This window comes from Enterococcus sp. AZ048, from assembly GCF_051715125.1.
Lineage (GTDB): Bacteria > Bacillota > Bacilli > Lactobacillales > Enterococcaceae > Enterococcus_A > Enterococcus_A gilvus.
In genome coordinates this window covers 1,601,714-1,645,000 of record NZ_JBIOTD010000001.1, presented here as the reverse complement: position 1 = coordinate 1,645,000, position 43,287 = coordinate 1,601,714, and the positions used below count along the sequence as shown (strand labels likewise).

33 protein-coding genes (1 of these 33 running past the window's edge) are annotated in these 43,287 nt (G+C 41.8%); 24 read left to right on the top strand and 9 right to left on the bottom strand.

The genetic code is table 11. From position 1 onward, the window contains the following. A protein-coding gene (locus IGI66_RS07970) for an RtcB family protein (protein ID WP_438848413.1) crosses the window boundary here: on the bottom strand, positions 1-918 show its 5' portion. Its footprint begins 249 nt before the window's first position; the window shows 918 of its 1,167 coding nt (coding positions 1-918); its start codon is at positions 916-918; the stop codon falls past the left edge of the window. Between the two features lie 379 nt (positions 919-1,297). Next, the gene (locus IGI66_RS07965; RefSeq protein WP_438848411.1) at positions 1,298-2,134 is read right to left on the bottom strand and encodes a MerR family transcriptional regulator; all 837 of its coding nucleotides are present in this window, start codon (positions 2,132-2,134) and stop codon (positions 1,298-1,300) included. A 76-nt stretch (positions 2,135-2,210) separates the two neighbouring features. Here IGI66_RS07965 and IGI66_RS07960 point away from each other — a divergent pair, with 76 nt between their 5' ends. From IGI66_RS07960 to ilvA, 7 genes are all read left to right on the top strand, one after another. Next, positions 2,211-3,953 carry an ABC transporter ATP-binding protein gene (locus tag IGI66_RS07960; RefSeq protein ID WP_438848409.1) on the top strand — a complete coding sequence of 581 codons (1,743 nt, stop codon included), beginning with the start codon at positions 2,211-2,213 and terminating at the stop codon, positions 3,951-3,953. After that, on the top strand, positions 3,934-5,739 hold the full coding sequence (locus IGI66_RS07955; RefSeq protein ID WP_438848407.1) for an ABC transporter ATP-binding protein: 1,806 nt from the start codon (positions 3,934-3,936) through the stop codon (positions 5,737-5,739). Before IGI66_RS07960 ends, IGI66_RS07955 begins: the two co-directional genes overlap by 20 nt. 414 nt (positions 5,740-6,153) lie before the next feature. After that, complete coding sequence (gene ilvD, locus IGI66_RS07950) at positions 6,154-7,836, top strand: dihydroxy-acid dehydratase (protein ID WP_438848405.1); 1,683 nt, start codon at positions 6,154-6,156, stop codon at positions 7,834-7,836. A gap of 10 nt (positions 7,837-7,846) precedes the next feature. Beyond that, positions 7,847-9,553, top strand: coding sequence for a biosynthetic-type acetolactate synthase large subunit (gene ilvB / locus IGI66_RS07945; protein ID WP_438848403.1), 1,707 nt, complete (start codon positions 7,847-7,849; stop codon positions 9,551-9,553). Continuing rightward, positions 9,554-10,030 carry an acetolactate synthase small subunit gene (gene ilvN / locus IGI66_RS07940; protein WP_010780589.1) on the top strand — a complete coding sequence of 159 codons (477 nt, stop codon included), beginning with the start codon at positions 9,554-9,556 and terminating at the stop codon, positions 10,028-10,030. 59 nt (positions 10,031-10,089) lie between these two features. Further along, positions 10,090-11,085 (top strand): ketol-acid reductoisomerase, encoded by a 996-nt coding sequence (ilvC, locus tag IGI66_RS07935; protein WP_438849285.1) that lies wholly within the window; start codon positions 10,090-10,092, stop codon positions 11,083-11,085. A 14-nt stretch (positions 11,086-11,099) separates the two neighbouring features. Further along, entirely contained in the window at positions 11,100-12,356 is a 1,257-nt protein-coding gene (ilvA, locus tag IGI66_RS07930) for a threonine ammonia-lyase IlvA (protein ID WP_010780591.1), read from the top strand. Between the two features lie 49 nt (positions 12,357-12,405). Here the strand turns inward: ilvA and IGI66_RS07925 are convergent, their stop codons facing one another. Genes IGI66_RS07925 through IGI66_RS07915 form a run of 3 tightly spaced genes read right to left on the bottom strand, consistent with a single transcriptional unit; the run spans position 12,406 to position 14,079 of the window. After that, complete coding sequence (locus IGI66_RS07925; RefSeq protein ID WP_438848401.1) at positions 12,406-13,167, bottom strand: ABC transporter permease; 762 nt, start codon at positions 13,165-13,167, stop codon at positions 12,406-12,408. Further along, the gene (locus IGI66_RS07920; RefSeq protein WP_438848399.1) at positions 13,164-13,802 is read right to left on the bottom strand and encodes an ABC transporter ATP-binding protein; all 639 of its coding nucleotides are present in this window, start codon (positions 13,800-13,802) and stop codon (positions 13,164-13,166) included. The genes IGI66_RS07925 and IGI66_RS07920 overlap by 4 nt, the downstream gene beginning before the upstream one ends. A 4-nt stretch (positions 13,803-13,806) precedes the next feature. Then, the gene (locus IGI66_RS07915) at positions 13,807-14,079 is read right to left on the bottom strand and encodes a hypothetical protein (protein ID WP_438848397.1); all 273 of its coding nucleotides are present in this window, start codon (positions 14,077-14,079) and stop codon (positions 13,807-13,809) included. A 331-nt stretch (positions 14,080-14,410) separates the two neighbouring features. Here IGI66_RS07915 and tuf point away from each other — a divergent pair, with 331 nt between their 5' ends. Next, complete coding sequence (gene tuf / locus IGI66_RS07910) at positions 14,411-15,598, top strand: elongation factor Tu (protein WP_086303686.1); 1,188 nt, start codon at positions 14,411-14,413, stop codon at positions 15,596-15,598. A gap of 115 nt (positions 15,599-15,713) precedes the next feature. After that, positions 15,714-16,757 (top strand): glycerol dehydrogenase, encoded by a 1,044-nt coding sequence (locus tag IGI66_RS07905; RefSeq protein ID WP_431380652.1) that lies wholly within the window; start codon positions 15,714-15,716, stop codon positions 16,755-16,757. 20 nt (positions 16,758-16,777) lie between these two features. Here the strand turns inward: IGI66_RS07905 and IGI66_RS07900 are convergent, their stop codons facing one another. Together IGI66_RS07900 and IGI66_RS07895 are read right to left on the bottom strand one after the other, a co-directional pair. Further along, entirely contained in the window at positions 16,778-17,527 is a 750-nt protein-coding gene (locus IGI66_RS07900) for an amino acid ABC transporter ATP-binding protein (RefSeq protein WP_438848394.1), read from the bottom strand. Beyond that, entirely contained in the window at positions 17,528-19,690 is a 2,163-nt protein-coding gene (locus IGI66_RS07895; protein ID WP_438848392.1) for an amino acid ABC transporter substrate-binding protein/permease, read from the bottom strand. Between the two features lie 244 nt (positions 19,691-19,934). Here IGI66_RS07895 and uvrB point away from each other — a divergent pair, with 244 nt between their 5' ends. The 7 genes from uvrB to whiA all read left to right on the top strand — a co-directional run bounded on the left by uvrB (position 19,935) and on the right by whiA (position 30,042). Continuing rightward, a complete protein-coding gene (gene uvrB / locus IGI66_RS07890; protein WP_086303688.1) occupies positions 19,935-21,926 on the top strand; it encodes an excinuclease ABC subunit UvrB in 1,992 nt (663 codons plus the stop codon). Positions 21,927-22,075: 149 nt separating this feature from the next. Then, the gene (gene uvrA, locus IGI66_RS07885; protein WP_316406742.1) at positions 22,076-24,901 is read left to right on the top strand and encodes an excinuclease ABC subunit UvrA; all 2,826 of its coding nucleotides are present in this window, start codon (positions 22,076-22,078) and stop codon (positions 24,899-24,901) included. Between the two features lie 97 nt (positions 24,902-24,998). After that, complete coding sequence (locus IGI66_RS07880; protein ID WP_438848390.1) at positions 24,999-26,255, top strand: carboxylate--amine ligase; 1,257 nt, start codon at positions 24,999-25,001, stop codon at positions 26,253-26,255. A gap of 2 nt (positions 26,256-26,257) precedes the next feature. Continuing rightward, entirely contained in the window at positions 26,258-26,971 is a 714-nt protein-coding gene (locus IGI66_RS07875; RefSeq protein ID WP_288226340.1) for an amino acid racemase, read from the top strand. Between the two features lie 224 nt (positions 26,972-27,195). After that, positions 27,196-28,083, top strand: a complete 888-nt coding sequence (gene rapZ, locus IGI66_RS07870) for an RNase adapter RapZ (RefSeq protein ID WP_010780604.1) — start codon at positions 27,196-27,198, stop codon at positions 28,081-28,083. Then, a complete protein-coding gene (locus IGI66_RS07865; RefSeq protein ID WP_010780605.1) occupies positions 28,080-29,078 on the top strand; it encodes a gluconeogenesis factor YvcK family protein in 999 nt (332 codons plus the stop codon). Before rapZ ends, IGI66_RS07865 begins: the two co-directional genes overlap by 4 nt. A 28-nt stretch (positions 29,079-29,106) precedes the next feature. Further along, positions 29,107-30,042, top strand: a complete 936-nt coding sequence (gene whiA / locus IGI66_RS07860; protein WP_010780606.1) for a DNA-binding protein WhiA — start codon at positions 29,107-29,109, stop codon at positions 30,040-30,042. Between the two features lie 22 nt (positions 30,043-30,064). Here whiA and IGI66_RS07855 read toward each other — a convergent pair whose 3' ends face one another. Then, positions 30,065-30,580 (bottom strand): thioredoxin domain-containing protein, encoded by a 516-nt coding sequence (locus IGI66_RS07855; RefSeq protein WP_288226345.1) that lies wholly within the window; start codon positions 30,578-30,580, stop codon positions 30,065-30,067. Positions 30,581-30,808: 228 nt separating this feature from the next. On the opposite strand from IGI66_RS07855, the gene nifJ reads away from it, so the two are divergent. The 4 genes from nifJ to glmM all read left to right on the top strand — a co-directional run bounded on the left by nifJ (position 30,809) and on the right by glmM (position 37,960). Then, positions 30,809-34,480: a pyruvate:ferredoxin (flavodoxin) oxidoreductase gene (gene nifJ, locus IGI66_RS07850; RefSeq protein ID WP_438848386.1), complete on the top strand. Its 3,672-nt coding sequence runs from the start codon at positions 30,809-30,811 to the stop codon at positions 34,478-34,480. Between the two features lie 110 nt (positions 34,481-34,590). Beyond that, entirely contained in the window at positions 34,591-35,475 is an 885-nt protein-coding gene (cdaA, locus tag IGI66_RS07845) for a diadenylate cyclase CdaA (protein ID WP_010780609.1), read from the top strand. Next, positions 35,472-36,581 (top strand): CdaR family protein, encoded by a 1,110-nt coding sequence (locus IGI66_RS07840; protein ID WP_438848383.1) that lies wholly within the window; start codon positions 35,472-35,474, stop codon positions 36,579-36,581. The genes cdaA and IGI66_RS07840 overlap by 4 nt, the downstream gene beginning before the upstream one ends. A 23-nt stretch (positions 36,582-36,604) precedes the next feature. Further along, positions 36,605-37,960: a phosphoglucosamine mutase gene (gene glmM / locus IGI66_RS07835; protein ID WP_316406738.1), complete on the top strand. Its 1,356-nt coding sequence runs from the start codon at positions 36,605-36,607 to the stop codon at positions 37,958-37,960. A 91-nt stretch (positions 37,961-38,051) separates the two neighbouring features. On the opposite strand, the gene glmS is transcribed toward glmM, so the two are convergent. Beyond that, entirely contained in the window at positions 38,052-39,860 is a 1,809-nt protein-coding gene (gene glmS, locus IGI66_RS07830; protein ID WP_438848381.1) for a glutamine--fructose-6-phosphate transaminase (isomerizing), read from the bottom strand. A 463-nt stretch (positions 39,861-40,323) separates the two neighbouring features. On the opposite strand from glmS, the gene IGI66_RS07825 reads away from it, so the two are divergent. The 4 genes from IGI66_RS07825 (at position 40,324) to IGI66_RS07810 (ending at position 43,187) form a co-directional block, all read left to right on the top strand. Next, positions 40,324-40,611 carry a hypothetical protein gene (locus IGI66_RS07825; protein WP_086303698.1) on the top strand — a complete coding sequence of 96 codons (288 nt, stop codon included), beginning with the start codon at positions 40,324-40,326 and terminating at the stop codon, positions 40,609-40,611. Positions 40,612-40,690: 79 nt separating this feature from the next. Beyond that, positions 40,691-41,719 carry a signal peptide peptidase SppA gene (gene sppA, locus IGI66_RS07820; protein WP_438848379.1) on the top strand — a complete coding sequence of 343 codons (1,029 nt, stop codon included), beginning with the start codon at positions 40,691-40,693 and terminating at the stop codon, positions 41,717-41,719. Positions 41,720-41,721: 2 nt separating this feature from the next. Beyond that, complete coding sequence (locus IGI66_RS07815) at positions 41,722-42,261, top strand: RDD family protein (RefSeq protein ID WP_288227821.1); 540 nt, start codon at positions 41,722-41,724, stop codon at positions 42,259-42,261. A gap of 2 nt (positions 42,262-42,263) precedes the next feature. Continuing rightward, entirely contained in the window at positions 42,264-43,187 is a 924-nt protein-coding gene (locus tag IGI66_RS07810; protein WP_086303701.1) for a tetratricopeptide repeat protein, read from the top strand. Positions 43,188-43,287: the final 100 nt, after the last annotated feature.

The following is a 43,287-nucleotide window of genomic DNA, read 5'->3' as shown; positions in this document are numbered from 1 at the left end:
GCCTTTGCCGACCCCAAGGAGGGAGCCGTCTTTCATGTTTAATGGAACGATCATTTTTTCATTCTTTCTAGCCGAAGCGGCTCCCTTGCGCAAGATCATCTGATCAGTATCAATGTAGTTATGGGGACTGTCAAAGCTCTCAATGATCTGCTTTTCCCATTTCATTGCTTTTAAAATCGTCAGCGCCATGGTTTGTCGATTGAAGGCAGCGTATTGTTGAGCGACCTTCATATCTGCTAAATAGTTTGCCAAATCATTTTCTGAAACGAAAGAAAATTCGTAAGGAATCTCCAATTCATTCAGTACATTGGCGAGGGATTGCTTCTCTAGACTAGCGCCGGCAGCTTTTAGTTGTGCGTGTATCTCTTGGCGTGCGTCAGTGAGCTTTTGATAGGCGATCTCTTGGTGATAGTCTGCAATTTCTTTTCCCAAAATTCGACTGCCACTGTGAATGACCAGATATATCCCATTATTGCCTTCGTTGACCTCGATAAAATGATTGCCGCCGCCTAATGTTCCGATACTTCGCAATGCAGCACCCCGATGGACAGGTGCATGCACGTGCTCCAAATTGAAAGCATATTGGGGTTTGCTGTGGGAGTGATGGCCGCTGGGAATCCGATTTCGAATGACCCGATCGAGTTTATCAAAATTTTGTTTGATCCCTTTTTTGATTTTCGTCACGTGGACGCCGCAGCCAATGTCGACCCCCACCAAGCTAGGAGCTACTTTATCCGTTACCGTCATCGTCATTCCAATGACACAGCTCGCACCGCTGTGGGTGTCCGGCATCACTCGAATCTTTTGACCTTTTGTAAAGGGTTGATTACAAAGAGTCATAAGTTGCCCTCTTGTACTTTCTGTCAGTGCCTCTGCGTATACAGTAGCAGAGGTGTATTTTCCTTTTATTATTTTCACTATTAATCCTCTCATAGAGGAATCGAATTGTTCCTCTGGTTTAGTTTATTCTTCTTAGTATCCTTTCTTGTTCCACTCATAGGAAGCACCTCCGTCGATTATTTATTAAAATCCATACAAAAAAACTGTCAACCGAATGATTGACAGTTTGCTAAATACGCTTTATTTACGAATAAGCAGAGAGTCGGTTGAAAAAGTCCCTCTATTCGAATAAAACGACACAGCTAGATCAATCATTTGTAGGTTGTTTACTTGGTTAGTCTTAATCATTGCGCTCTCTCCCTTCGTTAGTTTTCATTTCATCCTATCATTTTGAAACACAGGGTGTCAAGGTGTTTTGGTTTACAGCATTTTGTATCATTTCTTTGGTCTATAAATTCTATTCAATCTTTTTTGTCACTGGAATCAATACTTCAAATACCTGATCCTCAGGATGCTCCGATGTGGCTTCATCTTGCCAGAGTAATTCCCAGATATCTCCATTTAAAACCAAGTGATGTTCCTTCAAATAGTTTTTAAAACGATTATTAAAGGTATTGATATAATGAATCTCATCTTTGATAAAACCAGAAACATAGTCACCAGCGGGGCGTTTGATGACGCGATGTTCATCATATAGGTGTATTCGGTCTTCAGGGATTTTTACGAGGGCTCGATACGGCGCATCATGAAAGTTCTCTTCGTAGAACGCCGCACCGTCGACTAAAAAGCCAATGGGGTAACCGCTGAACAGATCGCTGCTCTCTACGTAGGAATAAAACCGTCCATATACTTGAAAGGAATCAATATCGTCGAAATTTTCAATAGTATCAGAAATAACAAAGGACTCTGCTTCACGGTAGGAACAAGTGATAGACTCCAAGTCAAAGTTTTTTAACGTCGTATACCGTTCGATATAGCTGTCTAGAGTTCCGCGAATGCTCCTTAACTTGTTGATTTGTTCATCGACTTTTTGTTTTTGCCGCGTGAATCCATCTAAGACATAATCCACGTTTCGATTCTTCAAAAAGGCATGAATCTCCTCTAATGAAACATCGAGGTTTTTTAATAAGAGAATGACGTCTAATTCAAAATACTGGTCAATGCTGTAATAACGATACCCATTTTCGCCAATTTTTGCTGGTTTGAAAAGATGGATCTGATCGTAATAGATCAACGTTCGTCGACTGACGCCTGCGTATTTTGCTAGTTCACTGATCGTTAAATATTTTTTCATAGAAATCCTCATTTCTTGCTTGACTGTGACGTTACGTTACACTTTATTCTAACATAGGAGAAGGAGGGAAAAAAAGATGAAACTATTCAAAATCTTTTTCAAAGAATATCAAACGATGTTCTTGGGCACCTTCATCTTAATGATCGTGCAGGCGGTTGGAACACTTATGATTCCTTACTATGTTGCTGAAATTATTGATGAAGGTATTTTAACGCGAGATCAAGGAGCGATTTGGCGAAATGGCGGATTGATGCTGGGGATCGCCGTGTTGACGGGGATCGTGTCGATTATCGCAAGTTATTATTCAGCGATTTTGGCTGGACGCTTCGGCTATTTTCTGCGGAAGCAGCTAGTCAGCAAAACACAGCAGTTGTCTATGGCTGAAATGGATGAATTCGGGACCCCCACGTTACTTGCTCGAACAACCAGTGACATTACAAATATTCAACAAATTTTGATGATGGTCTTCCAAATGATTATTCCTGCGCCGTTGATCTGCTTGGCGTCGATCGTTTTGACAGGAATGATCTCTTGGCGCTTTGTCTGGATACCGATCGCATCGATCGTCTTATTTTCGATCGTTTCGTTTATCGTTATCAAGAAGGCTGTTCCTCTCGCAGATGTGATGCAGCAGCGGATGGACAAAATGATGCAGATTCTAAGAGAATTTTATACAGGTGTGCGAGTGATTCGCGCATTCAATAAAACGAATTTTGAAAAAGAACGTACAGACAAAACATTCTTTAACTATTCTGATGTTATGATCCGTGTCAATAAATTATTTGCTGTTTTGAATCCGACAGTGAACTTAGTCATGGGCTTAGGAATGACTGCTGTCTTAGCGTTTGGCGGATTATTAGTTGTTCAAGGAAATGTACCGATCGGCAGTCTGACTGCGATCAGTGAGTATACGATCTTGAGCTTATGGTTCTTGACGATGGCAGCGATGGTGATCGTAATGATCCCGAAGGCGTTGGCTTCTTTGGAGCGTATCGGTGAAGTTTTGGATAAAGAAGAAGAAATCGTCGATGGTCCGAAGACCTCGTTTGCTAGAGTAACGGATACGCCGATTGCTGTTTTCGATCACGTTGATTTCGCGTATAGCGGTGCGGAAGAAGCCGTCTTATCCGACATCACGTTTGACATTCCAAAAGGGGTGACAGCGATTGTCGGGGGAACAGGATCGGGTAAAAGTACGATTGCGAAAGCCCTTTTACGTCTACGAGATACGACCAAGGGTGAGATTCGTTTCTTAGCTGAACCGATTCAAGGGGTGACACAAGAAGCCCTCAGAGATCGAATCAGCTATGTCCCGCAGAAAGCATTTTTATTTAGCGGCACGGTCAGGGACAATTTCCTCTTTGGAAATCCTGCGGCAACTGAAAAAGAAATGCAGGCGGCTGCAAAAGCTGCTCAGGCAGAAGACTTTATTCATCAGTTAGATGGACAATATGATGCGTTTGTTGCTCAAAAGGGAAATAATTTCTCTGGGGGACAAAAGCAACGGTTGAGTATTGCCAGAGCCTTGATCAAGCCAGCAAATCTTTATTTCTTTGACGATAGTTTCTCAGCACTGGATTATCAAACAGACGCGAAATTACGGAAGGCCCTGAAAACGTATTTGTCCGAGGCGGCGATCGTGATCGTTGCGCAGCGTCTTTCAACGATTAAGGATGCGGATCAGATCATTGTTTTAGAGGAAGGACGAATCGTGGGGAAAGGTACCCATGAAGAGCTGCTGACAACCTGCGGCGTGTATCAAGAATTTGCCAAATCTCAAGGAATGGAGGAGAAAAAGCATGAGCATCAAGCAAGTTGAGGAAAAAGAAGTGGTAACTGAAACTCCAAAAGAGCTTAAAAAGACCAGCATTCGTCTGTTGAAGCTCTTGATGGAACAAAAAGGTCGATTTGTCATAATTGTTTCTTCGGCAGTTTTTTTCGCGGCTTTGATGGCGATCACTCCGCTGATTTTAGGTCAGGGATTGGATGCGATCATCTCCTTGATCCAAACAGGTCAGGTAACAGTCGAGAGCTTATTTAATGCACTGGTCCGTCCAGTGGCACTGCTCTTTTTGTCATGGCTAGGTGTCTCTTTGTTTTCATTGCTGCAAGAATACACTATGGCAAGTGTGGCTGAAACGTTAACACTGCGACTGAGAAAGCTGTTAACGGAAAAGCTTAACCGCTTGCCGATGAATTTCTTTGATCAGTATAAAACGGGGGATGTGTTGACACGAGCGACACTTGATTTAGACAAAGTATCTGAGGTTCTGCAAGTAGGATTGATGCAAATGATCTCCGCTGTCCTATCGATCGTGATTGGTTTAGGCTTGATGATTTATTTAAGCCCACTGCTTACCTTGGGGATAGTGGTCATTCTACTGATCAGTCTCTTTTTGACAAACCGTCTGGCTCATAAAAACCAAGAATATTTTTCAGAGAATCAAGTTGCTTTAGGAGCGGTGGGAACGAAAGCCGAAGAGGATTACTCAGGAAACTTGCTGATCAAGTCTTACAATCGACAAAAAGAAACGATGGAAGATTTGGATGCATTGAACGAAGCGCAATTCCAAGCCTTCAAAAAAGCACAGTTCGTCAGCTTCGCGATCAATCCTTTGATTCGGCTGATCAACCAGCTAGGCTTTGTGACGAGTGCGGTCGTTGGCGGTATCATGGTGATCAACGGCCAATTATCGATTGGTTTGGTCCAGGCCTATTTACAATACGTCAATCAGGTCTCAGAACCAATCACGCAGGTTTCTTATGTGATCAACAGTTTACAAAGTGCATTTGCTGCACTGGAGCGAATCTTTGAGATTTTAGATCAAGAGGAAGAAAAGGAAGACGCGATCCACATTCCTGTTCCAGAAACGCTGCGGGGCGAAGTAAACTTCAAGCATGTTTCCTTTGGGTATTCTTCGGATCGTTTGCTCATGGAAGATGTGAATTTTAAAGTGAAGCCGAAGCAGATGGTCGCTATCGTAGGACCGACCGGCGCTGGAAAAACAACGATGATCAACTTGTTGATGCGTTTTTACGAATTAACCGGCGGTCAGATCGAAGTTGATGGAAAAGACGTCAGTCATTTTTCACGAGCGGTCATTCGACAAAAATTCGGAATGGTGCTGCAGGATACTTGGCTGTTTGAAGGGACTGTGGCAGATAATATTGCATACGGCAATCCTGATGCCACCAGACAAGAGGTGGTTCAGGCGGCGAAAGATGCTCAATGCCACCATTTTATTCGTACGTTGCCTAACGGGTATGACACCATCATTTCTTCTGACGGCAGTCAGATTTCCCAAGGACAGCAACAGCTGCTGACGATTGCACGGGCCATTTTAGCCGATCCGCAATTACTGATTCTGGACGAAGCGACATCAAGTGTCGATACACGGACAGAAGGGATGATTCAGCAAGCTATGGATCAGTTAACGGCAGAGCGAACAAGCTTCGTCATTGCCCACCGTTTGTCGACCATCAAAAATGCTGATTTGATTTTAGTCATGAAAGACGGGGCGATCATTGAACAAGGCAGCCATCGCAGTTTAATGGAAAAAGGCGATTTTTATGCCGCTCTTTACGATAGTCAATTCGCCGCTTAAGCTCGACACCTCGTGTCGGGCTTTTCGTTTGTAAAGTCAAAGGAACAATGACTTTTCATTTGTAAACTTTAAATGGGTTTGGCTTTACAAATGAAAAGTGTCCAGGTTAAAACCCTAAAACAATTTAATTAGAAAATATTCTGAAAATTCATTGACTTTTAATCTTATGAACTGTATAGTATAAAAAAATGATTAAGATATTATTAGAAAAACGAGGAGCCGATTTTTATGCGCAAGAGTAAATACAATAATTTCGATGGCATCGTCTTATTAATTATTGAGTTGAGGACTTAGAACGCGGGAAAGTATGAACCGTTAGTTTGAGTCCTGTTTGCGTTACAAATGGGATTCTTGCAAGAGCATCCCATTTTATTGATGGGATGCTCTTTTTTTGATGGCAGGGGAGATGTGACTATGAGAAGTGATCAGATTAAAAAAGGAATTGATGCAGCACCGGCTAGAAGCTTATTGTATGCGACTGGCCAAGTAAAGAATATTCACGATATGGATAAACCGTTTATTGCGATTTGTAATTCATACATCGATATCGTTCCTGGACATGTTCACCTGCGAGAACTGGCAGATGTGGCAAAAGAAGCGATTCGTGAAGCCGGCGGGATTCCCTTCGAATTCAATACGATCGGTGTCGATGACGGCATCGCGATGGGACATATTGGGATGCGTTACTCCCTACCGAGTCGCGAATTGATCGCTGATGCAGCAGAGACAGTGATCAATGCTCATTGGTTTGACGGCGTGTTTTATATTCCGAATTGTGACAAGATTACGCCGGGAATGATTATGGCCGCTGTCCGGACGGACGTCCCTTCGATCTTTTGCTCTGGCGGGCCAATGAAGGCGGGAATCGATCCATTGGGACACCAAACAACGTTGTCCTCGATGTTTGAAGCGGTAGGAACGTTCAAAGAAGGCAAAATGACCAAAGAGGATTTCCTATTCATGGAACAAAATGCCTGCCCGACCTGCGGTTCCTGCGCTGGGATGTTTACGGCGAACTCCATGAACTGTCTATTGGAAATATTGGGTCTTGCATTACCTGGAAATGGTACGATCTTGGCGGTTTCGGATGAACGCCGGGAGCTGGTAAAAGAGTCTGCCAAACACTTGATGAATCTTGTGAAGAAACAGATTAAGCCAAGAGACATCGTCACGAAAGAAGCGATTGACGACGCCTTCGCATTGGATATGGCGATGGGCGGTTCAACCAATACTGTTCTTCATACCTTAGCTATCGCCAATGAAGCCGAGATTGATTACGATCAGTCTGATATTAATGAGATTGCCAAAAGAGTTCCTTATCTTTCAAAAATTGCGCCGTCCTCCAGCTATTCGATGCACGACGTTCATGAAGCCGGCGGGGTTCCAGCGATCATCAACGAACTGGTCTCTATCGATGGAGCGATTCATTCAGACAGGATCACCGTTACCGGCAAAACGTTACGTGAGAATGTCGCTTCAGCGAAAATCAAGAACGAAGAAGTGATTCATCCGAAGACGGCACCGTATAGTGCGGTTGGCGGCCTGTCGATCTTATACGGGAATATTGCACCTGAAGGCAGCGTGATCAAAGTGGGCGGAGTAGACCCGAGTATCACTGTCTTTAAAGGAACAGCGATCTGTTTTAGTTCTCATGATGAAGCAGTGGCTGCCATCGATGATCACACTGTCACAAAAGGACATGTCGTTGTTATCCGATACGAAGGACCAAAAGGCGGTCCGGGAATGCCCGAAATGTTGGCACCAACATCTAGTATCGTCGGCCGCGGATTAGGAAAAGACGTTGCGCTGATCACAGACGGACGTTTTTCTGGAGCAACGCGGGGCATCGCTGTCGGACATATTTCACCAGAGGCAGCAGCCGGCGGACCCATCGCTCTGGTTCAAGATGGAGATGAGATTACGATTGATTTGACAGATCGTACATTGAACGTCGCTGTTTCAGAAGAAGAATTAGCAAAACGAAGAGAGCAATTAGTAAAATTCCAGCCAAAAGTCAAAAAAGGCTGGTTGGCTCGTTACTCAGCGATGGTGACTTCCGCGCACACTGGCGGAGTCATGAAACTACCAGAGGAATAGGGGGATCGTGATGGAAGAAATGAAGCAAAAAGCAGACACGGAAGAGCTGTATAGCGGCGCAGATCTATTGATCAAGTGTTTGGAAAATCAAGGAGTCGAATTGATTTTCGGGTATCCTGGCGGGTCCGTTTTACCGCTGTATGACTCCCTTTATGATGAATCGATTCCGAATATTCTTACACGGCACGAGCAAGGCGCCGTGCACGCCGCAGAGGGGTACGCGAAGGCGACAGGCAAACCTGGAGTAGTTATTGTAACCAGCGGACCTGGTGCGACCAATGTAGTCACGGGGATCGCAGACGCGATGATCGATTCGGTTCCGTTGGTCGTTATTACAGGTCAAGTAACCACACCCGGCATTGGAAAGGATGCCTTCCAAGAAGCAGACATGCTGGGAATCACCGTTCCCATTACCAAAAATAATTATCAGGTTCGAGACATTGAAGAGCTTCCCCGGATCATCAATGAAGCCTTTCATATTGCGACGACAGGAAGAAAAGGACCAGTGCTGATTGATTTGCCGAAAGACATTACGACATTGAAAGCCAATCCAGCCATTAATAAGGTCGTTCATTTAGAGAGTTACCAGCCGACGACAACACCCTCTATTTTACAAATCGAACGGCTGATGACCTTACTGAAACAAGCAAAAAAACCGCTGCTTCTTGTTGGGGGAGGAGTCGTTGCGGCAGATGGCGGCAACGAATTGCGACAATTGGTAGAAAAATACCGGCTGCCGACAGTGAGCACCTTATTAGGGCTAGGCTTGCTGCCGCATGATCATCCTAATTTTCTAGGTATGGGCGGCATGCATGGAACATATGCCGCAAATATGGCTATGATGGAATGCGATCTACTGATCAACATCGGCAGCCGGTTTGACGATCGTCTGGCCTGTTCATCTGAAGCATTCGCGCCTCATGCCAAAATTGCCCATATAGATGTTGATCCAGTAGAAATCGGAAAGATCATCAAAACAGATATCCCGATCGTCGGCGATGCAAAGATCGCGTTAAGTCAAATGCTGTCGACAGAGAGTGATGCGCCAGAATGTGAAGAGTGGCGGATGCTGTGTAAGGCACGGCAAGAAAAATACCCATTGAAATACACCTGGGATGAAAAAGTCATCAAGCCGCAAGAAGTCATCGAGATTGTTGGACGGATCACCGAAGGGCAAGCTTATGTGGCGACTGATGTAGGCCAGCATCAAATGTGGGTAGCACAATTTTATCCATTCAAGTTTCCAAAACAATTAATCACCAGTGGCGGGTTAGGGACCATGGGGTATGGAATCCCCGCTGGCATTGGGACGAAATTTGGCAAACCAGAGGAATCAGTGGTCGTCTTCGTCGGAGATGGCGGCTTTCAAATGACCAATCAGGAATTCGCCATTTTGAATCAAAATAACTTGGATATTAAATTCATTTTGATGAACAACCAATCCCTGGGAATGGTTCGTCAATGGCAGGAAAAATTCTTCAATGAACGCCGTTCGCAATCTGTTTTTCAAGAGCAGCCAGATTTCATGAAGATGGCGGAAGCCTATGGGATAGGCAGTAAAAAAATCACTGATCCACATACGTTGGAAAAAGAATTGCAAGCAGCGTTTGCGACACCCGGCCCTATGCTGATCGAGGTGATGATTTGCACGAAAGAGCACGTATTGCCTATGATTCCGGCGGGTATGCCAAATGATCAGATGTTGGGGGTAGATTAGATGAGACGAATGATCACAGCGATGGTTCACGATCAGGCGGGAGTACTGAGTCGCATCACCAGCGTGCTAAACCGCAGACAGGTAAATATGGATAGTGTCTCTGTCGGTCGAACGGAAAGAGACGGAGAGTCGCGCATGACGATCATTATCCAAGCGGACACTTTAGCAGATGTCGAACAAGTAACCAAGCAGCTAAATAAGCAAATCGATGTTGTGAAAGTCTCTGATGTAACGGATGAGCCTCATTTAGAAAGAGAATTGGCATTGGTCAAAGTCAGTGCGCCGGCTGCGATCCGTTCAGAGATTCAAGCGATGATCGATCCGTTTCGTGCAGATGTCGTGGATGTAGGATTAAAAACGATCGTCGTACAGGTCGCAGGCTCGACGGAAAAGGTCAATGCCTGTATCGATGTACTTCGACCATATGGTATCAAGCAGTTAGCTCGAACAGGAGTAACTGGATTTAGCAGAGGTTAAACGCAAAATAAATTTCTTGTTTTGCTATTAATATAGTTTAATAAATTGGAGGAAAAATGATGGTTAAAGTTTATTATGATGATGCAGTAGCGAAGGATGCTTTAGAAGGAAAAACAATTGCTGTAGTGGGTTATGGGTCACAAGGACACGCTCATGCACAAAATCTACGTGACACGGGTCACCAAGTCGTGATCGGTGTGCGAGAAGGAAAATCCGCTGAGGCTGCTCGTGAAGATGGGTTTGATGTATTGTCAGTAGCTGACGCAGCTAAAAAAGCCGAAGTAGTCATGATTTTAGCTCCAGATGAGATCCAAGGTGCGCTCTATGAGAATGAAATCGCACCAAACTTAGAAGAAGGCGACGCGTTAGTTTTCGCCCACGGATTCAATATTCATTTTGATGTAATCAATCCGCCGAAAAACGTGGATGTCTTCTTAGTGGCACCTAAAGGCCCGGGACATTTAGTTCGTCGGACGTTTACTGAAGGATTTGCCGTACCTGCCTTATTCGCGGTTTATCAAGACGCAACAGGAACTGCTCAAGAATTAGCGCTGTCTTATGCTAAAGGAATCGGTGCGACACGAGTAGGTGTCTTGGAAACAACCTTTAAGGAAGAAACTGAAACCGATCTGTTTGGTGAACAAGCCGTGTTATGTGGCGGATTAACCAGTATGATCGAAGCAGGATTTGAAACCTTGGTAGAAGCGGGCTATCAACCTGAGTTGGCATACTTCGAAGTCTGTCACGAAATGAAGCTGATCGTTGATTTGATCTATGAAGGCGGCTTTGGAAAAATGCGGAATTCTATCTCCAATACTGCGGAATACGGGGATTATGTTTCAGGACCTCGCGTTATTACGGATCAAGCAAAAGCAGGAATGAAGGACGTCCTAACAGATATCCAAAATGGAAAATTTGCGCAAGGCTTCATTGATGATAACAAAAACGGCTTCCCAGAGTTCAAGAAGATGCGTAAAAAAAGTGCGGGTCATCAAATTGAAGAAGTAGGTGGCGAATTACGAAAAATGATGCCATTTGTCAGCCGTAAAGATTAGTGGGAGGTGCAGTGATGGATTTGATCAAAGACACCGAGGTTCGCAGTGCCTATCAATTACTGAAAAATTCGGTCAATCATACACCATTGCAATATGATCGTTACTTATCTGAAAAGTATCAGGCAACCGTTTTACTCAAGAGAGAAGATCTGCAAAAGGTTCGTTCGTTTAAATTACGCGGAGCCTATTATGCCATAAAAAAACTTCCAGAAGCGGAACTAAAAAAGGGTGTTGTTTGTGCAAGCGCGGGGAATCACGCACAGGGAGTGGCGTATACATGTCATGAATTGAGAACGAAAGCCGCGATTTTTATGCCGACTACGACACCACAGCAAAAAGTCTCGCAAGTAAATTTTTTTGGTGGCGAATTCGCAGATATTCATTTAGTTGGGGATACCTTTGATGCTTCTGCTTCTGCGGCAAGAGCATATTGCGAAGAAAATGGCATGACCTTCATTGATCCCTTCAACGACAGGAACATCATTGCCGGTCAAGGGACACTGGCTTTAGAGATGATGACCGATGCAGAAAGTGAAGGCTATAAACCAGATTATGTCATTGCAGCAATCGGCGGCGGAGGCTTGATCAGTGGCGTATCATCCTACGTTAAAAATACATCTCCTATGACAAAAGTAATTGGTGTGGAGCCAAAAGGGGCGGCATCGATGCAGGCAGCTTTTGAAAAAGAGCAACCAGTGAAATTGGCAGAGATTGACAAATTCGTTGACGGTGCAGCCGTTCAATGTGTAGGGGAAATAACGTACCTCCACAGCAAAGAATATGTAGATGAGTTGATGTCGGTGGATGAGGGATTGATTTGCTCTACGATTCTTGATCTGTACGGCAAGCAGGCCATTGTAGTTGAACCCGCGGGTGCATTGAGTGTTGCTGCTTTGGATTTAATGAAAGAAAAAATCAAAGGAAAAACAGTGATCTGTGTCATCAGCGGTGGAAACAACGACATTAATCGAATGGCAGAGATCGAGGAACGTTCGCTGATTTATCAGGGATTAAAACATTACTTTGTCGTGAATTTTCCGCAACGTCCGGGTGCGCTCAAGGAGTTTGTGTCCGAGGTATTGGGTGAAGGGGACGACATCACTCGATTTGAATACACGAAAAAAAGCAATCGCGGGACCGGCCCAGTAGTGATCGGCGTGTTGTTGAAGAAGCCTGAGACACTGCCAAGCTTATTGAAGCGATTAAATGAATTTGATTCTACCTATATCGAGTTAAGTCAAAACAAAACACTGTACAATTTGCTCGTATAGATAAACGACCTCCAGAAGATCCCTTTTGGAGGTCGTTTTGTGTTCATTTTTAGGAAATCAACTGGTAATCGTCATTAAAGTAATCTTTATAAGCAAAATACCCGGCAATGATCGCTCCCATACTGGTAGCAGAGAGCAGCATGAAGGTCACCATGATCTGATATTTGATGGCATGGACGGGGTCAAGACCCGCAAATATCAAACCGGACATCATTCCCGGCAGACTCACAAGTCCTACCGTTTTAGCAGAATCGATTGTCGGCTGCATGGCCGTTTTGATACTTTGCTGCAAAATAGGCTTAGAGGCCAAGTTGATTGAAGCACCTAAAGCTAATTTTTCTAATGTTTGTTGCCTCAAATCATGGAATTGGGTATTCAACGTGCGGTAACACAGACCAATCGCTACCATGGAATTGCTCGCAATCATTCCTGTAATAGGCACAATCTGCGAGGGAACAAATTTGATCGCTCCAGAAAAAATCAAGACACCCAGTGTCACATAGGTACTGATAAAAATAGCGGCAAAAGAATGGCGGTATTTCTTACGTGAACCAGGATTTCTCTTATGCGCATTCCAAGCCGCATTAAACACGATAAACAGGCTCATCGCCACTGTTAAGAAACCATTGTTTACTTGGAAAATGTATTTTAGCAAATAGCCTACTAGGATCAACTGAAGGATCGCCCGTATAATACTAAGAAAAATATCTTTAGATAAATGAAGCTTTTCTTTTGAGCTAATAAAGACAGCGATCAAAACCAAGGCAAAAGCGAGTACGAAGGAGAGGTCGTTCACAGCTAAAGAATTCATTTTTTTAATCTCCCTTCTTGGAGGATCAGCAGTTCTTTTGCTGCCTGAATTTCGGATTCATCATGCGTCACCTGCATAATGGAGCAGCCTTGTTGCTGCAATTGCTGGACGAGTCGATGGATGATTCCTTTTGTCGATTCATCTAAACCGGTCGTCACTTCGTCGAGTAATAAAATTTTTGGTAAAAATAAAATGTTCCGAATCATCGCGACACGTTGGCGTTCACCGCCAGATAATTCAGTGATCCTTTTTGAGACATAGTTTGAGGGAAGATCAACCAGATTGAGGGTAGTTGCCATTTTTTCCTTATCTGGAGAAAGAGATCGGACGAAATAAGGGAAAGCTAAATTGTCCTCAATAGTATCACCGAACAAAGCAGGCTGTTGGAAGCAATAAGAAACTTGTTGACGATAGTCAGTATAGTCGTAGGAACGTTGCTGCTTGCCGTTGAAGAGCAGCTCCCCGTTCGTTGGCGACACTAATGAAGCGATCACGCGTAATAGGGTGCTCTTGCCACTTCCAGAGGGACCAGTGATCGTCAAAAAAGCACCTTCTTCTAAGGTGAAGGAAAGGTGATCTAAAATGGTATTCTGTCCCGCTTGATAACTGACATCATGTAACTCTAAAAGTGCCATCTGATTATTGTTCCTCTCCAGCAGTATAAGGAATCACGACAAAAAGATCCGGCCGTTCATCGACTACTAATTGCTTCAAGGCGAATGCTGGGTGCCTAATGATCCGGCTCTCTTGATCAAACCGTTCAATAAAATAGTCTTTAATTTGAGCATCGGTCCATTGTCTGGCAGGAAAGTGCCAATAGTTATCCTTCTCTTTAACAAACACAAAACCAACACTCCAAGCTTCCTTTACTTCATCTGGAATTTGAGCCAACAACGCTTGAAAATTTCCCATAACTTCTTACCTCCATCATGACTTATCAGGATTCTTTTGTAAATGTACTCTATTATTAAACCAATAATCCATTTTTCTGTACACTCTTTGGTTTTTATTATAGCCTATAATCTCTCATCTAAAGCAAAGTATTTGGCAATAGAAACGATGAGAAGACCGAGTTATTCCTGTCCTCTTCATGACGAGAAACATATCATTTGGAGTTTGACCAATTCTGATGTATTATACTCTCGGATGGTTACTTACAAAAAGTAAAAGTGCAAATCTTTTTCATTTCATTCAAAATGATTTACACTGTATCCGTAAGAATTTTTTAGGAGGTTTGTTTATTATGGCAAAAGAACATTATGATAGAAGTAAACCACACGTTAATATTGGTACCATTGGTCACGTCGACCACGGTAAAACAACATTAACTGCAGCAATCACAACGGTATTAGGTAAGAAAGGTCTCGCAAACCCTCAAGACTACGCTAGTATCGATGCTGCACCCGAAGAACGTGAACGCGGAATCACTATCAATACCGCTCACGTAGAATACGAAACTGAAAAACGCCACTATGCCCATATCGACGCTCCAGGACACGCGGACTATGTTAAAAACATGATCACCGGTGCTGCTCAAATGGACGGTGCGATCTTAGTAGTATCAGCTACTGATGGCCCTATGCCTCAAACACGCGAACACATTCTATTATCACGTCAAGTAGGTGTAAAATACTTGATCGTCTTCTTGAACAAAGTAGACTTGGTTGATGACGACGAATTGATCGATTTAGTAGAGATGGAAGTTCGGGAATTGCTTACAGAATATGGTTTCCCAGGCGACGATATTCCTGTTCTTAAAGGTTCTGCTTTGAAAGCATTAGAAGGCGATCCTGAACAAGAACAAGTCATCCTTGACTTAATGGATACTGTTGACGAATATATTCCAACACCAGAACGTGATACTGACAAACCATTCTTGTTACCAGTCGAAGATGTGTTCTCAATCACAGGACGCGGAACTGTAGCTTCTGGTCGTATCGACCGTGGTGAAGTCAAAGTCGGTGATGAAATTGAAATCATCGGGATCAAACCTGAAGTTCAAAAAGCAATCGTAACAGGTCTTGAAATGTTCCGTAAAACATTGGATTACGGAGAAGCCGGCGATAACGTTGGTGTGCTTTTACGTGGGATTACTCGTGATGAAATCGAACGTGGTCAAGTGTTAGCTAAACCAGGTTCAATTACACCGCATACAAAATTCAGCGCAGAAGTATATGTATTGTCGAAAGAAGAAGGCGGACGTCATACACCATTCTTCAACAACTACCGTCCTCAATTCTACTTCCGTACGACGGACGTTACAGGTAATATCATGTTGCCAGAAGGCACTGAAATGGTTATGCCTGGCGATAACGTAACAATCGACGTTGATTTGATCCACCCAATCGCTGTAGAAAAAGGAACAACTTTCTCTATTCGTGAAGGCGGACGTACTGTTGGTTCAGGTATCGTTACTGAAATCGAAAAATAATTTAGACTTACTAAGCACGCAGCGTAAAAAGCTGCGTGCTTTTTTTTATAATGCTGCGAAGTTTTCTTGCACCGATTTCAGCAAGTTGCTATGATAAATCAAAAAGGAGACCGCTATGGAAAAATTTTTTGCGAGTCCGATGGCTTATCGACAGGGAAAGAATGTTCTTTGGGCCCATGTAGAGGATATTTTGTCTTTTGGAGAAAGAGGATTACTAGTAACGGATGCGTTTGTCTATCAAATGGTCGGAGAAGGGCTGATGAAGGAACTGATAAAGCAAGGGGGACAACTCACTGTCTGGTTAGTAGAGGAGGAACAGCCGACTGTGAGTTTTGATTATGTCATCGCTTTGGGTGGCGGAAGAGCGATCGATTTAGGAAAAGCACTGGCTTTTAATTCCAAGAGCCGCTGCATTGTTGTCCCCACCTCAGCAGCAACCGATGCCCCTACTTCTCGAATTTCGGTTCAGTATCAAGAGGGATATTTTGAAAACTATGCCTATTACACTAAAAGCCCTGATTTGGTCCTGGTTGATACGGAAATCTTGATCCAAAGTCCGGTCCACTTTTTAGCCGCGGGAATCGCAGACGGATTGTCAACGTCAATTGAAGCAAGAACAGTACGAGAAAATAATGGGAAGAATACCTTAGGAGCGGCACCTACCTTAGCAGCAGGAGCCATTGCGGAGAAGTGTCGCGAAGTGTTGTTGGAGCATGGGGAGGCAGCGATAGAGGCCAATAAAAGACAAGAAATCACTCAATCCTTTGAAGCAGTAGTCGAGGCAAATATATTATTAAGTGGTATTGGGTTTGAATCAGGCGGATTGAGTATCGCCCATGCCTTGCACAATGCGATGGTCAGTTTGTGGGGGAGAGCGATAAAAGGCAGCCACGGACAAATCATCGCGTTGACAACGTTGCAGCAATTGCGAATCGAAGGACGAGAAGAGGAGCTTGCACAATATCAAGCGTTATTCAAAAAGCTCGAGTTGCCGATCACCTATGAAGCGTTGACCATTTTTCCCTCCGTGAATGAACTGAAAACAATCACCGATCTTGCATTTTCACCAGAGGACGGGATCGTTCGCAGCGGATCACAAGCAAAAAAAGAGGAAGTATATAGAGCACTAATGACATTTAGAAAAACCCGTGAAATCTAACATGATTTCACGGGCCTTTTTTAAATATTCAAAACTTTGTTCAAGAAGTCTTGTGTTCTTGGGTTGTGGGGATTATTGAAGACTTGTTCTGGTGTCCCATCTTCTAAGATCTTTCCGCCATCGGTAAAGATGACACGGTCAGCCACTTCTTTAGCAAAACCCATTTCATGGGTTACGATGACCATGGTCATACCTTGTAGTGCCAAGTCCTTCATAACCTTCAAAACATCGCCAACCATTTCTGGGTCAAGAGCGGAAGTCGGTTCATCAAACAGCATCACATCAGGATTCATCGCCAACGCGCGGGCAATAGCCACACGTTGCTTTTGACCACCCGAAAGGCTATCTGGATAATCATCTTTCTTCTCAGCTAAACCTACTTGCTTCAGTAATTCAACACCGCGTTTTTGTGCTGCATCTTTTGATTCACCTTTTAGATCAAGGGGAGCCAACGTAATGTTCTCCAAAACAGTCAGGTGAGGGAACAAGTTGAAATGCTGGAATACCATACCGATATGCTGACGCACCAAGTTGATATCTGTATGTTTGTCCGTCAGGTCTTGTCCGTCAATGATGATCTCGCCAGATGTCGGTTCTTCCAAATGGTTCATACAGCGTAAAAAGGTACTTTTCCCAGAACCAGATGGACCGATGATACATACGACTTCACCTTCACTGATAGTGATATTTAAGTCATTTAAAACAGTGTTGTCGCCGAATTTTTTAACTAAATGATTTACAACGATTTTATTGCTTGCATTCTTTTCCATCTATTTCACCTTCTTATCTAAACGATTCGCTAACTTAGTCAAGATCGTGATCAAGATTAAGTACATGATTGCAATGATCAAGTAAACGTAAGAGCTTTGTGTTGTACGTGCAACGATGATCTTACCGGTTTGCAGCAATTCTACCACACCGATTGCTGAAATGATCGTCGTATCTTTCAAGCTGATAACAAACTGATTAATGAAAGAAGGGATCATGATTTTTACAGCTTGCGGTAAAATAATTTTCTGCATTGTCCGATTGTACGACAAACCTAAACTACGTGAAGCTTCCATTTGACCGACCGGAACGGCATTGATACCGCCACGTACGATTTCCGCGATATATGCACTAGCATTTAAGGTTAAGGTGATGATCCCGGCTGCGAAGTCAGGAATTTTGATTCCTGTGATCCCTGGTAAGCCGAAGAAAATAAAGAAGGCCAGTACCATCATAGGAATACCACGAATAATATCAATATAAACACCCGCTAGCAAACGCAAACCACGTACAGGGGATACACGGAACAACCCAAAGATCACTCCTAAAACTAAGGCTAAAGCAAACGATACTAATGCTAATACGATCGTTTTCCATAAACCTTCTAACAACGATTTATAATTGTTTTTCAACAATCCGGTAATCGTGGATTCGTCCACCGCGTCTTTCTTTTCTTCCTGACCGGAGCCGATGTATTTATTGACGATTTCATCGTATTCACCGGTACGTTTCATTTCTTTCAATGCTTCAGTAAACATTTCGCGAAGTTCAGGATTTTCACCTTTCTTCACGGCAAAGCCATATTCTCCGCCGACTTCACGTTTAATTGGTGTTTTTAACGCTTGGCCTTGCTTCACAGCGTAGCCGATTACTGGATAATCGTCCATCATGGCGTCGATTGATCCAACTTTCAAAGCATCATACAACTGATCAGCGGCATCGAAGCTCTTGATCGTGTAGCCATACTCGTCTTTGTGTGCTTCTAAGAAATCAGCACTCTCAGTGCCCACTTTTGCACCTACAGTTTTTCCTTTCAGATCTTTGTAGGCTTTAATATCGTTATCGTCTTTCCCAACGGCTAATTGAATGCCGCTCTGGAAGTAGGGGTCAGAAAAATCATAATTGGCTTTTCGTTCGTCCGTAATAGTCATTCCAGCAATCATACCATCTGCTTGACCAGATTCTAAGGCCTGCATCGCAGAAGAGAAACCAATGAATTTCATATCTAGTTTGAAGCCTTGAAGGTCTGCGGCACGTTTCAACAAGTCCACATCGATTCCCTTGTATTCACCATCGCTGTCCTTATATTCAAAAGGAGCAAAGGCGGAATCACTGGCAATAACATAAACATCCTTTTTAGGTTCGATTTTCTTCATGTCACCAGATGCGGCTTTATCACCTGAACCGGTAGAGATGTATTTGCTAACGATTTTATCGTACTCGCCATTCGCTTTTAAGTCTTTTAAGCCTTTATTGAATTTTTCCAACAATTCTTTATTTTCACCTTTTTTAACGGCGAAACCGTAGGAACTGCCTTTTTCTGGATCACCAATTAATTTAAAGGGCTGGCCATTCGTTACAGCGTAGCCGAGAACAGGGTAGTCATCGAAGATAGCTTCCACATTCCCGTTAGTCAACGCATTATACATAGCGTCTGCGGCTTCGTATTGCTTGACCTCATAACCGTATTTATCTTTATTGTTATTTAAAAATGTGGCACTTTCTGTCCCAATTTTCGCAGCAACTGTTTTTCCTTTTAAGTCATCGTAACCTTTGATATCTTTGTTGTCGTTTTTAACAGCCATTTGAATACCGCTGTCGAAATAAGGATCTGAAAAATCAAATGTTTTTTTGCGCTCATCCGTGATGCTCATTCCGGCAATCATACCGTCCAATTGATCAGACTGTACTCCTTGGATTGAACTGTCGAAGCCCAATGGACGCAGATCCACTTTAAAATTTTGATCTTTCGCAATTTGATTCAGTAAATCAACGTCGATCCCCACGTATTCACCATCTGAGTTTTGAAATTCAAACGGGGCAAAGGTTAAATCCGTCCCGATTTTATATGTTTTTTCCGCAGCATGTGTCTTGCTGGCAAAGCCAAGTGTGAATAGACTTGCCATTAAGAAAACAACAAATGGAATTAATTTGGTTTTTCTCATAATTATCCTCCTAATTACTTATCGTTTGTTTATTATATGTTAGTTTAAGGATAAAATACAAGTAGGTTCATTGTGAGATAGAAAAAAAGCGAAATATTCATAACATGGTATGTTAAAAAAGCTAACATGATGCTTTTTAAGAACTTCTTATGGTAAGAACAATAAATGGCGAAAATATGTTCGGTATGCTATAATTTTTGATGGAAAATAATTGCTTATTTAAATCAAAAAAGGGGGATTTTGTATGATTGAAAGAATGATGGACAATACGTTCGACCTTCATTCAAAATATCAGCCTGCTGGCGATCAGCCTGAGGCCATTTCACAATTAGCTGAAGGAGTCGTTGGCGGTAAAAAGGCACAAATCCTTTTAGGTGCTACCGGTACAGGGAAGACGTATACGATATCGAATGTTATAAAGGATGTAAATAAGCCCACTTTGATAATTGCCCACAATAAAACATTGGCTGGACAATTATACGGGGAATTTAAAGAATTCTTTCCTAACAACGCGGTGGAGTATTTCGTGAGTTACTATGATTATTATCAACCCGAGGCTTACGTGCCTTCTAGTGATACGTATATAGAAAAGGATTCAAGTATTAATGATGAGATCGATAAGCTGCGACATTCGGCAACAAGTTCATTGCTTGAGAGAAATGATGTCATCGTCGTCGCTTCCGTCTCATGTATCTTTGGTTTGGGTTCACCGAAGGAATACTTAGAACAAGTAGTTTCATTACGCGTGGGGATGGAAATGGACCGAAATCAATTGCTGCGCAATTTGATTGATATTCAATTCGAGAGAAATGATATTGATTTTCAACGTGGTCGCTTCCGCGTTCGTGGGGATGTCGTGGAGATCTTCCCAGCATCACGTGACGAGCGTGCTTTACGCGTTGAATTTTTCGGAGACGAAATTGAGCGAATTCGAGAAGTTGACGCTTTGACGGGGGAAATCACAGGTGAAACAGAACATGTCGCCATTTTCCCTGCGACCCACTTTTTAACCAATGAAGGTCACATGGAAGTAGCAATCAGCAATATTCAAAAAGAGCTAGCTGAACGTTTAGAGGTTCTTCGCAACGAGAATAAACTGTTGGAAGCACAACGCTTGGAACAACGCACTAATTATGACATTGAGATGTTGCGGGAAATGGGGTATACCTCAGGGATCGAAAACTACTCACGTCATATGGATGGGCGTAAAGAAGGCGAGCCGCCTTATACCTTGATCGACTTCTTTCCAGAAGACTTCCTATTAGTAGTCGATGAATCTCATGTTACGATGCCTCAAGTCCGTGGAATGTACAACGGAGACCGCGCGCGTAAGCAGATGCTTGTAGATTATGGGTTTCGATTGCCTTCAGCCTTGGACAACCGTCCATTGCGCTTAGAGGAATTTGAAGAGCGGGTGAACCAGATTGTTTATGTTTCAGCCACTCCAGGGCCATATGAACACGAGCAGACGGATACAGTAGTAGAACAAATCATTCGTCCAACAGGTTTATTAGACCCAGTCATTGAAGTAAGGCCGATCATGGGTCAAATTGATGACTTAGTTGGAGAAATCAACGAACGTTCAGAACGGAATGAACGAGTCTTTGTTACGACTTTGACAAAGAAAATGTCTGAAGATTTGACAGACTACTTCAAAGAGTTGGGGATTAAAGTCAAATACCTTCACAGCGATATAAAGACTTTGGAACGGACTGAAATTATACGGGACCTTCGTTTAGGAAAATTCGATGTGCTTGTCGGTATCAATCTTTTACGTGAAGGGCTTGATGTTCCTGAAGTTTCGTTGGTTGCGATATTAGATGCCGACAAAGAAGGCTTCTTACGTAGTGAGCGGTCATTAGTACAAACGATCGGACGTGCTGCCCGTAATTCAGAAGGCAGAGTAATTATGTATGCCGATAAGATCACGGATTCAATGCAGCGGGCGATGGATGAGACATCCCGTCGTCGTGGAATTCAGCAGCAATATAACGAGGAACACGACATTGAGCCGAAGACGATCATTAAAGAGATTCGTGATTTGATCTCAATTAGTAAAGTCGCTGAGGAAACGGAAAAATACGATGCGACATCCTTTGAGGAACTATCAAAATCGGAACGTAAAGAACTGATAGCGAAGATGGAAGATGAAATGCGTGAAGCCGCCAAAACACTTGATTTTGAAACGGCTGCGACTTTACGTGATACGATTTTAGAACTCAAAGCAGCAGAATAGACAAAATTGATTCGTAAGAGTATTCTAATTCCACTTTTTGCACCGGTATTCAAGCGGTCGTAAAAAGTGGAATAATAATATTAATAAATAAGAGTATCCTCTTTTTGTTCAGAAGAAGTGGATGCAGTAAATTGAAATAGGAGAAATAAATGGCGAATGATAAGATAGTAATTCATGGAGCGCGTGCTCACAATTTAAAAAATGTTGATGTGACGATTCCTCGTGACAAAATGGTGGTTGTTACTGGTTTGTCTGGTTCTGGAAAAAGCTCACTGGCCTTTGATACGTTATACGCAGAAGGTCAGCGTCGTTATGTAGAAAGCTTATCTGCTTATGCACGTCAATTTTTGGGTCAAATGGATAAGCCTGATGTTGATAGCATTGACGGTCTAAGTCCCGCAATCTCGATTGACCAAAAAACCACAAGTAAAAATCCGCGGTCAACTGTTGGTACAGTAACTGAGATCAATGATTATCTACGTCTGCTTTATGCACGTGTGGGTCATCCTATTTGTCCAAATGATCATATTGAGATTACTTCACAATCCGTTGAACAAATGGTAGACAAGGTTTTAGAATTGCCGGAACGTACGAAAATTCAAATTTTAGCACCTGTTGTCGCTAAGAAAAAAGGGCAGCATAAAAAAGTATTTGAAATGATTCAACGGGAAGGGTACGTTCGGATGCGTGTCGATGGTGAGTTGTATGATGTTTCCGATGCACCCGAATTAACGAAAAATAAAAAGCATGACATTGAAATCATTATCGACCGAATCGTTGTCAAGGAAGGCATTCGCTCACGCTTGTTTGATTCCTTTGAAGCCGCTTTGCGGTTAGCAGAAGGCTACGCTGTGGTTGATGTTATTGGTGAAAAGGAAATGCTCTTCAGTGAACATTATGCTTGTCCTTATTGTGGCTTTACGGTTGGCGAACTTGAACCTCGACTGTTCTCATTTAACGCGCCATTTGGGGCTTGTCCTGATTGTGACGGACTAGGTGTGAAACTAGAAGTGGATATGGATCTTGTTATTCCAGATCCAAGCAAGACCTTGCGAGAAGGGGCGTTGATTCCGTGGAACCCAATCAGCTCACAGTACTATCCTCAAATGCTAGAGCAAGCGTGCCTAAGCTTCGGGATTGATATGGATACTGCCTTTGAAGATTTGCCAAAAGAGCACCAAGAGATTATTTTGAATGGTTCAAATGGCGAGAACTTTCATTTTCATTATGAAAATGATTTCGGCGGTGTACGGGATGTTGAAGTTCCTTTTGAAGGTATCATCAATAACATCAATCGTCGTTACGCGGAGACAAATAGTGATTTCACTCGTGATCAAATGCGTTTATATATGACAGAATTGACTTGCCAGACCTGTCACGGGTATCGTTTGAACCCTCAAGCTTTGTCTGTGCAAATCAATGGCGAGAATATCGGTCAAGTGAGCGAAGACTCGATCAATGGCGCACTGGACTTTTTTGAAACAGTTGCTTTAAGCGAACAAGAAAAAGTAATCGCTAAACCAATTTTAAAAGAAATCGGAGATCGTCTGAGCTTCCTGCGAAATGTGGGTCTGGATTATCTGACATTAAGTCGGGCTTCTGGGACTTTATCTGGTGGTGAAGCACAACGTATCCGTCTAGCTACTCAAATTGGTTCAAATTTATCTGGCGTTCTTTACATTTTAGATGAACCTTCCATCGGCTTGCATCAACGAGATAATGATCGATTGATTGATTCGCTGAAGAAGATGCGTGATCTAGGAAACACGTTGATCGTAGTCGAGCATGACGAAGATACGATGCGTGCAGCTGATTATTTAATTGATGTCGGTCCGGGCGCTGGCGATCAAGGTGGTGAAATTGTCGCTGCTGGTACTCCTCAAGAAGTTGAGAACAATCCAAATTCTTTGACGGGACAGTATTTATCTGGAAAACGGGAAATCGCTGTTCCAAAAGAACGACGTAAGGGCAACGGCAAAAAAATCAAGGTCACTGGAGCAACAGAGAATAATTTGAAGAACATCGATGTAGAGTTCCCACTAGGAAAATTTGTTGCAGTGACAGGTGTTTCTGGTTCAGGGAAATCAACGTTAGTCAACCAAATTCTCAAAAAGGCACTTGCTCAAAAATTGAATCGCAACTCTAATAAACCAGGGAAATACAAGAAAATCACTGGCTATAAAACGATTGAGAAGTTGGTAGATATCGATCAAAGCCCGATTGGACGAACGCCACGGAGTAATCCAGCGACCTATACAAGTGTATTTGATGATATTCGTGATTTGTTTGCACAAACAAATGAAGCGAAAATCCGCGGCTACAAAAAAGGACGTTTCAGCTTTAATGTCAAAGGCGGACGCTGTGAAGCTTGTCGTGGCGATGGGATCATCAAAATTGAAATGCACTTTTTACCAGACGTTTACGTGCCATGTGAAGTTTGTCATGGGAAACGCTATAACTCTGAAACGTTAGAAGTACATTATAAAGGAAAGAACATTGCCGATATCTTAGAAATGACGGTAGAAGATGCAGTCGAATTCTTTAAACATATTCCTAAAATCCATCGTAAATTGAAAACAATCGTCGATGTAGGATTAGGTTATGTAACAATGGGACAACCGGCAACCACATTATCTGGCGGGGAAGCGCAACGGATGAAACTAGCTAGTGAGTTGCATAAGAATTCTAACGGGAAAAATTTCTATATTTTAGATGAACCCACAACTGGATTGCACACAGATGATATTGCACGTCTGCTGAAAGTTTTGGAACGATTTGTAGATGCTGGAAATACCGTTCTTGTTATTGAACATAACTTGGATGTGATCAAATCAGCGGATTATGTGATCGATCTTGGGCCAGAGGGCGGCGATGGCGGAGGGACTGTTTTAGCTACAGGAACTCCAGAGGAAATCGCGGAAGTAGAAGAAAGTTATACCGGATATTACTTAAAGCGCGTCTTAAAAAATAAATAACTGATAAAGCGTGATGCAAGCAAAGGATTCTCCTTTGCTTGCATTTTTCTTTATGGTATGATTATCGTTGATTTAGAATGAGAAGGTGTAAGAGAATATGAATGAAAAACAAAAATTTGTTCCAATTTTGTTAGGAAGCGACATCAACGTTTATGGTATGTCACGTTCTTTTCATGAAGCCTATGGAATTGTTTCTGAGGCTTATGCCGGCTTGCAACTGGCGCCGACAAAATATAGTAAAATTGTAAATGTACACGTTGTACCAGGATTTGATAAAGATCCTGTATTTATTGAACGAATGCGTGAGTTAGGGGAAAATACGTATAACGATCCAAATACGAAATATTTACTGATTGCTTGTGGTGATGGGTATGCAGAGTTAGTTTCACAGCATAAAGAAGAACTTTCTGAGTGGTTTATCTGCCCTTATATTGATTTCGATTTATTGCAACGTTTAATCAGTAAAGTGAGCTTTTATGAAATCTGTGAAAAATATGAGTTACCTTATCCAAACACATTTATAATCACTGGAGATATGCTTGAGGCTGGAAAATTAAAACAAGATTTGCCGTTTGACTTTCCTGTCGCATTGAAGCCTGCGAATAGTGTGGAATGGCTGTCTGTGGACTTCGAAGGCCGCAAAAAAGCGTTTATTTTAGACACTCGAGATGAGTTTGATACTATCATAGAGCGTATTTATGAGGCGGGTTATACTAGTGAAATGATTGCTCAAGACTTTATTCCGGGTGATGACAGTCATATGCGTGTGTTAAATGCCTATGTTGATAAAGATCATCAGGTGCGCATGATGTGTTTAGGGCACCCTCTTTTAGAAGATCCTTCACCGGAAGCAATTGGGAATTATGTAGCAATCATGCCTGAATATAATGAAAAAATTTATCAGACGATTAAAGAGTTTTTAGAAAAAATCAATTACACTGGTTTTGCGAATTTCGATATGAAGTATGACCCGCGTGATGGCGAATACAAATTATTTGAAATTAATTTGCGTCAAGGACGCAGCAGTTTCTTTGTGACGCTAAACGGATTTAATTTGGCACAATATGTCACAGAGGATCGCGTATTTGAGAAACCATTTAATGAAACGATTTATGGTAAAGCTGATCCGGCTACTTCTATGTTATGGATGGGTGTACCAAAAGGTGTATTTGAAAAGTTTGCAAGGAATAATGCAGATAAAGAAAAGGCCTTAGAACTAATCAAAAAAGATCAATGGGGGACAACCGTCTTTTACAAAAAGGATATGTCTTTGATGCGATGGATTTTAATGAAGTATATGTTCAGCAAATATAAAGGACGGTTTGATTTATTCTTTAAAGAGAAAGAAGGATAAAGATGGAAAATTTTTTCAGTATTCTTGGCGGCATGGGAACAATGGCGACAGAAAGTTTTATTCGGATTTTAAATCAAAGGACTCAAGCCCACAATGACCAAGAGTATTTAAATTATGTGATGTTCAATCATGCGACCGTTCCGGATCGAACAGCGTATATTTTGGATCATAAGCAAGACAATCCTTTGCCATATTTATTAGACGATATAAAGAAGCAGAATGTATTAAAGCCTGACTTCATAGTTCTGACATGCAATACCGCCCATTATTTCTTTGATGAGCTGCAGGGAGCAACAGAAATTCCATTATTGCACATGCCCCGTGAAGCAGTAACAGAGGTGGAAAAGCATCATCAACTTGGTGAAAAGATTGCTGTTCTAGCCACCGAAGGAACTATAACGGCGAAGGTATATCAGAATGAGTTAGAAGCGAAGGGGTTTGAAGTTCTCGTTCCTGATAAAGAACTTCAAGGAAAAGTGAATCACTTGATTTATCAAGATGTGAAAGAAAATGATTTTATCAACAGTGAGCTTTACTTGGAAATTCTTTCAGATGTGTTTGAAAAATATGGTTGTCAAAATGCAGTCTTAGGGTGTACCGAACTTTCTTTAGTTCAAGAGCTGACAGAAAATGTCCCTTATTCCGTGATTGATGCACAATCGATATTAGCAGACCGAACAATTGAGTTAGCATTAAAAAACAGATCTTCTATCTAGAAGGTCTGTTTTTTTATCATGTTCAACTCTCTTATGAAAAGGTAAAGAATGACAAATAAGTAGCAAAGACACGCCTGGAATGTTATAATTTTCAAGAGGCAAAAGAGAATTGCCTTTTTTTAACGCTTAAATCAAACTTCGAAGTATTCAGTTTTTGTAAGAAGAAACGAGGGACTAAAAATTTTTATACAAGTATCTTAATTATTGAGAGAGGAGTGACACAAATGACTGAGAGCTTACATTTGGTTGTCATTACAGGGATGAGTGGCGCAGGGAAAACAGTTGCTATTCAAAGTTTTGAGGATATGGGGTATTTCTGCGTGGATAATATGCCGCCAGGTTTGATCCCTAAATTCTGGGAGTTGATTCGAGAATCTGGAAAAGTTACAAAAATTGCTTTGGTAGTCGATTTAAGATCGCGCTCATTTTTCGAAGATATTCAAAACATGCTGATAGAAATTGAAAATACTGGATTCATTGATACAAGTATCTTGTTCTTGGATTGTTCGGATGAGGAGCTTGTTTCTCGCTATAAAGAAACTCGACGTGCGCATCCTCTTGCGATGGATGGAATGGTTTCGGAAGGCATCCGTAAAGAAAGAGCCATCTTGGAGGACTTAAAGACGCGAGCGACCTTAATGATCGATACGACTGATTTGACTCCAAGACAATTACGAGAAAAAATCAATCAATCGTTTAAGCAGCAGGACGACGTTGGGTTTCACGTTGAAGTGGTTTCTTTTGGATTCAAATACGGACTGCCGATTGATGCCGATATAGTTATGGATGTTCGCTTTTTGCCGAATCCGCATTATATACCTGAGTTGCGTCCGCAAACGGGCTTGGATAAGCCCGTTTATGACTATGTAATGTCCTTTCCTGAAACAGAGAGTTTTTACACAAACTTTGTCCGATTGGTCATGGATATCTTGCCAGGGTATATTAAAGAAGGAAAAAGTTCGTTAACAATTGCAATTGGGTGCACAGGTGGTCAGCACCGCTCCGTTGCATTGACAGAACGTGTTGGTAAAGCCATCAAGGATGCGAATTATAAGGTGAATATTACGCATCGTGACAAGGACAAGCGGAAAGAGACGGTGAATCGTTCATGAAAATGAAAACGTATCGTATCCGTAAACCAAAAATTGTTGTGATTGGCGGAGGCACAGGTCTTCCCGTTATTTTAAAAAGTTTGCGCAACCAAAGCGCGGACATTACAGCTGTAGTAACGGTTGCGGATGATGGCGGCAGCAGCGGTGAATTGCGCGATTCGATCGACATGGCTCCTCCAGGAGATTTAAGAAATGTATTGGCGGCGTTATCGGATATGCCGAAATTGTATGAAGACCTGTTTCAATATCGGTTTCATGAAGATGACAAATTTTTAGCAAACCATACAATTGGAAATCTATTGATCGCTGCTTTATCTGAAATGCGAAATAGTACCTACGAAGCAATCCAGTTACTTTCCATGATGATGCACGTGGATGGGCATATTTATCCCTCATCTGAAACGCCATTGGTCTTGCATGCTGATTTTGATGACGGGACGAGTGCAGTTGGGGAATCTAAAATCGCCCTTGACCGAAAGACGATCGAAAAAGTATACGTGACTGAAAAAAATGGTGAAAAGGCTGTTCATGCCGCACGCAAAGTTGTCCATGCGATCCATGAAGCCGATATGGTGGTTTTAGGTCCAGGTTCACTATTCACAAGCATCTTGCCCAATCTTGTCATTGAGGAGCTAGGTGAGGCTGTACGTACGACAAAAGCCGAGGTTGTTTATATCTGTAATATTATGACTCAAAAAGGCGAAACGGAACATTTTAGTGATGCAGATCATATTCGCGTACTGCATAAGCATCTCCAAAGTAACTTTATCAATACCGTTTTAGTCAATACTGAAAAGGTTCCAGAAGATTACATGGACCCTGAGATTTATGATGAATACTTAGTACAAGTTACTCATGATTTCAACGGCTTAAGAGAAGAAGGCTGTCGTGTTGTTTCCACTGACTTTTTGAAATTAAGAGACGGCGGTGTGTTCCACGACGGAGATAAAGTAGTGGATGAATTGTTCCGAATCGTTTTCGGAGCAAAGATTTAAAATAGAAAAGAAATAAGGAGGGCTCGTCATGTCTTTTGCAGCTGATGTAAAAAAAGAATTAACGAGTCTGACAGTCCAAAGAAATCTCGCGCAAGCTGAGCTGGCTGCGTTGATCCGCATGAACGGCTCGCTCAGCTTGAGCAATCATCAGTTTGTTTTAAATGTTCAAACGGAGAATGCGGCGATTGCTCGTCGGATATTTACGTTATTGAAAGAACATTATGATGTGCGTAGTGAGTTGCTGGTACGTCGGAAAATGAAGTTAAAGAAAAACAATGTCTATATCGTTAGACTAAAGCAAGAAACGCAGAAAATATTATTGGATCTCGATATTATGGACGGGTTAATGTTTCAATCGCATATTGCCGATGAGATAAAGCAGTCGGACGAGAAAACGCGAGCCTATTTAAGAGGCGCCTTTTTAGCATCTGGCTCGGTGAATAATCCTGAAACAAGTCGATACCATTTAGAAATTTCTTCCATTTACGAAGAACATAATCAAGATATATGTGATTTGCTAAATCAATTTGATCTGAATGCACGAACGCTCGAGCGGCGAAATGGATATATCACCTATCTAAAAGGCGCTGAGAAAATTGCCGACTTTTTAACATTGATAGGTGCAACGAATTCAATGCTCAAATTTGAAGACGTACGTATTGTGCGGGATATGCGAAACTCTGTGAACCGTCTCGTCAACTGTGAGACGGCTAATATGAATAAAACCATCGATGCGGCATCAAAACAGATCGAGAATATCCATTTTATTGAAACGACAGTCGGACTACAATCGTTACCCGAAAAGTTACAAGAAATCGCCGAATTAAGAATTCAAAACCCAGAAATCAGTTTAAAAGAGTTAGGCGAGATGATTCCCTCAGGAGCAATTTCTAAATCGGGAATCAATCACCGAATTCGTAAAATCAATGATTTCGCTGATAATTTGCGAAAGAAAACCGTTTGATTCTAGTCAAACGGTTTTTTTCTTATTCAGCGATATAAGCTAGTAATGTTTTTTCATCAATTGATTCGTCAAAGATGTGTTCCTCTAAAACGATGGTTGGTACAAATTTGATGTTGGCTTGCTCAGCTTCGTTGCGAATCTCAATTTGCAAGTTTTGATTGGCTTGTTGAGTAAAATGCAAGGTTTCCTCGGCGTATTTAGCAACTGCTTCAAGCCCTAAATTTCCCCACGTTGCTTGAGTTTCAAATGCTTGTTGAAGCTGTATTAAAGTCTTTTTAGGATCTGCACTAATATACTCGTGCATGATGTTCCCAGGTTGCAAACTAGTCTTATCTTTATCTAATAATTTGATTACTCGTTGAACCTTTTCTTCAGCTACTGCTGTATTCAGCGTATCATAGGATTCTTCAAACCACTGCTTGCAATAGGGACACCGCAGATTAATAAATTCGATTAATCGTTTTGGTGCTGAATCTGAACCTATTTTGATGCCATTAAAATCATTCACTAAGTTTCCTTTTATAACAGAAATATCCATGTAAACAACACGTCCTTTCCTTTATTAGTGTACAAAATTTTAATGAGAAAACAAACTCTTTTCATACAAATAAGTAAAAAAGGTCCAACTCTTTATTGAAAATAAAAGTAGTTAGTTTATAATGAATCCGTTGTTATAAAGAGTATAAGAATGCCAATCATTAATTATTGTAAAGAAATCGGAAATTTTTTATTCAAAAAGAAAGTTGTTTTATAAAGGAGGAGAATTATGCGTAAGAAAAAAACGATGGATGGAAACACAGCTGCTGCTTATATTTCCTATGCATTTACAGAGTTAGCCGCAATTTATCCAATCACTCCTAGCTCGACAATGGCTGAACTTGTGGATCAATGGGCTTCACAAGGAAAGAAGAATATATTTGGTCAACCAGTGTCAATCACTGAGATGCAATCGGAAGCAGGGGCTGCTGGTGGCGTCCATGGGGCGTTAAAAACAGGCGCATTGACAACGACGTATACCGCTTCACAGGGATTGTTGCTAATGATTCCGAATATGTATAAGATTGCTGGCGAATTGCTACCGGGTGTTTTTCATGTTGCTAGCCGTGCCGTAACTACAAATGCACTAAATATCTTTGGGGATCACGGCGATGTAATGGCTGCTCGTCAAACGGGTTTTGCTATGTTGCAAGAGAGCAGCGTCCAAGAAGTAATGGACCTGTCTGCGGTAGCTCACTTGGCTGCAATCGAAGGCAGCCTGCCATTTATGAACTTCTTTGACGGGTTCCGTACAAGTCATGAAATTCAAAAAATTGAAGTATTAGATTACGAAGAATTGGCACCCTTGATTGATCAAGAAAAATTGAAAGCATTCCGCAAGCGCAGTATGAATCCCAATCATCCAACGATCAGCGGGACAAACCAAAATCCGGATGTCCATTTTCAACAACGGGAAACGGTCAATCAATACTATGACGAATTACCTGCAATTGTTCAAAAATATATGTTTGAGATCAATAAACTACGTGGAACTAGCTATGATTTAGTTACCTATTATGGTGCAGAAGATGCTGAAGAAGTGATCGTAGCAATGGGCTCTGTCGCTCAAACGATCGAACAAACAGTAGACTACTTGAATGCAAACGGCCGTAAAGTAGGGTTTTTGAACATTCATTTGTATCGTCCATTCCCAACGGAAAACTTTTTAGAAAAATTGCCTGATACGGTGAAGTCGATCGCTGTTTTAGACCGCTCCAAAGAGCCGGGTGCAGATGGAGAACCACTTTTGTTGGATGTCCAAGGGGTGATGTATGAAGCGGATGTTCGTCCTAAGATTATTGGCGGTCGTTTTGGACTGGGTTCAAAGGATGTAACACCTGATCAAATAATCGCTGTGTATGATGAGCTGTTAAAAGATAAAAAAGAAGCGAAAAAAAGATTTACGATCGGTATTGTTGATGATGTCACTCATATGTCGCTGGCGACAAAAGGCATTCTCGATTTGACCAATCCAACCACTTTCCAAGCAAAATTCTGGGGATTTGGCTCGGATGGCACAGTGGGTGCAAACAAGTCAGCGATTAAGATTATTGGAGATCACACGGATAAATATGCTCAAGGGTACTTTAGCTATGACTCTAAAAAATCTGGTGGGTTAACAGTTTCACATTTACGCTTTGGAGATACACCGATCCGGTCGACCTATCTAGTGGAAAGTGCGGATTTTATTGCCTGTCATACGCCTGCTTATATTCATACGTATGATCTATTAAAAGGGTTAAAACCAGGCGGCACCTTCTTAATGAATACGATGTGGAACGATAAACAGATTGATACGTTGCTTCCGGCGAAAATGAAACGCCACATCGCTGAAAATGACATTAAGTTCTATACTATCAACGCAGCAAAACTTGCGATGGATGTCGGGCTCGGATCGCGCATCAACACAGTTATGCAGACGGCATTTTTCAGTTTGACAGGCATTATTCCTTTTGATGAAGTATTAGATATTTTGAAGGATGAGGCAGATAAGAGTTACCGTCGCAAATCGTTGGAGATTGTAGAAAAAAATATCGCAGCGATTGACCAAACGATTGAATTGCTGCATCAAGTGGATGTTCCGCAAACATGGAAAATACTTGAAGTTCCAAATCCTGTGCGCAAGTCTCCTGTTTCTCAATATGTGGAACAAATCGTAGAACCAATCAATTCTCAACAGGGAAATGATCTAACTGTTAACGATTTAGTAGCCAATGGCATGACGGATGGGACTATACCGACGGGGACAACCAAATTTGAGAAACGCGGGGTTGCCTTAGAGGTACCTCATTGGATCAGTGACCGTTGTACAATGTGCAACGAATGTTCATTTGTTTGTCCACATGCGGCGATTCGGCCATTTTTAGCAGATGATGACGAAATGGAAGAAGCACCAGAAGGCTACATTGTTCGTGAAATGCGCGGTGCTGATGGCTTGAAATATCGCATCCAAGTATCTGTTGAAGATTGTACAGGCTGCGGCCTTTGCGTTGAAGCGTGTCCGGCAAAAGGGAAAGCATTAGTGATGAAACCCTATGAAGAGGAAAAAGAGCAGGCGATCAACTGGGCGTTCTCTATGACGTTAAAACAAAAAGCCAATCCAGCGAAAACAAATTCTGTTTTAGGCTCTCAATTTAACCAACCGCTGCTTGAATTCTCAGGTGCCTGTGCGGGCTGTGGGGAAACCCCTTATGTTAAATTGATGACACAAATGTTTGGCGATCGAATGATGATCGCAAACGCAACAGGTTGTTCTTCTATATGGGGGGCTGCTGCTCCTGTAAGTCCATATACAACTAATGAGCAAGGCCAAGGCCCTGCATGGTCTAATTCCTTGTTTGAAGACAACGCTGAGTATGGATACGGAATGTTCTTAGCAAATCAGACACGACGGAAAGAATTAGCTGACAAAATGAATGAAGTACTAGACATGGTTTCCGTTGATTTACGAGAGTTGATGGAAGACTGGATGGACCACATGTTTGAATCGGAAGGAACGCAGCAGCGTGCGAAGAAATTGACAGCAGCGCTTGAAGCGGAGGGCTTATCCGACCCTAAACTAGCAGATATCTACGAAAACCGAGATCTTTTTGTCAAAATCAGCCAATGGATGTTCGGTGGAGATGGCTGGGCGTATGATATTGGCTTTGGCGGGATCGACCATATTTTGGCAAGCGGTGCTGACGTGAACATCTTAGTAATGGATAATGAGGTCTATTCCAACACAGGTGGACAAACATCCAAGGCAACGCCAGCTTCAGCTATTGCGAAGTTTTCTGCTGGTGGGAAATACCAATCGAAAAAAGACTTAGGTATGATGGCGATGACTTACGGCAATGTGTATGTGGCTCAAATCGCTTCTGGTGCAAACCAAATGCAAACCATCAAAGCGTTAGAGGAAGCTGAAAAATTCCCTGGACCATCATTGATCATTGCTTATACGCCATGTATTAATCATGGTTTGCGTGGTGGAATGAGTAAAACACTGCAAGAAGCAAAAGAAGCAGTCAATTCAGGTTATTGGTCATTGTATCGTTACAATCCGTTACAACGTGAAAAAGGAAAAAATCCTATGACGTTGGATTATAAAAAACCAAACTTTGACGAGATGATTGGTTTCATGAAACAACAAACGCGATTCTCTGCTTTGGAAAGAATTCAACCAGACGATGCGCAACGTCTATACCATAAGACCGTTACTGATGCACAGACACGTTTTTATAACTATGCTCGTTTAGCAGGGCAAGAGGAAAAAATTCGTGCAAAATTAGAAGGATCAACTGTGGAGGTTGAGCAAGCAGCAGTCGCTGCAAAGCCAAAGCGTGAACGGAAAGTTGACCCAGAGGCGGAAGCTCGGCGTGCAGCCCGAAGAGCAGCTCGTGCAGAAAAACGGAATAAGTAAAATTAAAGAGTCTCAGGTTGCTGAGGCTCTTTTTCCTGCTTTATTTTATGCTAGACCTTTACCACTGTGGTATAATTGTAGAGAATTTTGGATAGAAAGAGAGGTTATCTATGCCTAGTCGTCTAATAGAATTATTCAGACCGGAATATTGGCTTAGCTTTTTTTCTGAGAATCTTTCAACATGGGATATCATCGTCAACCTTTTAGATATATTTGTAGTTTGGTTTTTGATTTATCGTTTGTTTGAACTTGTTCGCGGAACGAAGGCCGTCCAATTAATTAAAGGTGTGGCGATTTTTATCGGTATCCGAATCGTGGCTGAGTTTATAGGCTTGCATACATTGTCATGGTTGATGAATCAGATCATCACTTATGGTGTGATTGCAGCGATTGTTATTTTTCAGCCAGAAGTCAGACGAGGCTTGGAACATTTAGGTCGGAGTTCCTTCTTTAAAACAACAAAAAAAGAGGAACGCGATGACGAACGAATGATCTTGGCTTTTGACAAGGCGATTCAATACATGTCAAAAAGAAAAATCGGCGCGCTAGTAACGATTCAACGATTTACAGGATTAGAAGAATACATAGAAACAGGTATTCCTTTAGATGCTGATATTACCGGAGAGCTATTGATCAATATCTTTATACCGAACACCCCATTGCATGATGGTGCCGTTATCGTAAAAAATGGGAAGCTTGCAGTTGCTTCAGCCTATTTGCCGCTTTCTGATAGTATGTTGATACCAAAAGAATTTGGGACTCGTCACAGAGCCGCAGTTGGGATCAGCGAGGTCAGCGATGCCTTGACATTTATCGTCTCTGAAGAAACCGGCGGCGTCAGTATCACTTTAAACAATGATTTCTTGCATGATTTATCTCAAGAAGAATACCTAGCGGTGATGCGTAGAGAATTATTACCTGACGAAAAAAATGCTGGTAAAAAGAGCCTTTTACAAACCTTTTTAGAGGGTTTGACTAAAGGAGGCCAAAAATGAGAATCCGATTCAAAAAAAGCAATGTGCCCTATATGCTGATTTCTTTAGTGTTCAGCTTGATTTTGTTTTTTAATGTAAACAGTCAAAATTTCAGTCGTTTGATCTCTTCTGAAACAAGCTATGAGGAATCCATTCAAAATGTACCAATTACAGTGCTTTATGATTCAAACGAGTATTTTGTTCACGGTTTTTCTTCTAATGTGTCCGTAAAATTGAGTGGAGCAAACCGCATTCAATTGAACAAGGAAATGGATCCTGACACGCGAGACTTCAGCGTGGTCGCGGATTTAAAAAATTTAACCTCTGGGACACATGAGGTTCGCTTAAAAACGAGAAATCTTTCAAGCTCACTTTTTGCAACCATTGAACCGGAAACAATATCGATTACAGTCGAGAAAAAAGTAAAAAAACAATTTGATATATCGCCTATTTTAAGCAGCAATACTAGCAATAACGGATTAAAAGTAGGAGAAATGACGACACAGCCGCAAAAAGTGGAGATTACTACTGGTGAAGATACAATGAAAGAAATTGATCGTGTCGTAGCCTCTGTAGACAGCAATAAGTTGACTGCAAGTCAAGATAGCTTTCAAGCACCGGTTCAAGCATTGAATGCGAGTGGAGAAGCGTTGCCTATTCAATCAGATCCGCAGAATGTGACAGTCAATTTTGAAATTCAAACCCCAAGTAAAGAGGTTTCGCTTTATCCTATTCAAGAAGGTGATCTGCCTTCAGCGGTAGAAAATGTAAAGATTGATTTGAATCGCACGAAGGCTACAATTACTGGCGCTCAGTCTGTAATTGATCAAATAGACAGTATCGGTATTCCAGTCGATGTAAGTCAGCTTCAAGGAACGGTGAAGAAGTTTATCGATATACCAGTATCTGGTGAATATCAAGTAAATCCTAAGACAGTAAGTGCGCAGGTGACACCTGCCTTTAAAAAATCACAAGAATCAGAAACAAGCAGTGCAAATCATCCTAGTTCGTCGACAGAAACGAGCACTCATCCGGCTAGTTCCAGCAAGTCTTCAACGACTTCGGAAACAATTAGTACTCAAAGTGACAGCGTTCAAGAAGAGTCGACCAATCAATCTACAAACTAGATGAAGAAGGGAAATATAATTAAATGGGTAAATATTTTGGAACAGATGGCGTACGCGGAATTGCGAATAAGGAATTAACACCTGAACTAGCGTTTAAATTGGGCCGTTGCGGCGGGTATGTATTGAGCCAGCATCATGAAAGCGAAGAGCGCCCTCGCGTGTTGGTAGGGCGAGACACTCGGATTTCAGGAGAATTGTTGGAAACAGCCTTAATTTCAGGGCTGTTGTCAGTAGGGATCGAAGTTTTCCAATTAGGCGTTATTTCAACGCCAGGTGTCGCTTATTTAACAAGATTACAAAAAGCGTCAGCGGGAGTCATGATTTCGGCTTCACACAATCCTGCTGAAGATAATGGAATTAAGTTCTTCGGTGGAGACGGATTCAAGCTAGTTGATGAACAAGAGGCTGAAATTGAAGCGTTGATTGATGCTGAAGAGGATACGCTGCCTCGTCCATCTGCTGAGGGATTAGGAACACTCGATGAATTCCATGAAGGACTTTTGAAGTATTCACAATTTCTAGTTCAAACGATTTCTGGTGATCTTTCTGGATTGACCGTTTGTGTCGATGCAGCAAATGGGGCCACTTCAACAAGTGTGAATCGTTTGTTTGCTGATTTAGAAACAGACTTTTATACTATGGGGACCTCTCCAAACGGCTTGAACATTAATGCGGGTGTAGGATCAACGCATCCAGAAACACTAGCGAAAATGGTCGTTGAAAAGGGCGCCGATGCTGGTTTAGCATTCGATGGTGATGGCGACCGAGTGATCGCAGTCGATGAATTAGGGAATATTATCGACGGTGATCGTATCATGTTTATCTGTGCGAAATATTTAGCAGGGCGCAAACGATTGAAAAAGGATACTGTCGTAACCACGGTTATGAGTAATCTTGGCTTCCATAAAGCAATCGAAGAGATTGGATTAGAAGATGTTATCACACAAGTTGGCGATCGTTACGTTGTCGAAGAGATGCGTAAGAATGATTATAACCTTGGAGGCGAACAATCAGGACACGTGTTGTTCTTAGATTACAATACGACTGGCGATGGCATGCTGACAGGTGTTCAATTGTTAAACATCATGAAGCAAACAGGGAAGAAGCTTTCTGAATTAGCTTCAGAAGTAACGATTTATCCGCAAAAACTTGTTAATATTCGTGTGAGTGACAAGTATGGTGCGATGGACGTTCCTGCAATCAAGCAAGCTATTGAAGAAGCAGAAGCAGAAATGAACGGCGATGGCCGTATCTTAGTCCGCCCTTCAGGAACGGAGCCTTTATTGCGAGTAATGGCTGAAGCACCTACAGACGAGAAAGTCGATTATTATGTAGAAAAAATTGCGGCAGTTGTACGTGAAGAGATTGGATTAGATTAAAATGAAAGCACTCGGTCGTGTTTAGACCGAGTGCTTTTTTTGTGTTTTTAAATATAAAAAAAGGTTGAGAGAATTCTCAACCTTTATAAAGCTATTCTACTGTTACTGATTTTGCCAAATTACGAGGCTTGTCAACATCATACCCGCGCAATAAGGTTGCATAGTAAGCAATCAGTTGTCCAGGAATCACAGAAACAAGAGGACGTAAGAATTGATGTACAACAGGTAAGATGATTTGATCGCCATCCTTGCTCAATTCTTCTGATACAATCACTAAGGTGTGTGCTCCGCGACTTTCAACTTCACGAAGATTTCCGCGCGTATGTGGTGCGGTCACTGCTTCAGTAATGATACCTATCACTGGAGTTCCCTCCTCGACAAGGGCGATGGTCCCATGTTTCAATTCACCGGCAGCAAAGCCTTCTGCTTGGATATATGAAATTTCTTTCAATTTCAAAGCAACTTCCATTGAAACGTAATAATCTTCTGCACGTCCAATATAAAAGGCATTGCGAGTGGTTGCTAAATACGCCTCGGCAATCTCTTCGATCATTGCTTTTTCTGCGATCATGACATCCATAGCATTCGCAGCGATTCCTAATTCTTTTGTCAAATCAAATTCTTTTGCAGCAGAAATGCCTTTCGCTTCGCCAACTGCTTTCGCTAAAACAGTCAAAGCAGCGATTTGTGCAGTGTAAGCTTTAGTTGACGCAACAGCGATTTCTGGTCCCGCATGTAAAAGCATAGTGTAACTTGCCTCACGAGATAGGGTGGAGCCCGCTACATTCGTTACTGTAAGGGAAGGGTAGCCTAAGTCATTTGTCTTAACTAGCACTTGTCGACTATCCGCAGTTTCGCCACTTTGTGTCAGGTAAATGAAAAATGGTTTTTCTGAGAGCAAAGGCATGTTATACCCAAATTCGCTTGATAAATGGATTTCCACTGGAATGTTGGCTAAACCTTCAATGATTTGCTTGCTGGCCCAGCCAGCATTATTACTTGTGCCGCATGCAACGATATAAATTCGATCACTTGCTAGTAAACTTTGCAGTAGTTCGTCTTCGATAACGACGGTTCCTGTTTCATCTGTGTATTCACTGATGATCCGACGCATCGTAGCAGGTTGTTCATCAATCTCTTTCAACATATAGTAAGGGTATGTGCCCTTTTCCATATCCGAAAGATCAATTTTTGCTTCGTAAGGGGCACGTTGAATTTCGTTGCCGTTTTCATCTTCAATCTCAACATGGTCCTTTGTGACAATAACCATTTCGCCATCATTGATTTCAACAAACTGATTTGTTTGTTCTAACATGGCCATCGCATCACTGCAGACAACATTGAATCCGTCACCCAAACCGATGAGCAGAGGGCTCTTGTTTTTTGCGACATAGATTGTTTCACGGTCTTCTTTATCAATTAATCCAAACGCGTAAGAACCATGGATTTCTTTCAAGGCTAAACGTAAAGCTTCTTTAGTAGAAACCCCTTGATTTGCAAAATGTTCAATTAAATGAACAACGATCTCAGTATCTGTTTCACCATAAAAAACATCGTCTGCTAAATATTTCTGCTTTAATTCGTCATAGTTTTCGATCACGCCATTATGGACCAATATGAATCGTTTGCTCCGTGACGTGTGGGGATGCGCATTTTCTTCGCTAGGTTCACCGTGTGTTGCCCAACGCGTATGACCAATCCCGATCGTTCCATGAACACCTTCATTGATTTTTTCTGCAAGTTCTTTGATTCGTCCTTGGGACTTTACTAAGAAGTCCTCCTTCTGATCTGCAACAAAAATGCCTGCTGAGTCATATCCACGATATTCCAATTTCTCCAAGCCGTTCACTAAAATATCTGTTGCTTGCTCATTTCCTACAATCCCTACAATTCCACACATAATGCTTTCCTACTTTCCTGTCATTATATGTTTCCGAGCTGTCTGATCACTTTTTTGTTCTTTTATCAAGTTTTTGTAATGATCTGTAGAGCACAGCTGCCCTGAAGCCACCCGCCGAATAATTCGATAAGCTTCTTCCTCGTCACCTTTAAAAAGGTCTGGCGCTATCTTATTGGTCTAACTAAGATTTTTTTGTTTTAATACCGGAAACAATGACTAATATAATATAAACCAAGAGGATAGTCAAATATTTTTTTATTTATATGTAATTGGTATATATGTAATTTGTGAAAAGTGAGAGCATACAGTAAATTTGCTTCTGCATTTCATCTCTCTTGATAATAAGGTAAAATAGAGAAGTATCATTCAAAAGCGTCGTTTTTTAGTTTGTTTGATATATTTGCCAAGAAAGGCAGTCTCTTGTGAGGACCATTCTCACGGAACAATCGAGGAGGAAAGCAGAATGAATCAACCAAACAATTTAACAGTCGGTGAATTACGCAAGTTTTTAACAGAACTCGATAAAAATAAGGAAATCACTGATGAAACAAAAATTTTCTTAGATACTGGCTGGGATAGTATTCAAGAAATTAATCCGGACGCGTTAAGTATAGAAGACGCACAGGCATTTAAAATCGAGGACCCTTTAACGAAGGAGCTGTTCGGCGGCTATGCATTGCTGGAAAAAGCAGAGAAAATGAAGGGCGAAGGGCCTACCGAAAAGGTATTGATCATCAGAAATCTCTACTGATAGTTCAATGGTAGATCTTATCAAGTACGTTTCAAAGTACAAACTATAGAAAGTAGTAGTATTATCGAGGAGGAAAAAGATGAATAAAAGACGTTGGATTGCAGTGGGTATAGCGGTAGTGTTAGTAATTTTCTCGGCACTATCTTCAACAATCAATAAAAAAGAAGCAAACAAGGAAGAGCTTAGCCAAGTAAATGAATTGTTATATGGTACAGGAGAGCCTCAAGAAAAAGTAGAAGAGGCTGGATCAAGCAAGGACAAGATTGCTAAATTAGTAGTAGAAGGAGCAATCATTAATGACGGTACCCGCGGCTTGTTTTCAACTGGAGGCTACAATCATGCTTCTTTTATGCAACAATTAACTAAAATAAAAAATGATTCCGATGTAAAGGGGATCTTATTGGAGGTTAATTCTCCAGGCGGGGCCGTATATGAGACCGCAGAAATCACTCGAGCATTGAAGGAAATCCAAGAAGACAGAAAGATTCCAATTTATACTTCCATGGAGAGTCAGGCCGCTAGTGGAGGATATTACATCTCTGCTAATTCGGATCGCATTTTCGCTGCCGAAGATACAATGACCGGATCGATCGGGGTCATCATGTCTAGCATGAATTATTCAGGATTAATGGAAAAACTGGGTATCACTGATGCCACGATCAAGAGTGGTGCTCTAAAAGATATCGGTTCTGCGTCACGACCTCAAACAAAAGAAGACAAAGAAGTACTCCAAGCATTTGTAGACAGTATGTATGGTCGCTTCGTCAAGGTAGTGGCAACGGGCCGCGGCATGGACGAGAAAAAAGTGAGAGAATTAGCCGATGGCAGAATTTACGATGGGGCTCAAGCAGTTGAAAATGGATTGGTGGATGCGATTGGTTACCCAGACGAAGCGCTGGCTGCTTTACGAAAAGATAAAAAGCTGGAAGATGCGAAGGTAATTTCGTATACCGATGGCAGCACGAATTTCATGAATACATGGTTAGGAAGCAGCCTAGCCGACCTTCAAGGGATCAAACCTTCACAAGAAGAAGTGATTGCCAATATCGTTGAGAGTATTGGTACGCCACAAGCGCCTAAAGCGATGTATCTCTATGGAGGTGAGTAGAGATGACTGAAGAGACAACACAAAGACCTGCGGTAGGTCCAGTAACACAGTTGCTTGAGAAGAAAAGACAAAGTCCTCAGTTTCACGACTATCCAAATTATTTTTATGCAGGTTTCTGGATTCGTTTTTTTGCCTATCTTGTAGATCTGATCTGTATTTCAGCCATTACAGGAATTGTCACACGTATACCAATAGCTGTATTCGGCTTGACCAAGAGTAATGAATTGCTTAGCGCTTATGGACTAACTGCAGTGATCCTCTATTTAGCCTATTTCATATTGCTGACGAAGTTAAACCATGGGCAAACCATTGGGAAAATGATTTTTGGCATTCGTGTGATCTGCTTTATAGAAGAGCAGCTGTCGTGGAAAACTGTTTTAGTCCGTGAAGGAGCATGCCGATTTATTCTGCGAGGCTCGTTTTTTATGCTAGGTTATCTTGTCACGATTTTTACACCTAGGAAACAGCACATCGGTGATTATTTTTCAGATACAAGTGTTGTAACATTAAATTTATTAGCAGCTAGAGAGGATTTTAAGTAAGGATGAATCCGATAGATTTTCCAAACAATGATCACTATTATTTATCACTTGCGGAAGAAGCATTTTCAGCAGGTAATTATTCTAAAGCATTAGACAACTATAAGCGTGCGTATCAAGAGAACCCTTCACCAAAGCTGAATCGGTTAATCGCAAGTTTAGCTTTGGAGCAAGGAAACTTCTCCGAGGCGTTAGAATATGCGCAAGAGGAGTCAGACAGTTATCTTGAGACGCCGGAAACAATTGATTTATTTTTGCAGATTCAATTGTATGCTCAGAATTTCTTTTCAGCGAGAGAATTCTTTTGGCGAGTGCAAAAAGGAGATCGTTTAACGAAAGAACAAAAGAATCTTTGGTTGATGCGAATCGATGACCAAGAGAGCTTTTATCAGCGTCAACAGCAGGCTCTCATGAAAGAATTAGAAAGAGAACTGAGCGAATTGCCTTCATTGATACCGATGGAGCAGTTGGTTTTAGTCAGAAAAGCGAAAGAACTTCCAGAGGAGCGTTTAAAAGTCGTTGCGGAGGCTTTTATGATCGACTCCGAAGTCGCACCTTTAGTACGCAGTTACTTATTTGAGAGTTTGGCTCGGGTCGGCGTGACTGAAAAAGTCCGCTACTTGACGATCTTAGATGAAATAATCGAGCTGTCTCCAGCAGACTCAGAGTTTGACGAGACTCTGCAATATCGGATCGAAGAAAAGCTAACTGAAAAATTAGAAGATGAAGATCCCGTCCTCTTGTCCAATCTCTTAGAGCAAGTCAAGTTGGAAATGGCCTTTGTCTATCCGATGCAACGCTCTTTCATGAAACCTGAGGCTTGGGCAGCGAGTTATTTATCAGAGTATTCCGTTCAATCAGAACCATTGGATGAAGGGATTGAATCTATTCGCCATAAGATTAAACAACGGATGTTCGATTATCATTAAAAACTGCCGAGAGTAAAAGCTTTATATTTACATTTCACAATCAGTAGTGTAATATTTAATGGTATGCAAAATGCAAGTATATTAGTATTCGGAGGGAACA

Bases quoted from the DNA above. Each gene is read 5' to 3' on its own strand.
- uvrA (WP_316406742.1), top strand. From the start codon at position 22,076: ATGGCGAATGATAAGATAGTAATTCATGGAGCGCGTGCTCACAATTTA.
- ilvB (WP_438848403.1), top strand. From the start codon at position 7,847: ATGGAAGAAATGAAGCAAAAAGCAGACACGGAAGAGCTGTATAGCGGC.
- IGI66_RS07905 (WP_431380652.1), top strand. From the start codon at position 15,714: ATGGAAAAATTTTTTGCGAGTCCGATGGCTTATCGACAGGGAAAGAAT.
- glmM (WP_316406738.1), top strand. From the start codon at position 36,605: ATGGGTAAATATTTTGGAACAGATGGCGTACGCGGAATTGCGAATAAG.
- cdaA (WP_010780609.1), top strand. From the start codon at position 34,591: ATGCCTAGTCGTCTAATAGAATTATTCAGACCGGAATATTGGCTTAGC.
- ilvD (WP_438848405.1), top strand. From the start codon at position 6,154: ATGAGAAGTGATCAGATTAAAAAAGGAATTGATGCAGCACCGGCTAGA.
- IGI66_RS07865 (WP_010780605.1), top strand. From the start codon at position 28,080: ATGAAAATGAAAACGTATCGTATCCGTAAACCAAAAATTGTTGTGATT.
- IGI66_RS07825 (WP_086303698.1), top strand. From the start codon at position 40,324: ATGAATCAACCAAACAATTTAACAGTCGGTGAATTACGCAAGTTTTTA.
- nifJ (WP_438848386.1), top strand. From the start codon at position 30,809: ATGCGTAAGAAAAAAACGATGGATGGAAACACAGCTGCTGCTTATATT.
- uvrB (WP_086303688.1), top strand. From the start codon at position 19,935: ATGATTGAAAGAATGATGGACAATACGTTCGACCTTCATTCAAAATAT.
- IGI66_RS07810 (WP_086303701.1), top strand. From the start codon at position 42,264: ATGAATCCGATAGATTTTCCAAACAATGATCACTATTATTTATCACTT.
- IGI66_RS07955 (WP_438848407.1), top strand. From the start codon at position 3,934: ATGAGCATCAAGCAAGTTGAGGAAAAAGAAGTGGTAACTGAAACTCCA.
- IGI66_RS07920 (WP_438848399.1), bottom strand. From the start codon at position 13,802: ATGGCACTTTTAGAGTTACATGATGTCAGTTATCAAGCGGGACAGAAT.
- IGI66_RS07840 (WP_438848383.1), top strand. From the start codon at position 35,472: ATGAGAATCCGATTCAAAAAAAGCAATGTGCCCTATATGCTGATTTCT.
- IGI66_RS07875 (WP_288226340.1), top strand. From the start codon at position 26,258: ATGGAAAATTTTTTCAGTATTCTTGGCGGCATGGGAACAATGGCGACA.
- tuf (WP_086303686.1), top strand. From the start codon at position 14,411: ATGGCAAAAGAACATTATGATAGAAGTAAACCACACGTTAATATTGGT.
- IGI66_RS07925 (WP_438848401.1), bottom strand. From the start codon at position 13,167: ATGAATTCTTTAGCTGTGAACGACCTCTCCTTCGTACTCGCTTTTGCC.
- ilvC (WP_438849285.1), top strand. From the start codon at position 10,090: ATGGTTAAAGTTTATTATGATGATGCAGTAGCGAAGGATGCTTTAGAA.
- ilvA (WP_010780591.1), top strand. From the start codon at position 11,100: ATGGATTTGATCAAAGACACCGAGGTTCGCAGTGCCTATCAATTACTG.
- rapZ (WP_010780604.1), top strand. From the start codon at position 27,196: ATGACTGAGAGCTTACATTTGGTTGTCATTACAGGGATGAGTGGCGCA.
- sppA (WP_438848379.1), top strand. From the start codon at position 40,691: ATGAATAAAAGACGTTGGATTGCAGTGGGTATAGCGGTAGTGTTAGTA.
- IGI66_RS07915 (WP_438848397.1), bottom strand. From the start codon at position 14,079: ATGGGAAATTTTCAAGCGTTGTTGGCTCAAATTCCAGATGAAGTAAAG.
- IGI66_RS07855 (WP_288226345.1), bottom strand. From the start codon at position 30,580: ATGGATATTTCTGTTATAAAAGGAAACTTAGTGAATGATTTTAATGGC.
- IGI66_RS07960 (WP_438848409.1), top strand. From the start codon at position 2,211: ATGAAACTATTCAAAATCTTTTTCAAAGAATATCAAACGATGTTCTTG.
- whiA (WP_010780606.1), top strand. From the start codon at position 29,107: ATGTCTTTTGCAGCTGATGTAAAAAAAGAATTAACGAGTCTGACAGTC.
- ilvN (WP_010780589.1), top strand. From the start codon at position 9,554: ATGAGACGAATGATCACAGCGATGGTTCACGATCAGGCGGGAGTACTG.
- IGI66_RS07895 (WP_438848392.1), bottom strand. From the start codon at position 19,690: ATGAGAAAAACCAAATTAATTCCATTTGTTGTTTTCTTAATGGCAAGT.
- IGI66_RS07965 (WP_438848411.1), bottom strand. From the start codon at position 2,134: ATGAAAAAATATTTAACGATCAGTGAACTAGCAAAATACGCAGGCGTC.
- IGI66_RS07900 (WP_438848394.1), bottom strand. From the start codon at position 17,527: ATGGAAAAGAATGCAAGCAATAAAATCGTTGTAAATCATTTAGTTAAA.
- IGI66_RS07880 (WP_438848390.1), top strand. From the start codon at position 24,999: ATGAATGAAAAACAAAAATTTGTTCCAATTTTGTTAGGAAGCGACATC.
- glmS (WP_438848381.1), bottom strand. From the start codon at position 39,860: ATGTGTGGAATTGTAGGGATTGTAGGAAATGAGCAAGCAACAGATATT.
- IGI66_RS07815 (WP_288227821.1), top strand. From the start codon at position 41,722: ATGACTGAAGAGACAACACAAAGACCTGCGGTAGGTCCAGTAACACAG.